The organism is Streptomyces flavusporus, from assembly GCF_046267975.1.
In the GTDB taxonomy this organism is placed as follows: Bacteria; Actinomycetota; Actinomycetes; order Streptomycetales; family Streptomycetaceae; genus Streptomyces; species Streptomyces flavusporus.
In genome coordinates this window covers 4,027,071-4,082,567 of sequence record NZ_CP176503.1, presented here as the reverse complement: position 1 = coordinate 4,082,567, position 55,497 = coordinate 4,027,071, and the positions used below count along the sequence as shown (strand labels likewise).

Here is a 55,497-nt window from a genome sequence, read left to right as displayed (position 1 = left end):
CCCGCACACACCAGGTGCACACCGAGCACCCGGTCGTATGCGGTACGTTGGTGGGCAGACAAAGGGTCGTAGCTCAATTGGTAGAGCACTGGTCTCCAAAACCAGCGGTTGGGGGTTCAAGTCCCTCCGGCCCTGCTACACACACCGCCAGGATGTGTGCGCAGGTACGTACAGCAATGCACCGCCGTGCGGCTCAGACCGGGCGCGGCACGGCCACGACCCGGGATCAGGTGAGGACGAATGACGGACGCCGTGGGCTCCCTCGACACGCCTGATGCCCAGGACGAGGCGCCGGAGTCCCAGAAGAAGACCCGCAAGGGCGGCAAGCGCGCCAAGAAGGGCCCGCTGAAGCGCCTTGCGCTCTTCTACCGGCAGATCGTCGCGGAGCTCCGCAAGGTCGTCTGGCCCTCGCGCAACCAGCTGACGACGTACACGACCGTCGTGATCATCTTCGTCGTCATCATGATCGGCCTGGTGACCGTGATTGACTATGGGCTCGACCACGCCGCCAAGTACGTCTTCGGCTGAGCCAAGAGCGAAGGGCGCCGTCACCGGCGCCCCTTTCGCGCGTTCCACCCCTATGTATCCAGGAAGAAGCAGCCACCGTGTCTGACCCGAACGTGAACGACGCCATCGAGCCGGTCGAGTCCGTGGAAGACGAGCTCGACATCGTCGAGGGTGCGGACGAGGACCTGGATGAGGCTGAGGCTGCCGACGCCGCCGCGGACGAGCCCGCGGAGGAAGCCGCCGTGCACGTCGAGGAGGAGCCCTCCGAGGAGGGCGAGGGGGAGCCCGAGTCCGAGCTCGACCCCGTGGAGAAGCTCCGCGAGGAACTGCGCACCCTGCCCGGCGAGTGGTACGTCATCCACACCTACGCCGGCTACGAGAACCGCGTGAAGACCAACCTGGAGCAGCGCGCCGTCTCGCTGAACGTCGAGGACTACATCTTCCAGGCCGAGGTGCCGCAGGAAGAGGTCGTCCAGATCAAGAACGGCGACCGCAAGACCATCCGCCAGAACAAGCTCCCCGGGTACGTCCTGGTGCGCATGGACCTGACGAACGAGTCCTGGGGCGTCGTCCGCAACACGCCGGGCGTCACCGGCTTCGTCGGCAACGCCTACGACCCGTACCCGCTGACCCTGGACGAGATCGTCAAGATGCTCGCCCCGGAGGCGGAGGAGAAGGCCGCCCGCGAGGCCGCCGAGGCCGAGGGCAAGCCGGCGCCGCAGCGCAAGGTCGAGGTCCAGGTGCTGGACTTCGAGGTCGGCGACTCGGTCACCGTCACCGACGGCCCGTTCGCCACGCTCCAGGCCACGATCAACGAGATCAACGCCGACTCCAAGAAGGTCAAGGGCCTGGTGGAGATCTTCGGCCGGGAGACCCCGGTCGAGCTCTCCTTCGACCAGATCCAGAAGAACTGACCCTTCCTGGACGTACCGCTTCCGCGCAGGTCAGGTGGGCTCTCGGAGCCTGTCTGACCTGCACGGTTTTTGGCCGCGCATCTATACCCGTTATCGTTGTGCGGTATGCCTTCTGCCGGGACGCGACTCGGCGGAGGGTAGACCCGAATCGAAAGGACCCGGAGAGCTATGCCTCCCAAGAAGAAGAAGGTCACGGGGCTCATCAAGCTCCAGATCCAGGCCGGTGCCGCCAACCCGGCTCCGCCGGTCGGCCCCGCGCTGGGTCAGCACGGCGTCAACATCATGGAGTTCTGCAAGGCCTACAACGCCGCGACCGAGTCGCAGCGTGGCTGGGTCATCCCGGTGGAGATCACGGTCTACGAGGACCGTTCCTTCACCTTCGTGACCAAGACCCCGCCGGCCGCCAAGATGATCCTCAAGGCCGCGGGCGTGGAGAAGGGCTCCGGCGAGCCGCACAAGACCAAGGTCGCGAAGATCACCCGCGACCAGGTCCGCGAGATCGCCACCACCAAGATGCCCGACCTCAACGCCAACGACCTGGACGCTGCCGAGAAGATCATCGCTGGCACCGCCCGTTCCATGGGCGTCACGGTCGAGGGCTGAGCCCCAACCTCCCCGAAGCAGAAGTGGCAGGGCCTGCTCGGCCCGGACCACGACTCCTAAGAATCCCCAGGAGCAGTAGTGAGCAAGCGCAGCAAGTCTCTCCGCGCTGCGGACGCCAAGGTCGACCGGGAAAAGCTGTACGCCCCGCTCGACGCCGTCCGTCTCGCCAAGGAGACCTCCACGACCAAGTTCGACGGCACCGTCGAGGTCGCCTTCCGTCTGGGTGTCGACCCGCGCAAGGCCGACCAGATGGTCCGTGGCACCGTGAACCTCCCGCACGGCACCGGTAAGACCGCCCGGGTCCTGGTCTTCGCGACCGGTGACCGTGCCGAGGCCGCTCGTGCCGCGGGCGCCGACATCGTCGGCGCCGACGAGCTGATCGACGAGGTGTCGAAGGGCCGTCTGGACTTCGACGCCGTCGTCGCCACCCCGGACCTCATGGGCAAGGTCGGCCGCCTCGGCCGCGTCCTCGGCCCGCGTGGTCTGATGCCGAACCCGAAGACGGGCACGGTGACCCCCGACGTCGCCAAGGCTGTCAACGACATCAAGGGCGGCAAGATCGAGTTCCGCGTCGACAAGCACTCGAACCTGCACTTCATCATCGGCAAGACGTCGTTCGACGACACCAAGCTGGTGGAGAACTACGGCGCCGCGCTGGAGGAGATCCTCCGTCTGAAGCCGTCCGCCGCCAAGGGTCGCTACATCAAGAAGGCCGCCATCACCACCACGATGGGCCCCGGCATCCCGGTCGACCCGAACCGCACCCGCAACCTCCTCGTCGAGGAGGACCCGGCCGCGGTCTGAGCCCTCAGGCTCACCCCAACCGGTCACGGGCCCCGCACCTTCCGAGGTGCGGGGCCCGTTCCCTTTCCGCTACCGGGCACGACTGTCAGTGCCCTGGGTTAGCGTTCTTGCACGGGACTCGCATCTCGCACAGGGGGGACGAATGACGAGCACCGGCCTGCGCACCGGCGTGCGCCGCGTGGCCCTCGCGATCGCAGCGGCGACCGCGCTGACCGGCTTGGCTGCCTGCACCTCCACGGACCCCTCCGGCCGACCCGCCCCGGACGACAGCCGGACCCGCGACAGCGCGACCGGCGCCGCCCAGGCCCGCCCGATGGCCGAGCTGCGCTCCGCCGAGCGGTCCACCGACCGGGCCGACTCCGCCCGCGTCGAGTCCACCACGACCATGGGCACGATGATGTCCATGACCGCCGACGGCGTCCTCGGCTGGGGCGACGACATCACCGGCACCCTGACGATCACCTACACCGGCGGCACGATGGCCGACACGATGCGCCGCCTCGGCAGCACGTCGATGGAGGCCCGCTATCTGCCCGACGCCTACTACGCCCGCATGGGCGACGAGTTCGCCGCGCAGGCGGGCGGCAGGCACTGGCTGAAGTACGCGTACGACGACCTGGAGCAGCTGGCCGGCAGCTCCGGCGCGTACCTCGAGAAGCAGCTGCGGCAGAGCACCCCCGACGAATCGGTACGGCTGCTGCTGGAATCGGACGACGTGCGCAGGGTCGGCAAGGAACGGATACGTGGCGAGCGCACCACGCACTACTCCGGCACGGTCGACGTCGGCGACGCCGGTGTCACCACGCAGACCGTCGACATATGGGTCAACGACCGGGACCTGCTGGTCAAGAAGGTCGAGAAGGGCCGGACGACGAGCGGCGAGCTCACCCAGACCGCCTACTACAGCGACTACGGCGCCGAGGCCACCGCCGAGGAACCCCCGGCCGCCGACACCCAGGACGTCAAGGACCTGCTGAAGCCCGGGTGAGCCCTCCTGTGGCCCCGGGGAATTCGGGGGACCCCTCGGGGCCCCTGGGATAGGCTCCAGCCCTGTTGTGAATCGGCCATGTGTTCCTTGGGGGGAATCGATGGGTCTTTCTGCACGTACGCGGGGTGGGGTGGCGGGAGCCGGGCTCGCGGCACTGGTCCTCGGCGGTGCGGTCGGCTGCGGTACCGAGCAGTCGCCGGCCATGACGCCCGCCGCGGCTGTCGCCAGGGCGGCGGAGAAGACGGAGGACATCACCTCCCTCAGCTACCGGATGAAGGGCGAGGTCCCCGGCGACGGCCGGATCGAGGCCGAGGCGACGATGAGCATGAAGCCGCAGGCCATGAGCATGAAGATCACCATGTCCGACGACCCGGAGATGACCGGCCCGGTGGAGATGCGCCTGGTCGACAAGGCGCTGTACATCGGCGGCGAGTCGATGGCCGAGGAGATGGACGGCAAGAGCTGGATGAAGATCGACGCGTCCCAGCTGGGCGGCGAGCACAGCCTCGGCTCCGGGGCGAGCGGCCTCGGCCAGGCCGACAAGAACCCGGCCGCCGAGTCCGCCTTCCTCACCGGCTCCGACGACGTCGAGGAGGTCGGCACCGAGACGGTCGACGGTGTGGAGACCACCCACTACAAGGGCACCATCACCCTCGAGGACATGCGGGACAGCCTCAAGGACGAGGACAAGAAGACCCGCGAGCTGCGCGAGAAGAGCCTCGAGCAGTACGAGGACATGGGCGTCGACGAGCTGACCATGGACATGTGGGTCGACGGCGACGACCACACCAAGCAGTTCCGTATGCAGGGCGACGCCGACAAGGGCAGGCTCGACATGACGGTGACGTTCCTCGACTACAACGAGCCGGTGACCGTCCAGGCCCCGCCCGCCAAGGAGACGCTCGACCTCGCCGAGATGATGAAGGAACTCGGGGAGAGCTGACCAGCCCCGGAGTCGAGCACCGTCGTACGACCGGATTTGCTTGACAGCGATCCGGTCCCGTACTCTTCTGCAGAAGCCAAAGACCGCTGGTCGTTGCCGCGTGCTCGTACGAGGGCGCGGTGGCCGAAGGATCCGCTGAACTGCGGACGACCCGCGTAGGTGACAGTGGAAGTGCTCCTGAACCGGTTCCGCCCGTACGGAATCCGTCTGGTCGAGCTACGCCCCGTGCACCTGCGCCGGGGCGTTTCGTTTTCCCCAGTCCTCCTTCGGGTCCGCGCGGTCCGAATCACCCGGAAGGAGGCCGAGGCTCTATGGCGAGGCCCGACAAGGCTGCCGCGGTTGCCGAGCTGACGGACAAGTTCCGCAGCTCCAACGCCGCCGTGCTGACCGAGTACCGCGGTCTCACCGTGGCTCAGCTCAAGCAGCTGCGCCGTTCGCTCGGTGAGAACGCCCAGTACGCCGTGGTGAAGAACACGCTGACCAAGATTGCGGCCAACGAGGCCGGGATCACGACGCTGGACGACCAGTTCGCTGGTCCGACGGCTGTCGCCTTCATCACCGGCGACCCGGTGGAGTCGGCGAAGGGTCTTCGTGACTTCGCCAAGGACAACCCGAATCTCGTCATCAAGGGCGGTGTCCTCGAGGGCAAGGCCCTCTCCGCCGACGAGATCAAGAAGCTTGCGGACCTCGAGTCCCGCGAGGTTCTGCTCTCCAAGCTGGCCGGTGCCTTCAAGGCGAAGCAGTCCCAGGCTGCCTCCGTCTTCCAGGCGCTGCCGTCGAAGCTCGTCCGCACCGTGGACGCGCTGCGCGCCAAGCAGGACGAGCAGGGCGGTGCCGAGTAACTCGGCTCGCATCCCGGCCACCGCTGCCTGAACGCGGAGGCCGTCGCGGGCCAGACGTACGCCCGCCTCACATGTACATCCGGCACCTGCCGAATTAGTGGAAGGACCGCCATCATGGCGAAGCTCAGCCAGGAAGACCTGCTCGCGCAGTTCGAGGAGATGACCCTCATCGAGCTCTCCGAGTTCGTGAAGGCGTTCGAGGAGAAGTTCGACGTCACCGCCGCCGCGGCCGCCCCGGTCGTCGTCGCCGGTGGTGCCGGTGCCGCCGCCGGCGCCGAGGCCCCGGAGGAGAAGGACGAGTTCGACGTCATCCTCACCGGCGCCGGTGACAAGAAGATCCAGGTCATCAAGGTCGTGCGCGAGCTGACCTCCCTCGGCCTGAAGGAGGCCAAGGACCTGGTGGACGGCGCCCCGAAGCCCGTCCTGGAGAAGGTTGCCAAGGACGCCGCCGACAAGGCCAAGGAGGCCCTCGAGGGCGCCGGCGCCTCCGTCGAGGTCAAGTAAGACCTTTCGGAGTATCTCCGCACCTCTCTGCGCGTCGAGTGCAGCCCAGTAGGGCTGTAACGCGAACGCACCGAAGAGCGATCATCCATCCGGGTGGTCGCTCTTCGGCGTTCAGGGGGCTTGGGTGGCGGCTACCTTGCACGCCCGGGTGCGAGGGGTAAGGTGATCTTCGTCCTGCCTCCGAGCGCGCAAGTGACGAGCGCAGCACCCGGTTTGAGCCAGGGGGGCCTTGACGAACTGCACGCAGCGCGCAATTCTCAGGACGCGTCGTCGCAAGGATCCGAATCCGAGGCATGGATCGACGACGAAGAGGGCAGTATCAACGTGCGTTGAGGGTGTCGCCTTGTCGCAGGGGTTGAGAACAACGAGAGTAACGAGGGTTCCGAAAAACCCGCGCTGGACATCAGTGTGCCGAGTGGCTACACTGACCCTTTGCGCTGCCTGTTAGCTGTCCCCTGCCCGTCACCAGGGGCATGCCCTCGCTTGAGCACCGACGACCGGACCGTCCCTGACCTGGCTATTTGGCCAATCAAGGGAACCTGTCTCTGTGTATCGGTGAGGGGCCGGTACGCGCGTAGTGAGTCCGAGCCCTCGGAAGGACCCCCTCTTGGCCGCCTCGCGCACTGCCTCGACCGCGAATACGAACAACGGCGCCAGCACCGCCCCGCTGCGCATCTCCTTTGCAAAGATCAAGGAGCCTCTCGAGGTTCCCAACCTGCTCGCGCTGCAGACCGAGAGCTTTGACTGGCTGCTCGGGAACACCGCCTGGCAGAGTCGGGTCGAGGAGGCTCTGGAGTCCGGTCAGGACGTCCCCACCAAGTCCGGGCTCGAGGAGATCTTCGAGGAGATCTCCCCGATCGAGGACTTCAGCGGGTCGATGTCGCTGACCTTCCGCGACCACCGCTTCGAGCCGCCGAAGAACTCGATCGACGAGTGCAAGGAGCGTGACTTCACCTACGCGGCTCCGCTCTTCGTCACCGCCGAGTTCACCAACAACGAGACCGGCGAGATCAAGTCCCAGACGGTCTTCATGGGCGACTTCCCGCTCATGACGAACAAGGGCACCTTCGTCATCAACGGCACCGAGCGTGTCGTGGTGTCGCAGCTGGTCCGTTCGCCCGGTGTCTACTTCGACTCCAGCATCGACAAGACGTCCGACAAGGACATCTTCTCCGCCAAGATCATCCCGTCCCGGGGTGCCTGGCTGGAGATGGAGATCGACAAGCGCGACATGGTCGGTGTGCGCATCGACCGTAAGCGCAAGCAGTCCGTCACCGTCCTGCTCAAGGCGCTCGGCTGGACGACCGAGCAGATCCTCGAGGAGTTCGGCGAGTACGAGTCCATGCGCGCCACCCTGGAGAAGGACCACACCCAGGGCCAGGACGACGCGCTGCTCGACATCTACCGCAAGCTGCGCCCGGGCGAGCCCCCCACGCGTGAGGCCGCGCAGACGCTGCTCGAGAACCTCTACTTCAACCCCAAGCGCTACGACCTCGCCAAGGTCGGCCGCTACAAGGTCAACAAGAAGCTGGGCGCCGACGCTCCGCTGGACGCCGGGATCCTGACCGTCGAGGACATCATCGCGACGATCAAGTACCTGGTGCAGCTGCACGCCGGTGAGACCGAGACGGTCGGCGACAGCGGTCAGACGATCGTCGTCGAGACCGACGACATCGACCACTTCGGCAACCGTCGTCTGCGCAACGTCGGCGAGCTCATCCAGAACCAGGTCCGTACGGGTCTGGCGCGTATGGAGCGCGTCGTGCGCGAGCGCATGACGACCCAGGACGTCGAGGCGATCACGCCGCAGACCCTGATCAACATCCGGCCGGTCGTCGCCTCCATCAAGGAGTTCTTCGGCACCAGCCAGCTGTCGCAGTTCATGGACCAGAACAACCCGCTGTCCGGGCTGACGCACAAGCGTCGTCTGTCCGCGCTCGGCCCGGGTGGTCTGTCCCGTGAGCGGGCCGGCTTCGAGGTCCGTGACGTGCACCCGTCCCACTACGGACGCATGTGCCCGATCGAGACCCCTGAAGGCCCGAACATCGGTCTGATCGGTTCGCTCGCCTCGTACGGCCGCGTCAACGCGTTCGGTTTCGTCGAGACGCCGTACCGCAAGGTCGTCGACGGCCAGGTCACCGACGATGTGGACTACCTGACCGCCGACGAGGAGGACCGCTTCGTCATCGCGCAGGCCAACGCGCCGCTGACCGACGAACTCCGGTTCGCCGAGGCCCGCGTGCTGGTCCGCCGCCGTGGCGGCGAGGTCGACTACGTCGCGCCCGACGACGTGGACTACATGGACGTCTCGCCGCGCCAGATGGTGTCGGTCGCGACCGCCATGATCCCCTTCCTCGAGCACGACGACGCCAACCGTGCCCTCATGGGCGCGAACATGATGCGCCAGGCCGTTCCGCTGATCCAGGCGGAGTCCCCGCTCGTCGGCACCGGCATGGAGTACCGCTCCGCGGTCGACGCCGGCGACGTGGTCAAGGCCGAGAAGGCCGGTGTGGTCCAGGAGGTCTCCGCGGACTACATCACCACCGCCAACGACGACGGCACGTACATCACGTACCGCCTGGCCAAGTTCGCCCGCTCCAACCAGGGCACCTCGGTCAACCAGAAGGTCATCGTCAACGAGGGCGACCACGTCATCGAGGGCCAGGTCCTCGCCGACGGTCCGGCCACCCAGAACGGCGAGATGGCCCTCGGCAAGAACCTGCTCGTGGCGTTCATGCCGTGGGAGGGTCACAACTACGAGGACGCGATCATCCTGTCGCAGCGCCTCGTGCAGGACGACGTCCTCTCCTCGATCCACATCGAGGAGCACGAGGTCGACGCCCGTGACACCAAGCTCGGCCCGGAGGAGATCACCCGGGACATCCCGAACGTCTCCGAGGAGGTCCTCGCCGACCTCGACGAGCGCGGCATCATCCGTATCGGTGCCGAGGTCATCGCCGGTGACATCCTCGTCGGCAAGGTGACCCCGAAGGGTGAGACCGAGCTGACCCCCGAGGAGCGCCTGCTGCGCGCGATCTTCGGTGAGAAGGCCCGTGAGGTCCGTGACACCTCGCTGAAGGTGCCGCACGGCGAGACCGGCAAGGTCATCGGCGTCCGCGTCTTCGACCGCGAGGAGGGCGACGAGCTTCCGCCGGGCGTGAACCAGCTGGTCCGCGTCTACGTCGCGCAGAAGCGCAAGATCACCGACGGTGACAAGCTCGCCGGTCGCCACGGCAACAAGGGCGTCATCTCCAAGATCCTGCCGATCGAGGACATGCCGTTCCTGGAGGACGGCACCCCGGTCGACATCATCCTCAACCCGCTGGGTGTCCCGTCCCGAATGAACCCGGGACAGGTCCTGGAGATCCACCTCGGCTGGCTCGCCAGCCGCGGCTGGGACGTCTCCGGCCTCGCCGACGAGTGGGCCCAGCGTCTGCAGGCCATCGGCGCCGACAGCGTCGAGCCCGGCACCAACGTCGCCACCCCGGTCTTCGACGGTGCGCGTGAGGACGAGCTCGCGGGTCTGCTGCAGCACACCATCCCGAACCGTGACGGCGAGCGCATGGTGCTCCCGTCCGGCAAGGCGCGGCTGTTCGACGGCCGTAGCGGTGAGCCGTTCCCGGACCCGATCTCGGTCGGCTACATGTACATCCTGAAGCTGCACCACCTGGTCGACGACAAGCTGCACGCCCGTTCGACCGGTCCGTACTCGATGATCACCCAGCAGCCGCTGGGTGGTAAGGCCCAGTTCGGTGGCCAGCGGTTCGGCGAGATGGAGGTGTGGGCACTCGAGGCGTACGGCGCCGCCTACGCCCTCCAGGAGCTGCTGACCATCAAGTCCGACGACGTGACCGGTCGCGTGAAGGTCTACGAGGCCATCGTCAAGGGCGAGAACATCCCCGAGCCCGGCATCCCCGAGTCCTTCAAGGTGCTCATCAAGGAGATGCAGTCTCTCTGCCTGAACGTGGAGGTGCTGTCCAGCGACGGTATGTCCATCGAGATGCGTGACACCGACGAGGACGTCTTCCGCGCTGCGGAGGAGCTCGGCATCGACCTGTCCCGGCGTGAGCCGAGCAGCGTCGAAGAGGTCTGACGGGAGTCCGGCCGGGGCTCACAAAGCTCCGGCCGGCCCCAGGACCCCCGTATCAGACCCAATGACTTACGACCCTGAGAGGGATTGACGCATAGTGCTCGACGTCAACTTCTTCGACGAGCTCCGGATCGGCCTGGCCACCGCTGATGACATCCGTCAGTGGAGCCACGGCGAGGTCAAGAAGCCCGAGACCATCAACTACCGCACCCTCAAGCCCGAAAAGGACGGACTCTTCTGCGAGAAGATCTTCGGTCCGACCCGGGACTGGGAGTGCTACTGCGGCAAGTACAAGCGCGTGCGCTTCAAGGGCATCATCTGTGAGCGCTGCGGCGTCGAGGTCACGCGCGCCAAGGTACGCCGTGAGCGGATGGGCCACATCGAGCTGGCCGCTCCCGTCACGCACATCTGGTACTTCAAGGGCGTTCCGTCGCGGCTGGGCTACCTGCTCGACCTCGCCCCGAAGGACCTGGAGAAGGTCATCTACTTCGCGGCGTACATGATCACGTACGTCGACGAGGAGCGCCGCACCCGCGACCTGCCCTCGCTGGAGGCCCATGTCTCCGTCGAGCGCCAGCAGATCGAGCAGCGCCGCGACGCCGACCTGGAGACCCGCGCCAAGAAGCTCGAGGCCGACCTGGCCGAGCTGGAGGCCGAGGGTGCCAAGGCCGATGTGCGCCGCAAGGTGCGCGAGGGTGCCGAGCGTGAGATGAAGCAGCTGCGCGACCGTGCGCAGCGCGAGATCGACCGCCTCGACGAGGTGTGGAACCGGTTCAAGAACCTCAAGGTCCAGGACCTCGAGGGCGACGAGCTGCTCTACCGCGAGCTGCGTGACCGCTTCGGCACGTACTTCGACGGTTCGATGGGTGCCGCGGCGCTGCAGAAGCGCCTGGAGTCCTTCGATCTGGACGAGGAGGCCGAGCGCCTCCGCGAGATCATCCGCACCGGCAAGGGCCAGAAGAAGACCCGTGCGCTGAAGCGGCTGAAGGTCGTGTCCGCGTTCCTGCAGACCTCCAACAGCCCCAAGGGCATGGTCCTGGACTGCGTCCCGGTCATCCCGCCGGACCTCCGCCCGATGGTGCAGCTGGACGGTGGCCGCTTCGCGACCTCCGACCTGAACGACCTGTACCGCCGTGTGATCAACCGGAACAACCGACTGAAGCGGCTTCTCGACCTCGGCGCGCCCGAGATCATCGTGAACAACGAGAAGCGCATGCTCCAGGAGGCCGTCGACGCGCTGTTCGACAACGGCCGTCGTGGCCGTCCGGTCACCGGTCCGGGTAACCGCCCGCTGAAGTCCCTCAGCGACATGCTGAAGGGTAAGCAGGGTCGCTTCCGTCAGAACCTGCTCGGTAAGCGTGTGGACTACTCCGCGCGTTCCGTGATCGTCGTCGGTCCGCAGCTGAAGCTGCACCAGTGCGGTCTGCCGAAGGCGATGGCGCTGGAGCTCTTCAAGCCGTTCGTGATGAAGCGCCTGGTCGACCTGAACCACGCGCAGAACATCAAGAGCGCCAAGCGCATGGTCGAGCGCGGCCGCACGGTCGTGTACGACGTGCTGGAAGAGGTCATCGCGGAGCACCCGGTTCTGCTGAACCGTGCGCCCACGCTGCACCGCCTCGGCATCCAGGCCTTCGAGCCGCAGCTGGTCGAGGGCAAGGCCATCCAGATCCACCCGCTCGTCTGCACCGCGTTCAACGCGGACTTCGACGGTGACCAGATGGCCGTGCACCTGCCGCTGTCCGCGGAGGCGCAGGCCGAGGCCCGCATCCTGATGCTGTCCTCGAACAACATCCTCAAGCCCGCCGACGGCCGTCCGGTGACGATGCCGACCCAGGACATGGTGCTGGGTCTGTACTTCCTCACCACGGACTCCGAGGGCCGCGACATCAAGGGCGCCGACCGTCCGTTCTCCTCGGTCGCCGAGGCGATCATGGCGTTCGACGCCGGCGAGCTGTCGCTGCAGGCGCCGGTCGACATCCGCTTCCCGGTGGGCACCATCCCGCCGCGTGGCTGGGAGCCGCCGGTGCGCGAGGAGGGCGAGCCGGAGTGGCAGCAGGGTGACACCTTCACGCTGAAGACCACGCTGGGCCGTGCGCTCTTCAACGAGCTGCTGCCCGAGGACTACCCGTTCGTCGACTACGAGGTCGGCAAGAAGCAGCTCTCCCAGATCGTCAACGACCTGGCCGAGCGCTACCCGAAGGTCATCGTGGCGGCGACGCTCGACAACCTGAAGGCGGCCGGCTTCTACTGGGCCACCCGTTCCGGCGTCACCGTCGCCATCTCCGACGTCGTCGTTCCCGAGGCGAAGAAGGAGATCGTCCGCGGTTACGAGTCGCAGGACGAGAAGGTCCAGAAGCAGTACGAGCGCGGTCTGATCACCAAGGACGAGCGCACGCAGGAGCTCATCGCGATCTGGACCAAGGCGACCAACGAGGTCGCCGAGGCGATGAACGACAACTTCCCGAAGACCAACCCGATCTTCATGATGGTGAACTCGGGTGCACGAGGCAACATGATGCAGATGCGTCAGATTGCCGGTATGCGCGGTCTGGTGTCGAACGCGAAGAACGAGACGATCCCGCGGCCCATCAAGGCCTCGTTCCGTGAGGGTCTGTCCGTGCTGGAGTACTTCATCTCCACGCACGGTGCCCGTAAGGGTCTGGCGGACACCGCTCTGCGTACCGCCGACTCGGGTTACCTCACCCGTCGTCTGGTCGACGTCTCCCAGGACGTCATCATCCGCGAGGAGGACTGCGGCACCGACCGCGGTCTGCGTCTGGCGATCGCCGAGCGCGGCGCCGACGGCTCGCTGATCAAGGCGGACAACGTCGAGACGTCCGTGTACGCGCGCTGCCTCGCCGAGGACATCGTCGTGGACGGCAAGGTGCTGGCCCCGGCCGGCACCGACCTGGGCGACGTGCTCATCGACGAGCTGATCCGGCACGGTGTCTCCGAGGTCAAGACCCGCTCGGTCCTGACCTGTGAGTCCGCCGTCGGCACCTGCGCGATGTGCTACGGCCGTTCGCTGGCCACCGGCAAGCTGGTCGACATCGGTGAGGCGGTCGGCATCATCGCCGCCCAGTCCATCGGTGAGCCCGGTACCCAGCTGACGATGCGTACCTTCCACACCGGTGGTGTGGCCGGTGACGACATCACCCAGGGTCTGCCCCGTGTCGTCGAGCTCTTCGAGGCCCGTACCCCGAAGGGTGTCGCCCCGATCTCCGAGGCCACCGGCCGCGTGCGGATCGAGGAGACCGAGAAGACCAAGAAGATCGTCGTCACCCCGGACGACGGCAGCGACGAGACGGCGTACCCGATCTCGAAGCGTGCCCGACTCCTGGTCAGCGAGGGTGAGCACGTCGAGGTGGGCCAGAAGCTCACCGTGGGTGCCACCAACCCGCACGACGTGCTGCGCATCCTGGGCCAGCGTGCCGTCCAGGTCCACCTGGTCGGCGAGGTCCAGCGGGTGTACAACTCGCAGGGTGTGTCGATCCACGACAAGCACATCGAGATCATCATCCGGCAGATGCTGCGCCGTGTGACGATCATCGAGTCCGGCGATGCCGAGCTGCTGCCCGGCGAGCTGGTCGAGCGCTCGAAGTTCGAGACCGAGAACCGTCGTGTGGTCCAGGAGGGCGGTCACCCGGCCTCCGGTCGTCCGCAGCTGATGGGTATCACCAAGGCCTCGCTGGCGACCGAGTCGTGGCTGTCGGCGGCGTCCTTCCAGGAGACGACCAGGGTCCTCACGGACGCGGCGATCAACGCCAAGTCCGACTCCCTGATCGGCCTCAAGGAGAACGTCATCATCGGTAAGCTCATCCCGGCCGGTACGGGCCTGTCCCGCTACCGCAACATCCGGGTGGAGCCGACCGAGGAGGCCAAGGCCGCGATGTACTCGGCCGTCGGCTACGACGACATCGACTACTCGCCGTTCGGCACCGGCTCCGGCCAGGCCGTGCCGCTGGAGGACTACGACTACGGTCCGTACAACCAGTAAGCGAGCGTCCGCTTGACGCACTGAAGGGCGGTCTCCCCATTACGCGGGAGGCCGCCCTTCGGCGCATCATGGAGGAGACCCCCGCCGTCCCGGGAGGTGGTTGGTGGTGTCGTACCCCGCATGGCAACCCTGGGGGCAGCCCAGCACTCCGTCGATGCTCGCCTCGCACGCCGACCGTGAGCGCGCCGTGGACGTGCTCAGAGCCGGCTTCGGGGAGGGGCGGCTGGAGCATGCCGAGTTCGAGAAGCGGGTTGAGCGGGCGTATGCGGCCCGTACGGTGGGGGAGCTGGCGCTGCTGGTCGCCGACCTGCCGCAGGGACCCATACCGCATCCCGCGGTCGGCCCGCCCGTGCCGCGGACGTTCGCGCCCGTGCCGCCGACGCGGACGAACGTGAAGGCGGTCGGGTCCGCGATCTGCGGGGCCCTGTGTCTGGTGACCGTCGGTCTCACCGGCATCCCCGCGGTGATTCTGGGGCACTCGGCACGTGCCGAGATCCGGCGCACCGGGGAGGGCGGTGACTGGCTGGCGCTGACCGGTCTGGTGTTCGGCTGGCTGTCCACGGCGGGCTGGGCGCTCGTCCTGGCGCTGGTGCTGGCGGTGACGCTCGCCGCGTGGTGACATAGCCGGACGACGTCTGGCCGAAGATCACGAGAGGGTGCCCGGAGATGCGGGAGTCGTCGATTCGAAGATCACCGAGGGTACCGGGGCTTGACATACCTCGCATGGTGAGGTGGTCGACGCCCATTTGTTTTGACCACAGCGAATGAGGTAGGTACGCTCAGACCTTGTGCCTGGGGTGTGCCCTGGCTCTCGTGCGTGCCTTCAGACCGCACCGGGGGCCGAGACCGGCCACCGTAATCTGCGCCTCTTTCTGCCTAGCGGCGGGAGTGCCGCGGGATTCGACACACCCGACCGCGTGGGTCGGCGACGTTCCAGGTTAGCTGTACCCATCGGCACACAGAAACCGGAGAAGTAGTGCCTACGATCCAGCAGCTGGTCCGTAAGGGCCGGCAGGACAAGGTCGAGAAGAACAAGACGCCCGCACTCGAGGGTTCCCCTCAGCGTCGCGGCGTCTGCACGCGTGTGTTCACGACCACTCCGAAGAAGCCGAACTCGGCCCTGCGTAAGGTCGCGCGTGTGCGTCTGACCAGCGGGATCGAGGTCACCGCTTACATTCCGGGTGAGGGACACAACCTGCAGGAGCACTCCATCGTGCTCGTGCGTGGTGGCCGTGTGAAGGACCTGCCGGGTGTTCGCTACAAGATCATCCGCGGTTCGCTCGACACCCAGGGTGTCAAGAACCGCAAGCAGGCCCGCAGCCGCTACGGCGCCAAGAAGGAGAAGTAAGAATGCCTCGTAAGGGCCCCGCCCCGAAGCGCCCGGTCATCATCGACCCGGTCTACGGCTCCCCTCTGGTGACCTCCCTGATCAACAAGGTGCTGCTGAACGGCAAGCGCTCCACCGCCGAGCGCATCGTCTACGGCGCCATGGAGGGTCTGCGTGAGAAGACGGGCAACGACCCGATCATCACGCTGAAGCGCGCGCTGGAGAACATCAAGCCGACCCTCGAGGTCAAGTCCCGCCGTGTCGGTGGTGCGACGTACCAGGTTCCGATCGAGGTCAAGCCCGGTCGCGCCAACACGCTCGCGCTGCGCTGGCTGGTCGGTTACTCCCGCGCCCGTCGCGAGAAGACCATGACCGAGCGTCTGCTCAACGAACTCCTCGACGCCAGCAACGGCCTCGGTGCCGCTGTGAAGAAGCGCGAGGACACGCACAAGATGGCCGAGTCCAACAAGGCCTTCGCGCACTACCGCTGGTAGTCGCAGTCCACATCGAGACCGAGAGAAGACGAAAGCCTTATGGCTACCACTTCGCTTGACCTGGCCAAGGTGCGCAACATCGGCATCATGGCCCACATCGACGCGGGCAAGACGACCACCACCGAGCGGATCCTGTTCTACACCGGCGTCTCGTACAAGATCGGTGAGGTCCACGACGGCGCTGCCACCATGGACTGGATGGAGCAGGAGCAGGAGCGTGGTATCACGATCACCTCTGCTGCCACCACCTGCCACTGGCCGCTGGAAGACGTCGACCACACCATCAACATCATCGACACGCCGGGCCACGTCGACTTCACCGTCGAGGTGGAGCGTTCGCTGCGCGTGCTCGACGGTGCCGTGACGGTGTTCGACGGCGTCGCCGGCGTCGAGCCCCAGTCCGAGACGGTGTGGCGTCAGGCGGACCGCTACGGCGTTCCGCGTATCTGCTTCGTGAACAAGCTCGACCGCACCGGTGCGGAGTTCCACCGCTGCGTCGACATGATCACCGACCGTCTGGGCGCGCAGCCGCTGGTCATGCAGCTGCCGATCGGTGCCGAGGCCGACTTCAAGGGCGTCATCGACCTCGTGACGATGAAGGCCCTGGTCTGGTCCGCCGAGGCCACCAAGGGCGAGATGTACGACACCGTCGACATCCCGGACACCCACCAGGAGGCTGCCGAGGAGTACCGCGGCAAGCTGCTGGAGGCCGTGGCCGAGAACGACGAGGAGCTGATGGAGCTGTACCTGGAGGGCGAGGAGCCCTCCGTGGAGCAGCTGTACGCGGCGATCCGCCGTATCACCATCGCCTCCGGCAAGGGCGGCGGCACCACCGTCACCCCGGTGTTCTGCGGTACCGCGTTCAAGAACAAGGGTGTCCAGCCCCTGCTCGACGCGGTCGTGCGCTACCTGCCCTCTCCGCTGGACGTCGAGGCCATCGAGGGCCACGACGTCAAGGACCCGGAGACGGTCATCAAGCGCAAGCCGTCCGACGACGAGCCGCTGTCGGCGCTGGCGTTCAAGATCATGAGCGACCCGCACCTCGGCAAGCTCACCTTCGTCCGCGTGTACTCCGGCCGCCTGGAGTCCGGCACCGCCGTGCTGAACTCCGTCAAGGGCCGCAAGGAGCGCATCGGCAAGATCTACCGTATGCACGCCAACAAGCGTGAGGAGATCGAGTCGGTGGGCGCCGGTGACATCGTCGCCGTCATGGGCCTGAAGCAGACCACCACCGGTGAGACGCTGTCCGACGACAAGAACCCGGTGATCCTGGAGTCCATGGACTTCCCGGCGCCGGTCATCCAGGTCGCCATCGAGCCCAAGTCGAAGGGCGACCAGGAGAAGCTGGGCGTCGCGATCCAGCGTCTGGCCGAGGAGGACCCGTCCTTCCAGGTCCACTCGGACGAGGAGACCGGCCAGACCATCATCGGCGGCATGGGCGAGCTGCACCTCGAGGTGCTGGTCGACCGTATGCGCCGTGAGTTCAAGGTCGAGGCCAACGTCGGCAAGCCGCAGGTCGCGTACCGCGAGACCATCCGCAAGTCGGTCGAGAAGGTCGAGTTCACCCACAAGAAGCAGACGGGTGGTACCGGCCAGTTCGCTCGCGTCATCATCGCGATCGAGCCGATCGAGGGCGGGGACGCCTCATACGAGTTCGTCAACAAGGTCACCGGTGGTCGTATCCCGAAGGAGTACATCCCCTCGGTCGACGCCGGCTGCCAGGAGGCCATGCAGTTCGGCATCCTCGCCGGTTACGAGATGACCGGCGTCCGCGTGACGCTGCTCGACGGTGCCTACCACGAGGTGGACTCCTCCGAGCTGGCCTTCAAGATCGCCGGTTCGCAGGCGTTCAAGGAGGCCGCGCGCAAGGCGGCCCCCGTGCTCCTTGAGCCGATGATGGCCGTCGAGGTCACCACGCCCGAGGACTACATGGGTGACGTCATCGGCGACATCAACTCCCGCCGTGGCCAGATCCAGGCCATGGAGGAGCGGGCCGGTGCCCGCGTCGTGAAGGGCCTCGTGCCCCTGTCGGAGATGTTCGGCTACGTCGGAGACCTCCGTAGCAAGACGTCGGGTCGCGCAAGCTACTCGATGCAGTTCGACTCCTACGCCGAGGTTCCGCGGAACGTCGCCGAGGAGATCATCGCGAAGGCCAAGGGCGAGTAACGCACCGCGTTCACACGCCGTAGGCTTGACTCCGGAGCCTCACGGGGCATTCACCCGCATTCTCGGGTGAATGCCCCGGGGCCCGGGATTTAACAGCAAAGATCACCTGGCGCCGATGAAGTAAGGCGTACAGAACCACTCCACAGGAGGACCCCAGTGGCGAAGGCGAAGTTCGAGCGGACTAAGCCGCACGTCAACATCGGCACCATCGGTCACATCGACCACGGTAAGACGACCCTCACGGCCGCCATTACCAAGGTGCTGCACGACGCGTACCCGGACCTGAACGAGGCCACCCCGTTCGACAACATCGACAAGGCGCCGGAAGAGCGTCAGCGTGGTATCACCATCTCCATCGCGCACGTCGAGTACCAGACCGAGGCGCGTCACTACGCCCACGTCGACTGCCCGGGTCACGCGGACTACATCAAGAACATGATCACCGGTGCCGCGCAGATGGACGGCGCGATCCTGGTGGTCGCCGCCACCGACGGCCCGATGCCGCAGACCAAGGAGCACGTGCTCCTGGCCCGCCAGGTCGGCGTTCCGTACATCGTCGTCGCCCTGAACAAGGCCGACATGGTGGACGACGAGGAGATCATGGAGCTCGTCGAGCTCGAGGTCCGCGAGCTCCTCTCCGAGTACGAGTTCCCGGGCGACGACCTTCCGGTCGTCCGCGTCTCCGCTCTGAAGGCCCTTGAGGGCGAGAAGGAGTGGGTCGACTCCGTTCTCAACCTGATGAACGCCGTCGACGAGTCCATCCCGCAGCCCGAGCGCGACGTCGACAAGCCGTTCCTCATGCCGATCGAGGACGTCTTCACGATCACCGGTCGCGGTACGGTCGTCACCGGCCGTATCGAGCGTGGTGTCCTCAAGGTCAACGAGACCGTCGACATCGTCGGCATCAAGACCGAGAAGACCACCACCACGGTCACCGGCATCGAGATGTTCCGCAAGCTGCTCGACGAGGGCCAGGCCGGTGAGAACGTCGGTCTGCTGCTCCGTGGCATCAAGCGCGAGGACGTCGAGCGCGGCCAGTGCATCATCAAGCCGGGCTCTGTCACCCCGCACACCGAGTTCGAGGCCCAGGCCTACATCCTGTCGAAGGACGAGGGTGGCCGCCACACCCCGTTCTTCAACAACTACCGCCCGCAGTTCTACTTCCGTACGACTGACGTGACCGGTGTCGTGCACCTCCCCGAGGGCACCGAGATGGTCATGCCGGGCGACAACACCGAGATGAAGGTCGAGCTCATCCAGCCGGTCGCCATGGAGGAGGGCCTGAAGTTCGCCATCCGTGAGGGTGGCCGGACCGTGGGCGCCGGCCAGGTCACCAAGATCGTCAAGTAAGTTCCGCTTGCTTGAGGGTCGCCTGACCTGAAAAGGCCTGAAGGGGCCCGTACGACTTCGGTCGTACGGGCCCCTTTGCCGTCTGGGCCCTCTTTGTCGTCTGGGCCCCTCGAACATTCAGAGGGTTGTGCTGGCGGTGGGTGAAATCTAATCGAATCTTGTGCGGCGGATTGGCGAGAGTTCCGGCAACTCCCGGTGGGCGCGGGGGGATTGTTCTTTTCTGTCCCGGTGGGGCGGAAGGCGCGGCCGTAGCGTGAACCGTGGTCCAGTGGCCGTCGGGCCCCGAGTCTCTCCCGAGGATGGCTAGGTCTCTTGATGCAGGGTGTGCGCAGCGGATTGTCGATACCGATGCCGGTCGCGGTGGCCGATCGTCCGCCGCAGCAGCCGCTGGGCACACCGAAGCCGGGCCCCTCGCGCGCCGCCCGGTCCCGCCCGCGGCTGTACGTCATCGACGGCATCCGTCTGGCCGCCGCCCTGATGGTCGTCCTGCACCACTTCGTCGGTACGCGCCGGGCCAATGAGCCGGGCAACATCATCTGGGACCGCTCGGTGTCGGACATCATGCCGACGGTGTTCCGGGTCGCCTCCTTCGGCTGGATCGGCGTCGAGATCTTCTTCGTGATCAGCGGCTTCGTGATCTGTATGTCGTGCTGGGGCCGCACGCCGCGGGACTTCTTCGTGTCGCGGGTGATCCGCCTCTACCCGGCGTACTGGTTCGGCGTCCTCTTCACCACGGCCGTGCTGGTGCTGCTGCCGGGGGTGATGGAGCGGTTGCCGCTGCGGGAGGTCCTGTTCAACCTGACGATGCTGCAGGCGGGTTCCGACGTACCGAACGTCGACCCCGTGTACTGGACCCTCTGGTCGGAGCTCCGCTTCTACCTGCTGTTCCTCGTCGTCGTGGCCATGGGCCTGACGTACCGCCGGGTCGTGGTCTTCTGCTGCATCTGGGGCGCGGCCGCGATGCTCGCGCCGATCTCCAAGTTCCCGCTGATGGTGCTGGTCGCCGACCCGAGCGCCGCCTGGTACTTCATCGCCGGCCTCGCCCTCTACCTCATGTACCGCTTCGGCCAGGATCTCCTGCTGTGGGGGATCCTCGCGATGGCCTGGCTCATGGGCCAGCTGGAGCTGGGGGAGCGGGTGGCGTACGAGCAGGTCAGCAGCTGGCGGGGCGCGGTCGTCATCTTCACCGTCTTCATGCTGGTGATGGTGGCCGTCGCGCTCGGCTACACGGATCGCATCCGGTGGAAGTGGCTGGTGACGGCGGGCTGCCTGACGTACCCGCTCTATCTCACGCACTACGTCGCCGGTGCGGTCCTCATCAACCGCTTCCGGGACACGATGGACCCCCGGCTGCTGGTCGTGGTCCTGATCGCCGGGTTCCTGGTGCTGAGCTGGCTGGTGCACCGGTTTGTGGAGCGGCCGGTGGCGCGGGCGCTGAAGCGGGGGCTGGACTCGTCGTTCGTGCGGCTGCGGAGCTTCCAGCGGGCGGCGTGACTCCTGTATACGGCGATTCGCCTTACGCGGGCGGGTAGCGCGGCAGGTCGTCCGTCGGGATCGTCCAGTCGGCGATGGTGACGTCCTCGCCGTAGACGAAGTCCTTGCGGGTGGCGTAGCGGGGGCCGTCGGGGGTGGCGTGGATGTCGGTGAGGACGGCGCCGGTGCCGGTGCGGGGGTCGAAGACGGCGTAGACGGGGATGCCGATCAGCGGGTAGTCGCGGACCTTGCCGACCCAGTCGTTGTCAGGGTTCGAGCGGGACACGATCTCGATGGCAGCGACGAGGGTGCGCGGATCGAAGGACCCGTCTCCTTCCATGTCCGTCTCGGCAATCACCATCACGTCGGGGTGGCGCATGATGCCTTCCGGTTCTTCCTCCACGTCCGGGGTCCCCGTGTGCGCCACGAGCTCCTCCGGCATGACCTTTTCAAGGCGTTTCCGGAGGCGCAGCGCGGTGAGTTCGTGCTGCTTCACGGGCGACATCATGTCGTGAACGATCCCTTCCTTGGTGATCTCGAATTTGCCGGGAAGGGTGTCGTCCATGGACTGAATGACGTCCCGCATGGCCCGGTACAGGTGGGAGGCGCCCTGTTGCGCGTTGTCTGGGGCGATGGTCATGGCGCTCGCTCCTCGTCGTCTGTGCCCAGGGGCAAGGATCGTCGCTCTCATGCTAGGTGGCCTCTGTGAGGTCGGTTCGGCAATCGCGGCAGCGGCCTGGTGTGGGGGCGCGGAAGGCGCGGTCGCAGCCGTCGCAGGTCTGGAGGGGGTGGCGCACGGCTTCTGGAGGTGAGGCGGCGGGTGCGCGGAATGGGGGTGGCGGCGGTAGGTGTGCGGTGAGGCGGTGGGCCAGTAGGGCGGCCGGGCGGTGCAGTCCTTCGGGTGGCAGGTCGTCCGTGAGTGCGTGGCGTACGGCGGTGGGGCTGACGTCGCGTTCCAGCCAGGCGGCGACGCCGGGGGCGAGGTGGGCTGTGTCGCAGGCCGAGATGAGCAGGCGCGGGTCGTGGCGGCGGAGGCCGGCGAGGAGGTCGGTGGCGGTTTGAAGGAGGGTGGGGGAGGGGGCGATCGGCTGGGGTACGGCGGGGAGGGGCTTTCGGCGGGTTGGGGGCTTGTGTGCGGCAGGGCGCCTTGGGCCGGGGGCGGGGGTCCGGCTGCTGCCGGGCTGGTTGCAGGAGATCGTTCGGGTGACGATGCGGCCGCCGGGGATGCGTTCGCGCGGACGGCGCAGGTAGCCGTGGGCCTCCAGTTCGCGCAGGGCGGCGGCGATCCAGGTGGCGCCTTCGGGGAAGCGGGCGGCGAGGGTTTTGATGTCGACGCGGGTGCCTGTGGGCAGCGACTGGATGTGCAGGGCGAGCCCCATGGCAACCAGCGAGAGCTCGCGGTGCTGGGCGAGGTGGTTGCCGATCACCGTGAAGTGGGAGGTGTGCCGGGTGTTGTCGTGGGTGAGGCCGCCGGAGTGGGGGTGCCGGTTCGGGTGCCTGTTGCCGGCTACGCCGGACTGGGCGTGCGCGGGCACGCTAGGGTTCTGCGTATCCATCGGGAAGTCTCTGCCTTCCTCGTGGTCAGGCCCTCGCACTGGGATGCCAGTCCCGGCGAGGGCCGTCGCATGTCTGCGGTTGTGTTGCGCTGAGCGTAGGGGAGCCAACCGGTCCCGCATCCAGCCGAGTTGGTGATGTTCACTCGGCTGAGTGAGTTTGCGCGGTGGGCGGGAGGGGTGGGGCTTGGTGGGGGTTCTTTCTCCCTCATGTTCCTTGGGGAAAGGCGCCGGGGGCGCCGCAGCATGAGGGGGCGGGTTCCGGTGGTGTGAGGCGCAGTTCGGCCCACACGGTCTTGTGCGGGAAGCGGCCTTCAGTCACTCCCCAACGGTGCGCCATCGCTTCGACGAGCAGCAGGCCACGGCCGGACTCGGCGTCGGGGGAGGGCTCTTGTGGCTGAGGGAGCCGTTCACCTTGTGTGCCGGTGACCTCGATACGGAGGGTGTCGGCGACGACGTAGAGCATCAGCCGGAAGTCACGTCCCCGCACGCGGCCGTGTGTCGCGGCGTTGGCGGCGAGTTCCGCGACGATCTGGCGTCCCGGGTCCAACGGGAGCCCCCACGAGCGGAGTTGCTCGGTCGTGAGCAGGCGGGCGAGGCGGGCGCCGCGTGGCGTGGGGGAGAGTTGCACTCTGAAGTTGCGGACGGGGGTCGCGAGTTCGGCGGATTTCTGGTTCACGTCACTCAGCGTGGTGGTGCGCACCTACTGTGTGAAGTGACTCAGCGGGTACGTACGGTGACTGTCCGGAGGTTGTCCGGTGCTGTCCGGGCTGTCAGGGCGGGGCGTACGGGTACGGACGTGGCGGTACGACGCGGTACGACGCGGTACGACGGAGGGGCGCCGGGATGACGGTGGAAGCGGACGCGGGACGGCTCAAGACCGAGGCGGACGAGCCGGGTTGGGAGGTGGATCCGGACGACGAGTGGGGCGTGGCGGTCATCGCGACGGTCGGGCGGCAGTTGAAGCTTCGGCGGGAGGCGGTGGGATGCGGGCCGCTGAGTTCGGGGCGGCGGTGGGGTACGGGGAGGACCTGGTCTACAAGATCGAGGGTGGGAAGCGGATTCCTCGGCCGGAGTTCCTGGACCGGGCGGACGCGGTGCTGACGGCGGGCGGGTTGCTCGCCGCGATGAAGGAGGACGTGAAGAAGGTCCGGTATCCGAAGAAGGTTCGGGAGCTGGCCAAACTGGAGGCGCAGGCTGTCGAGATCGGGGTGTACGCCAACCACAACATCCACGGCCTGTTGCAGACCGAGGAGCACATGAGGGCGCTGTTCGATGCGTGGCTCCCTGCCTACTTGGAGGAGGAGGTGGAACGCATGGTGGCGGCTCGTATGGCGCGGCGTGCGGTGTTCGAACGGTCGCCCGCGCCCGCCCTCAGCTTCGTCCAGGAAGAGGTGACGCTACGCCGTCCGGTCGGGGGCACAATGGTGTGGCGGCGCCAGCTTGAGCGCCTGTTGACGCTGGGGCAGTTGCGCAATGTGTCGATTCAGGTGATGCCGACCAACTGCACGGAACACGTTGGGACAGGCGGGTTGATCGAGGTGCTGAAGTTCCCGGATGGCACGGCGGTGGGCCGCTCCGACGGCGCGTTCAACGGTCGGCCGACCTCCGATCCGAAGCAACTGCGGATCCTTGAACTGCGGTATGGCACCATCCGGGCGCAGGCTCTCACGCCGCGGGAGTCGCTGGCCTTCATCGAGCAACTGCTGGGAGAAACATGATGCGCAAGACCGCTGCCGGGGGCACTTTCGAACTGGCGTGGTTCAAGAGCAGCTACAGCAGCAGTGGTGATGGCAACGACTGCGTCGAAGTCGCCACCACCCCCGGCACCGTTCATGTCCGCGACTCCAAGAACGTGGCAGGTCCTCGGCTCGCGCTCCCGCCCGGCGCTTGGTTGGCCTTCGTGGCGTACGCCTCGGAGAGCTGACGCCCGACCACACGCGCCCCGCACCTGGTTGTCGCCGGAGGCGGGGGCGCGTCGGGTTCGTCAGCGGCGTAGGGCCTCGACCGGCTGGATACGGGCCGCGCGGAGGGCCGGATAGAGACCGGCCAGCAGTCCGGTGACCAGACCGATCGCCGGGGCAGCGGCGAGGGTTCCGGTGTGGATCACCGGCGTCCAGTCCCGTGCGACGGCGACCGTGACGACCACGAGGGTGCCGATGCTGGTCCCCACCAGGCCCCCGAGCGCTCCCAGGACACCCGACTCGGTGAGGAACTGTGAGGCCACATGCCGACTGCGGGCCCCCACCGCACGACGTAGACCGATCTCTCCCGTGCGTTCGAGGACGGCGACCAGGGTGGTGTTGGCGATGCCGACCGCCCCGATCACCAGGCAGATGGCGGCCAGGAGAAGAAAGAGTTCCCCCAGGTCGGAGGTGACCGACGAGCGCAGCTTCTTGGGATCGGGCGGAGCGATGGCCTTGAGGTACTCGGGGTGATCCGGCCGCAGCGCGGTGGGTGCCTCGTCCGCGATCTGCGCGGCCGCGCCGATGCGGGTGGAGATGAGCATCTCCGCCTCCTCCGTCGGCGCGCCCCACAACTGTTCGGCCGTGGTGTGCGGGACGAGTACCGAGAGCAGGAGGTCGGGCTTGCGCTGGACGTCGTCGATGATGCCGATGACGGTGAAGGGCTGGTCCCCGATGAACACGGCGGGCTGCGCTTCCAGTGTGGTGATCCCCAGCCGTGCCGCAACGCTGTCGCTGAGGACGACGACCCGCTGGCGGGCGCGGGCATGGTAGGCGTCGTACAGCCGTCCTTGTGAGAGATGGGGTACGGCGGCCAGCAGAGCCCCCGGCGTGGCGGCCACGACATCGGTCTTCTCCCCGGCGCTGCCCGCGACCGGCGAGGACCGCACGGACAGTTGCCCGTCCTCGCCGGGACGTACGGGCCAGTGCACCCCGGCGTGCTCCACACCGCCCAGGCGCTCGACCCGCTCTCCGGCGTTATCGGGGAAGGCTGGCCCGGCGAACTCGTTCTGCTCCCGGGCGACGTCCTCGACGGTCACCTCTGTGGCGGTCAGGAGACTGAACCGCGAGTCGATCTGGGAGGAGGCGGTCGCGGTCAGACCCAGGACCGCGACGAACGCGCCGACGCCCAGGACGGTGCCCAGCGCGGTGAGTGCCGCTCGGCCGGGGCGCTGGAGTATGCCGGCGAGGGCCTCGGACACCAGATCGCGCAGGGCGAAGGAGGTCGGTTCGATGCCGGAGCGGAGTGTGCCACACCGGTCGGTCTCTCGCGGACGTACGGTTCCGCCCCACCGCCCGATGCCCCTCACGCGGCCGGCTCCTGTGCTACGTCGGTCCCCGCGTGCCCGGCACGGCCGTCGTTCGCGTCGCTCCCGGGGGGGCGGTGCTCGTGCAGGAGCCCGTCCCGGATGGTGACCGTCCTGGCGCCGCGAGCGGCGACCTCGGCGTCATGCGTGATCAGAAGCACGGTCATGCCGTCGTCGTGCAGGTCCTCCAGCAGTCGCAGCACGGTGTCCGCATTGTTGCTGTCCAGGTTGCCGGTGGGTTCGTCGCACAGCAGCAGCGACGGCCGGGACACCAGAGCACGGGCAATGGCGACGCGCTGGCGTTCGCCGCCGGACATCCGGCTGGGCAGAGCGTCCAGCCGGTGCCCCAGGCCGACCCGACGCAGGGCCTCGTCGGCTCGGTGGACGCGTTCCGCGCGAGGAGTGGCGCCGTAGAGCATGGCCAGAACGATGTTCTCCCGAGCGCTCCGGTGCTGCATCAGGTGGAAGGACTGGAAGACGAATCCGATGCGCCGCCCCCGCAGCGCGGTGCGTTCGGAGTCCTTGAGGGCGCCGGTGTCGATTCCGTCCAGTAGGTAGCTGCCCGTGGTGGGTGCGTCGAGAAGCCCGGCGATGTTCAGGAACGTCGACTTGCCCGACCCCGAAGGCCCGACGACGGTGACGAAGTCCCCCCGGTCGATGGCCAGGTCGCAGGGCCGGAGGGCCGCGACGGGGGGCGGGCCCGGGTAGGTGAGCCCGACACCGCGGAACTCGATCACCGGCGTGGCACCCGCCTCGGGGACGGCGGTCTCCACCGCCCTGCCGGGATGCGCCTCGTCTCCCCGGCGGCCCGCCACGAAGCGGCGCAACGTACGTGTCACGGCGCTCACCCGGCAGTCCCCGCCCCGGCGGTACCGGCTGTATCAGCCGTGCCTGACCGTCGAATGCCGGTGAGTACGTTGTCCCCCGCGCCGAGGGCGTTTTCGCTGCCGACCGGGACGACCTCCACGAAACCGTCACCGGTTGTTCCCGGCCGTACCTCAACACGTCGCTGGGCGCCGTTCCGGGAGATCACGGTGACCACTGTCCTCCCGTCCGACGCGGAGGACACGGCGGTGACGGGGACGACGAGGACCGGCTTCTTGGTGGACGCGGCCTCGACGGTCAGACGAACGTCCTGGCCGGCGAAATCACGGGGCAGTGGTGCGCCGGGTTTGACGATCAGCAGGTGGCCCGGGCCGCTCGCCGCATTCTGTTTGCCGTCGCCCTGCTCGCCCTCGGCGCTCTGCCCCGAGGACATCTCGTCGGACACGGAGGCCACCGTCGCGGCCGACTCCGCACCGGTCAGTTCGGACAGGATCCGTACCTTCTGCCCGGGCCTGACCAATTCCTTCTGGTGCGACTGAAGGCGACCGTGCACCACGAGGGCGCCCGCCGAAAGCTTCATCACCGGCCCCGACACCGTGCTGCCGACCGTCGCGGACACGCTGTCCACCCGGGCCGGCATGCTCTTGAGGAACACCACCTCCGATGCGGGGAGCAGGGGACCCTCCGCAGCCTGCGCCGCGGTCAGCGCGCCGCGCGCTTCGGCGAGGTCCTCCTCCGCCCGCGCGGCCTGGGTGCGGAGGTCCTCAAGCGCGGACGCGTCGTTTCCCGCGTCGGCCGTGGCGCCAGAACCGTTCGCATCGGTCCTGTCCGTGTCCGTCCCGCCCTTGCTTTCGCTGCCTCCGCCCGTGCCCGCCTGGGCACGGGTCACTGCCCTGCGCGCGTCGTCCCGGGCCCGTTCCATGTCGGTGACCTGCTGCTGCGCCGTCTTCAGAGCCTCGCGGTCGGCGACCGCGGGCAGCGGGTCGTAGCCGAGCGACCGGTACAGAGCGGTGAGAGCGGTCTTGGTCCCGGCATCGAACTGCCCGGAGGGATCCGGCGCGGAGGAGTGCCCCAGCTCCGCGAGCGAGTCCTGCAACTGCGCGACGTCGTCACCCTCGGATCCCGGCTTGAGATCGCGATAGACGGGCAAGGCGCCGCGCAGGGCGAAGACGGGACGACCGGAGACCTCGGCCAGCAGCGTGCCGGCCCGCACGTCGCTGCCGCTGCTCAGCGGCAGCTTGGTCACCACGGGGCTGCCGCCCTCGCCGCCGGCGGACGGCGTGACGTCCACGGTCTGGTCGGCGAGGACGGTGCCACGCAGGATGACGGACGAGGTGAGCACTCGTCTCTCCACGGGTGCCGTCAGCACGTCCGCCGGCGGTGGCGCGGTCTCGGCCGCGGCCTGTGCGGGCGACTTGATCAGCGCGGTCGCGACGGCGCCCGCCGCGGTCAGGAGAACCGCCGAGGCCACGACGGCGACGACGATGCGACGCCCGCGGTCCAACGGCGACCGTGCCGCGCCGTGACTGGGCCGTGCGTCCTCGCCGTCCCCTTCGGCGGGCCCGGACCCGGTGGCGTCCTGGGGCACGGAGTGGGAGATGTCCTGCTCTGTCACTGGGTTCCTCTCCGCCAGGGCGGTATCCGGGTCCGGCACCAGGGCCTGCGCGGTCGCGGTCAGTTCTTGCCGAGAACGGCCGCGGCCCGGCGTATCCGGTCCTCGTTGTCCTTCTTCGCCTGGGCGAGCGCCTCCGCGTTGGTCTCCAGGGTGCGCTCCTGGTACGCGGTCTCCACGGCCAGCCACACACCCGCGAGATTCGTGCTGATCTTGCACGCGGCATCGGCGGCCGCGACGCGGCGCTCGCTGTCCGTGGCGGTCTCCGACTTGCCCCACTCAGGGTCGTTGTTCGACGCCCAGGGGTCGTCGTAGTCGTGGCCGGCCTTGCTCATGCAGTCGCTCCACTTGGCGAACGCCTTCCGGACCTGGGGGTCCTGCTCGGCCCGCTCCGCGTCCTGCACGATGAGCTGCTCGACGTAGGTGTCGCTGGTGGTGTCCGCCTTGTCCATCGACTTCTTGCCGTTGAGCTGTGCCCGCGCCTTCAGTACGCACTCACCGGCGGCCTTCTGGGCCGTTTCGGAGCTGTCCTGGCCCTCTTCCCGTCCCTTGGCGCCACGGTCGGTCTGGGGTGCCCCGTGGTAGCCGGTCTGACGTGCCTCTGCCTCGTCGAGGATTCCGTACCTGCGGCCGTGCCGATTGGCCTCGGTCACGGGCGGACGTTCGGGTGCGGCCCACTGGAAGCCCTGCGCGGTCATGCATTTCACGACCAGCTGGTCCTGGGCGAGTTCGAGCTGCCGGGACTGGGCAGGGGTGAGTTCATAGGCGTCCAGCGGGAACGACAGCTGCTCGGCGCTGGTGATCTTGCTGATCTCGCCGATCGCGATGGGATCGCCGGCTGACTCGGACGAGTCGCTGTCGGCGCACCCGGAGAGCGTGAGGGCGGTCAGAACCAGGGCGATCGGCGCGGACAGGCGGAGGGGGGCGAAGCGGTGGGGGGGCGGCGTGGCCAAGGGGACGATCCGTTCTCAGGAGGTGTGCGGCAGGGAACGGGTGTTCCCGGACCGTGGGCTCGGTCCGGGAACACCGGCGGGCGGGGAACCCGTTCACACTCGTCGGGGAGTGCTCAGGACCCGGTCAGAAGTCGCACTGGCTGTAGCCGCTGACCCCGCCGTCGTTCCAGCAGTGCGAGCTGTAGGCGTCGTTGTACTCGACGGTGTTGAGCCGGGCGTACTCCGCCACGGTCTGCCGCGACCCGCCGTAGTAGGAGTTGGTGAAGAAGCGGACCTTCCAGTTGGTGTCCCAGCTGTCGATCGAGGACGTTCTGTCGTTGGTGCCCACATCCGGGACACCCCCGCCGGTGTATGTGTTGTTGATGTAGTTGGGATCCGCGTACTGATGGTCGATCCAGCCACCGCCGAGGTAGGTGTTCTGGTAGATGCAGACTTCCTTGGTCTCACATATCCCGTTGAACTGCGCGGCGCTCGCCGACGAGGACATGCCCACGACCATCGCCACAGTCGCCGTCATGATGCCTGACGCGCGCAGGACATGCTTCATCGAAGTGTTCATGAACTGATTTCTCCAACGGTGCGTCTGCCCCTGGATGAGGTGGCAGTTCTGGAAGGGCGGAGGGCACAGTCGGGCAAGACTCCGCACGGTGAACCCCCCGACGTCACGATGTGGTGAGCGTGTAGTGGATCATGAAGTCCGGGTGAAGGTAGATGATCGGTCAGGTCCGCGACAAGACCTTCACGGGAGGGAGAATTTCGGCGCCCGGAAAGCTGATGGCGTCTCAACTATGTGATTGCTGCCGGGATGTGACGTTTCGCGGTGGATGGGCCCGGTGGTCGTCAGTGCGCCGTGCACGCCCATTCGGCGGTCGGGAAGGACTCCATCCCGGTGGGTTCATCGATCCGCTCGCCCGCCCCTGGGCTTCCTTCGTGATGTATGCCTCGGAAGACTGACGCCCGTTCGTTTTCCCGTACAACTCTTCACCCTCCTTGGCGGCCTCCTCTGCGCCGACCGCCCACTGGAGGAAGCCTCGTGCGCAAACGCACCCTGCTGACGTCTGCTGTCATGCTCGCCCCAGGACTCACCCCGCTCGTCGCGGGCGGAGCCCAGGCCGCCGCCGGAACTCCGGGCGACATCAACAAGGACGGCTACCGCGATGTTGTCGTCTCGGCGCCGGACGCCAAGGTCTCCGGCCACGCCAAGGCCGGTGCCGTGGTCATCATGTACGGCACGGCGCGCGGCATCGACACGGCCAGACGCACCGTCCTGACGCAGAACTCCCCTGGCATTCCCGGCGGTGCCGAGGCGGGTGACCGCTTCGGTGCCGCCGTCGTCGTGCACGACCTGAACGCCGACGGGTACAGCGACCTGGTCGTGGGCGCCCCGGGCGAGGAGGTCTCCGGAGACGTGGGCGGCGGGTCGGTCACGGTCGTGTGGGGCACCGCGTCCGGTCCCACGAAGGCGAAGACGGTCGCCGACCCCTGGCCGTCCTCCCACGACGCGTACGGCAGAACGCTGGCGGTGGGCACGTACAACTCCCTCAACCCCGTCAACGACGGCAAACTGTCGATCGCCATCGGCGCCAACGACGGTGAAGTGACGTTCATGCCGGCGGACCTGTCCGCGCAGTCCGGCACCTCCGGCATCGGCACCGACTTCAACCCGGCCCACGGCATCGTCGCCCTGACGGCGGTTGACCTGCCGAACACCGACGACGACCGGCTCATGGTCCACGGCCGTGGCGTCTGGGACGGAGGGTGGGGGTACGACGGCCAGGGCGACGACCCCGGTACGCGGCTCGGCTCCCCCGGGGGCTTCGACACGGCCGTACTGCCCCCCGGCACGGTCTCCGCCGTCGGCAACCTGGACGGCAATGGCTCCCCGGACCTCGTCGTGGGCAACCCCGAGGACCCCGCACAGAGCCCGGAAACCTCGCTCGGCGGCCGGGTGACCGTCTACTACGACGCCGGGTACGGCGGCTCCCCGAGCCGCATCCAGACCATCAGCCAGGACACCCCTGGCGTCCCCGGCGCCGGTGAGGCGGGCGACCGCTTCGGCGCCTCGGTCGCGATCGGCGACACCGACAAGGACGGGCGGGCCGACCTGGTGATCGGCGCCCCGGGCGAGGACGGTAACACCGGGGCCGTCACGGTCGTGCGGGGCACCACCGGCACCCTCGACAGTGGCCACGCCCGCACCTGGACGCAGAACAGCCCTGGCGTTCCGGGCAGTTCGGAGAAGGGCGACGCGTTCGGTGCGGCCGTGCGGATTGTCGACACCAACGGCGACGGGTACGCGGACGTCCTCGTGGGCGCCCACGGCGAGGCCGTCGGTTCCGCCGGCTCCGCGGGCTCGGCGACCCTGCTGCGCGGATCGGCCGCCGGTCTGACCGCGACCGGCGCCAAGGCCTGGTCGCAGAACACCGCCGGGGTGCCCGGCACCGCCGAGAAGGGCGACAAGTTCGCCGCGTCCACGCAGCTGATCGACCTGAACAAGGACGGCCGCGCCGAAGCCGTCGCCGGCACCCCCGGCGAGAACTCCGACGGACTGGTGTGGATCTCCCGCGGCTCCACGACCGGCCCTGTCACCAGCGGCTCGACGACCACCAGCGGCACCGGTGCCGGACTGACCCGCCGCTACTCCGAGATCGACTTCGGGAAGGAGCTGACGGGCGCTCACTCGTCGCTCTAGGGGCCGTACGGTCAAGCGCGCAGCGCAGTGGGACGATGTCGGTACAGGTGATCGAGTGGACGGGGGGGAGCCGGCGTCATGGCCCGCTACATGGAGACGCTGACCGTCGAGCGGGGCGGTTTCCGGATCAAGGTGCCGGAGTCGTGGTGGGAGTTCGACGTGCGGCCGGAGTCGCGGGACGACTCGATCCGGCGGATGGTGAGTGAACGGGTGGAGCGGCATCCGGAGTTGGCCAAGTACCGGGACACGTACATGGCGTTCCTGCGGAAGGCGGCCACGGACGCCTGGAAGTCGGGTGCGCTGTACTGCGGTTGCATGGCGGAGAGCTTCGGCGGCGAGACGCCGATCACCGGTTCGGTGACGGTGTCACTCGTCGGTGGCCGCACCCGTGACGGCGAGCCGCTGTCGACCGACCCGGGCGCCATCGCGGCCGGGCTGTCGACGAAGGAGGCCAAGAAGGACGGCGACTCCTGGCGGAAGGTGACGACGGTCGACATCCCGGGCGTGGGCCCGGCGGCCCGGACGTACGGCATCGAGGACGTGGCCGTGCCCGACGACGCCCTCAACCGCACCATCCGGGCCGTGCTGATGCAGACGTACATCCCCGTCCCCGGCCAGGAGGGCAAAGTCGCGCTGGTCGCGGGCAGCAGCCAGGTCCTCGACCTCGCGGACTCCTTCTTCGACATCTTCGACGCGATCACATCGACGTTCCGCTTCGCGGGCTGACGACCTCGCATGCGCAGCGAGTTCCTGCCCGACCTCGACGAGGGGATGCTCGAGTACTTCCGCGCCATGGCGGATGTGCTCGTGGAGCACTTTGGAATCTCCCGCGCGGAGGCCGTGGCCCGGATCAACGAGCGGTACGGGGGCCTGGAGATCGACCCCTATCCGGACATCATGTGCCATGAGATGCCGGAGTACTGGGCGTACGGAACGTACTACCTACCCGATGACCAGGGCCGTCTCCCGATCGGGGGCTCGGTTGCCGACAGGGACATCGACTTCGAGCGTTTGCAGGTAAGGCCGGCACCGCCGAGGCCGTCCCGCTTCTGGACGATCCAAGGCTGATCGGGACGAGGGTGGTGGACAACTCCGCATACGACTGGGAAAGCGGCGAGGGCGTGTCGGGCATCGACGATCCCGCCGCCGTGGACGCCGCGTTCGAGCGCGGTGAGCGGCCTCTCGGTTCGGCGGTGATCGGGCTCGCCTTCAACTGCTCGCCGGAGGAGGCCTCGCCTCGGATCATCAGGGCGATGCAGCTACCGGACCGTGATCAGCGGGGGTTCGCGTTCACTGCGGCGGGCGTTGTCGCGCGGCTCCGCGGCGATCTGACGCCGGAGCTGTACGCCGCGCTGCGCGTGGAGGGGCCCAGCGGCTTCGCTGAGCACGCCATCAGGGACACGCTGACGTTCGTGCCGTTCGGGAAGCTGCAGCCGTGGTTCAAGCGGCGGTGGGTGCTTGTGACTGTGCGGGACAAGCTGGAGGGCTGGTGGCTGCGATCCGAGGACGCGGTCGGCGAGGCCTGGCGGGCCCTGCGCAGACGCCGCTCGTGACCTGCTTTCGTCGAACTGACGTACCTTGTAAGTTCACGTGTGCATACGGATGTTGTTGATGATGCGCACGTGACGGGGGTTGCGGCATGTCGGGGTATCGGCCGCGGGACTGGGATCCGCTGGACCTGGACAAGGACCCGACCCCGGGTGACCCGGTGCGGGTGCGGTCGCTGGCAAAGCAACTGCATGACTTCGCCGACGACGTCTCCGACGCACTGAAGCTGGTCAAGGGCATGGCGGACGAGGACACGGTGCTGTCGTGGGCGGGCAAGTCCGCGGCCGTGTTCAAGGAGCAGTTCTCCGGCGTTCCGAAGAACCTCAAGAAGCTGAAGAAGTCGTACGAGCTGTGCGGCGACGCCCTGGCGGCGTACTGGCCGAAGCTGGAGCGTGCGCAGGCGTTGGCGGACCGGGCGCTGGCCAAGGCGCGCGAGGCACGGCAGGACCTGTCCTCGGCGCAGTCCCGGCTGGCCTCGGCGGACTCCTGGGTCAGCCGGGCCAACAAGGAGGCCGACAAGTACAAGGACGACCCCACCGGCAGCAAGTCCGACGGCGACAAGCCGGACGAGGCCAAGGTCCGCGCTGCCACCCGTGACGTTCAGTACGCCAAGTCGGCGCAGACCAGCGCCCAGTCGGATGTCTCCGCCGCGCAGGACGCGCTGGCCGCGGCGAAGAAGATGGCCGAGGACGCGCGCAAGATGCGCGACGACGCCGCCCGCGAGGCCAAGCAGAAGATCGACGAGGCGTCCGACGCCGGCATCCAGAACCGGTCGTGGTGGGAAGAGGTCGGGGACTGGGTCTCCGACAACTGGGACACGATCGTCGCGGTCTGCAAGGTCGTCGTCGCGGTTCTCGGCATCGTCGTGATGATCATCGGCGGGCCGATCCTGGGCGCGATCGTGCTGGTCGCCGCGCTCGTGGTGCTCGCCGACACGCTCTATAAGTACTCGAAGGGCCAGGCGTCCCTGTGGGATGTGGGGCTGGCGGCGCTGGGCTGCATACCCGGCTTCAAGGGGCTGACCACCCTGGGTGGCCTGGCCAGAGGCCTCAAGGCCCTTGGGCAGGGCGGGCTCAAGGGCATGGCCCTCGCCGTTCGCGGACTGGCCAAGAACGGCCGTAACATGCTCGGGGGAGCCAAGGGAGCCTACAACCGGCTCAAGAACGTGGTGCGCTCCAAGGGCAGCGACCCCGTCGACATGGCCACCGGCGCCATGTACCTGCCGCAGACGGACGTGGAACTGCCCGGGCTGTTGCCGCTGGCGTTCACCCGCCGCGTCGCCTCGGACTACCGCTGCGGCTGGTGGTTCGGACCCACCTGGGCCTCGACTATCGACCAGCGCCTGGAGGTCGACGCGGAGGGCATCGTGTTCGTCACGGAGGACGGCCTGCTGCTCGCCTATCCTCACCCGCTTAATCCGCAGGTCCCGGTCCTGCCCGCAGCAGGGCCCCGATGGCCGTTGATCCGCTCGGACGAGGGCGGCTACCGGATAGAGGATCCGTCGACCGGACACACCCGTGACTTCGCCCGTCCCACCAGCGACGGTATCGCCCTGATCACCGCCATCAGTGACCGCAACCAGCACACGATCACCTTCGACCACGACGAGCACGGCACGCCGCTGGCCATCCGCCACTCCGGCGGCTACCACCTCACCCTCGCCACCGAGGGCGGCCGGGTCACGGCCCTCAGCCTGGCCGGCGCCGCCGACGGCGGCTCGGACGTCGTCATCCAGCGCTACGGCTACACCGACGGGAACCTCACCGAGACGATCAACTCCTCGGGCCTGCCGCTGCGCTTCACCTACGACCACCGCCTGCGCATCACGTCCTGGACGGACAGGAACAACAGCCGCTACGCGTACACCTACGACGACCGGGACCGCTGCATCGCCGAGGGCGGAGAGGCCGGCCACATCACCGTCACCCTCGACTACGACGGTACCGATCCCCGGTGGTCTGACTGCCGCGTCACCACGCTCGCCACGGCCGAAGGCGCGGCCAGTCGCTTCGTCGTCAACCCGGGCAGTCAGGTCATCGCCGAGATCGACCCTCTCGGCGGCATCACGCGCACCGCCTACGACGACCACCACCACGTCGTCTCCCACACCGACGAACTCGGCCATACCACCGAGTACGTGAACGACGAACTCGGCCGACCGCTCGAAATCCGGTATCCGGACGGGACCCGGACGACTGTCGCGTACGGCGAGCTGGGCCTGCCCGTCGAGACAATGATGCCGAACGGCGGACGGTGGCGCCGTACTTACGACGCGCGCGGCAACGGCCTCACCCTCACCGATCCCACGGGAGCGACGAGCCGCTTCCGCTACGACGAGCAAGGTCGCCTCACCCAGTTCACGGATGCTCTCGGAGCGGTTACCCGCCTCGTGAGCAACGCCGCGGGCCTCATCACGGAGGCCGTCGATCCGCTCGGCGGCCGTACGCTGCTGGAGCGCGACGCCTTCGGCCGGAGGGTGTCGGAGACCGGCCCCCTGGGCACGGTGACCCGGTGGCGGTGGAACACGGAGGGCGAGCTGCTCGGCCTCACCCATCCCGACGGGGCCACCGAGTCGTGGACGTACGACCCGGAAGGCAACTGCACTGGCCACACGGACGCGGTGGGCGCCGAGACCGGCTGGGCGTACACGCATTTCGACCTGCCCTGCACGCGCACCGACCCCGGCGGGACGGAGTACCGCTTCGAGTACGACGCCTCGCTCCGGCTGACGCGGGTGATCGGCCCGGCCAGCCGTACCTGGGACTACACCTACGACGCGGCCGGCAACCTGGTCGCGGAGTCGGACTTCGAGGACCGGGTCATCCGCTACGCGTACGACCCGGCCGGACGGCTCACCGCCCGGACGAGCGCGGTCGGCGAGGTCATTCGGCACACCCGGGACGTGATGGGACGGCTGGTGCGGACCGAGGCCGGCGGTGAGGTCACGGACTTCACCTACAACGCCGCAGGCCGGCTGGTGGGTGCCGTCTGGCCGGGCGGGCACCTGTCCCGTTCGTACGACGCCGCAGGTCAGCTGACGGAGGAGACGGTCAACGGACACACGCTCCGCCTCGCCTACGACCCGGCGGGCCAACTGATCCGGCGCCTCACCCCCTCCGGCGTCGACACCACTTATGCCTTCGACGCGGCGGGCAGGAGGACCGCGCTGACCTCGGGTGGGCGTACCGTCGCCTCGGCGCACGACGCGGCTGGCCGGGAGACGAGCCGGACCTGGGGGGACACCCTCCACCTGGCGCAGGTGTGGGACTCCGCCGGCCGGCTGCGGAGCAGCCGGGTGAGCGGGCCGAACGGCTCGGTGCTGTCGTCGCAGGAGTACATGTGGCGGTCTGACGGCGCGCTGACCGGAGCCGGGCAGCAGCGCTACACGCTCGATCCCGTCGGCAGGGTCACCCAGGTACGCGCGTTCGACTGGACCGAGACCTACGCCTACGACCGCGAGGGGAATCAGGCGGAGGTGCAGTGGCCCTCGACCCACCCCGGCGCCGACGCCACGGGACGACGCGAGTACGCGGGAACCCGTCTGGTATCGGCCGGGCGGGTGCGGCACGAGCACGACGCGGGCGGGCGCCTCACCGTACGGCGCCGTACCCGCCTGTCCCGGAAGCCCGACGTATGGCGCTACACCTGGGACGCCCAGGACCGGCTGTCCGATGTCACCACCCCTGAGGGGACTGTGTGGCGCTACCACTACGACCCGCTCGGGCGCCGCACGGCGAAGCAGCGCCTCGCCGACGACGGGCTGACCGTCCTGGAGGAGACCCGGTTCACCTGGCACGAGGGGATCCTGGTCGAGCAGTCCACGACCGTGGCGCAGGTGCCCGTCACGCAGACGATGACCTGGGAGTTCGACGAGAGCGGGATGGAACCGGTGGCTCAGTCGGAGCGCTACGCGAGCGCCGCCGCCCTGACGCAGGAGAAGGTGGACAGCCGCTTCTATGCCATCGTCACCGACTCCATCGGGTCACCCACGGAACTGCTCGACGAGCACGGCTCCGTAGCCTGGCGCCGCACCTCGACCCTGTGGGGCTCGACCACGTGGAACCCGGACGCGACGGCCTACACACCCTTGCGCTTCCCTGGCCAGTACCACGACGTCGAGACGGGGCACCACTACAACCCGCACCGCCACTACGACCCCGAGACGGGCCGGTACCTCAGCCCGGATCCCCTGGGCCTGACCGCGGCGCCCAACCCGGACACGTACGTCCACAACCCCCTGACGTGGCTCGACCCCTACGGACTCTCGCTGTACCCGCCGATCCGGGTGAGACCGGGGCAGCAGGTGAAGAAGGGCACGCCGTACGAGATGAGCCCGCCGGAGCGGGAGTTCGTGGAGAAACTGCTGGAGAAGCGCCCGAACCTGCGTGTCTACCGGACCCACGGCAAGCAGGCAGAGGGGGACTTCGTGATTGTGGACATGACGAACAAGAAGAACCGTGTCGGATGGGTCGTCGACCATAAGATGAACGCCGACAAGGTCACCAAGGGGAACCAGTTCACGAACGCCGCCCGTGCCGCGGAGGCCGTCCGTATCCCGGCGAACCGCTTCGAGATCGCCACAGGTGACACGGACAAGCTGCTGGAGATCCTGAGTCGCGGTCGTGGCGAGTGGGACAGGAGCTGAGAGTGATCGTTTTCCCCAGGCTGCTGGTCGACCTGCTCGATCAGGTCGACCAGACGCGGGCGGCGCATCTGGCGCTGGACTTCGTGCAGCACGTACTCGACATCGAGCGGGACGAGATCGCGGAGTCCGTCCTGGCCGCCTGCCTGGAGTACATCGCGGCGGCCCATGAGTCGATCGATCTCGATGAGGCGCACCCGGGGCTGTTTCAGGCGCGCGAGCGGCTCTGGGAGGCCGCCGCGCGGTGGGACGTCAACAGGTACGTTCTCGCCAGAGGGGCGGGGCCGACCTTGGAGGCCGCACGAGTGGGCACCGAGCGCCTGGTGGACAAGGCGGCAGGGCGCGGGCCGGGTACCCCGCTTCCTTGCCTGGACGTCGCCCGCGAGCTCCAGGCGGAGGTCGGCCGCTGGTACGCGAAGCGGATCCCCGACGGCGCCGACGAACGGCTCGTCGCACGCCGTGCCCGCTGGGAGGAAGCCCGCTGGCAAGTGCAGCACGTCATTGCCACGGAACCCTCCCCCCACGGCGACAAGGACAGCACCGCTCCGTCTCGCGGTGAAAAGGAGGCGGGAGCAGGGGCCTGAACGGTCGCGCGAATCTCCCGCCCTCAGGGAATGCTGCGTCGGCAGGTCCGTTCTGTGGCCCGCACCGACGCGGTCGGCGCCCTCGCGTTTGACCTGCGTCACCCCCGGGGTATTCTCTCCGGCTCGATTGGCGCCCGTCCTGCCTCATATGGCAGACTGTCCGAGTTGCTCGGTCGAGTGTTGATGCTGCGCGCCTCCCGCCGGGAGGACCGGAAGCGAGTCCCACAGTACTCGTCGTCCCCGTGTGGGGCGGACGTACGGGAATCTTCCGGGAAGCGTGGGCGCGGCACCGGCCAGGCGCCCGGTGGGCCTTTCGTCCCCGGCTTGCGGTTCGCAAGGGCCGCGTTCCCCAGCAAGGGATGTTCCGTACGGGACATCTGTGTCAGCGGGAGCGCGACACGCCCGACCGCGTGGGTCGGAGGAAAGCAAGGGAACGCCGGGTTCCAGAGCGTTACGAGAGACAGGACTACTGAGTAGCCATGGCGGGACAGAAGATCCGCATCCGGCTCAAGGCCTACGACCACGAGGTCATCGACTCCTCGGCGAAGAAGATCGTCGAGACGGTGACCCGCACTGGTGCGTCGGTCGCGGGCCCGGTGCCGCTGCCCACTGAGAAGAACGTGTACTGCGTCATCAAGTCGCCGCACAAGTACAAGGACTCGCGCGAGCACTTCGAGATGCGCACGCACAAGCGCCTGATCGACATCCTCGACCCGACCCCCAAGACCGTTGACTCTCTGATGCGACTCGACCTCCCGGCCGGCGTCGACATCGAGATCAAGCTCTGAGGCCGGTGATCTGAGAGATGGCTAAGCAGATCAAGGGCATCCTGGGCGAGAAGCTCGGCATGACGCAGGTGTGGGACGAGAACAACCGTGTTGTTCCGGTCACCGTCGTCAAGGCCGGCCCGAACGTCGTCACCCAGGTCCGTACGAACGACACCGACGGCTACGAGTCGGTCCAGATCGCCTTCGGCGAGATCGACCCGCGCAAGGTGAACAAGCCCCTCAAGGGCCACTTCGCCAAGGCCGACGTCACCCCTCGTCGTCACCTCGTCGAGATCCGCACCGCGGACGCCTCCGAGTACACGCTCGGCCAGGAGATCACCGCTGAGGTGTTCGAGGCCGGCGTCAAGGTCGACGTGACCGGCAAGAGCAAGGGCAAGGGCTTCGCCGGTGTCATGAAGCGCCACAACTTCCGTGGCCTCGGCGCCGGACACGGTACCCAGCGCAAGCACCGCTCGCCCGGTTCCATCGGTGGCTGCGCCACCCCGGGCCGTGTGTTCAAGGGCCTCCGCATGGCGGGCCGCATGGGCAACGAGCGGGTCACCACCCAGAACCTGACCGTCCACGCCGTTGACGCGGAGAAGGGTCTGCTGCTCATCAAGGGCGCGGTTCCCGGTCCGAACGGCGGCCTCGTCCTGGTCCGCACCGCGGCCAAGGGGGCCTGAGGTAACCGATGAGCACTGTTGACATCCTTTCGCCGGCGGGCGACAAGGCCGGTTCCGTCGAGCTCCCCGCGGAGATCTTCGGCGTTGAGAAGGTCAGCATCCCGCTGATCCACCAGGTCGTCGTCGCGCAGCTGGCTGCCGCCCGTCAGGGCACGCACAAGACCAAGACCCGTGGCGAAGTCCGTGGTGGTGGCAAGAAGCCGTACCGCCAGAAGGGCACCGGCCGCGCCCGTCAGGGCTCGACCCGCGCGCCGCAGTTCGCCGGCGGTGGCGTCGTCCACGGCCCGCAGCCGCGTGACTACTCGCAGCGGACCCCGAAGAAGATGAAGGCCGCGGCCCTGCGCCACGCCCTCACCGACCGGGCCCGCCACAACCGCATCCACGTCGTCTCCGGCGTCGTCGAGGGCGAGACGCCGTCGACGAAGTCCGCCAGGACGCTGTTCGGCAAGATCTCGGAGCGCAAGAACCTGCTCCTGGTCGTCGACCGCGCCGACGAGGCCGCGTGGCTGTCCGCCCGCAACCTGCCCCAGGTCCACATCCTGGAGCCGGGCCAGCTGAACACGTACGACGTTCTCGTCTCGGACGACGTGGTCTTCACCCAGGCCGCTTTCGAGTCCTTCGTGTCGGGCCCGAAGGCCAATGACACCGAAGGGAGCGAGGCCTGATGGCTACCCGTCACCCCGCCATTGCCTCGAAGGCCGCCAAGGCCGCCAAGGCCGCTCGCGTCGCCAAGGCGCGTCGCCACGCCGCCGAGGGCAAGAACACCGTCGAGACGCCGCTGAGCAAGTCGTACACGGACCCCCGTGACGTCCTGCTGAAGCCGGTTGTCTCCGAGAAGAGCTACGCGCTCCTCGACGAGAACAAGTACACGTTCGTCGTCGACCCGCGTGCCAACAAGACCCAGATCAAGGAGGCCGTGCAGGCGGTCTTCTCGGTCAAGGTCACCGGGGTCAACACGATCAACCGCCAGGGCAAGCGCAAGCGGACCCGCACCGGCTTCGGCCAGCGTGCCGCGACCAAGCGCGCGATCGTGACCCTCGCCGAGGGCGACCGTATCGACATCTTCGGCGGTCCGACCTCCTGACGGAGGTCCGGATCGTTCGATATCGGACGAGGACTGAGAAATGGGTATCCGCAAGTACAAGCCGACGACTCCTGGCCGTCGTGGCGCCAGCGTCGCCGACTTCGTCGAGGTCACGCGGTCCACGCCGGAGAAGTCGCTGGTCCGTCCCCTGCACAGCAAGGGCGGCCGTAACAATTCCGGTCGTGTGACCGTTCGCCACCAGGGTGGCGGACACAAGCGCGCCTTCCGCGTGATCGACTTCCGTCGTCACGACAAGGACGGCGTGCCGGCGAAGGTCGCGCACATCGAATACGACCCCAACCGCACCGCGCGCATCGCGCTGCTGCACTACGCGGACGGCGAGAAGCGCTACATCCTCGCCCCGCGCAACCTGCAGCAGGGCGACCGTGTGGAGAACGGTCCCGGGGCCGACATCAAACCGGGCAACAACCTGGCCCTCCGCAACATCCCGGTCGGTACCACGATCCACGCGATCGAGCTCCGTCCCGGTGGCGGTGCCAAGTTCGCCCGCTCCGCCGGTGCCTCCGTGCAGCTGCTCGCGAAGGAGGGCTCGATGGCCCACCTCCGCATGCCGTCCGGAGAGATCCGCCTGGTCGACGTGCGCTGCCGCGCCACCGTCGGCGAGGTCGGCAACGCCGAGCAGTCGAACATCAACTGGGGCAAGGCGGGCCGCAAGCGCTGGCTGGGCGTTCGCCCGACCGTGCGTGGTGTGGTCATGAACCCGGTCGACCACCCGCACGGTGGTGGTGAGGGCCGTACCTCCGGTGGCCGCCACCCGGTTTCCCCGTGGGGCAAGAAGGAAGGCCGTACTCGTTCGCCCAAGAAGGCGTCGAACAAGTACATCGTCCGCCGCCGCAAGACGAACAAGAAGCGCTAAGGACGGGTTGAGATGCCTCGTAGCTTGAAGAAGGGACCCTTCGTCGACGACCACCTGATGAAGAAGGTGGACGCCCAGAACGAAGCCGGTACCAAGAACGTCATCAAGACCTGGTCCCGCCGCTCCATGATCGTGCCCGACATGCTCGGCCACACGCTCGCGGTGCACAACGGCAAGACCCACATCCCGGTGTTCGTCACCGAGTCGATGGTCGGCCACAAGCTCGGCGAGTTCTCGCCGACGCGCACCTTCCGGGGCCACGTCAAGGACGACCGGAAGTCGAAGCGCCGCTAACGCGGATCGCATTCAGACACGTAAGTAACTGAAGGGACAACCATGGAAGCCAGGGCCCAGGCGCGGTACATCCGCGTCACGCCCATGAAGGCCCGCCGCGTGGTGGACCTCATCCGTGGCATGGACGCCACGGAGGCCCAGGCTGTTCTGCGATTCGCTCCGCAGGCAGCCTCCGTACCGGTCGGCAAGGTGCTCGACAGCGCCATTGCCAACGCCGCGCACAACTACGACCACACCGACGCCGACAGCCTCTTCATCTCCGAGGCGTACGTCGACGAGGGCCCGACCCTGAAGCGGTTCCGTCCGCGCGCCCAGGGCCGTGCCTACCGGATCCGCAAGCGGACCAGCCACATCACTGTGGTCGTCAGCAGCAAGGAAGGAACCCGGTAATGGGCCAGAAGGTTAACCCGCATGGGTTCCGGCTCGGCATCACCACGGACTTCAAGTCCCGCTGGTACGCCGACAAGCTGTACAAGGACTACGTCAAGGAAGACGTCGCCATCCGTCGGATGATGACGTCCGGCATGGAGCGCGCCGGCATCTCGAAGGTTGAGATCGAGCGCACCCGTGACCGCGTGCGGGTGGACATCCACACCGCGCGTCCCGGCATCGTCATCGGCCGCCGTGGCGCCGAGGCCGACCGCATCCGCGGCGACCTCGAGAAGCTCACGGGCAAGCAGGTCCAGCTGAACATCCTCGAGGTCAAGAGCCCCGAGACCGACGCTCAGCTGGTTGCCCAGGCCGTTGCCGAGCAGCTGTCCTCCCGCGTCTCCTTCCGTCGCGCCATGCGTAAGAGCATGCAGGGCACGATGAAGGCCGGCGCCAAGGGCATCAAGATCCAGTGCGGTGGCCGTCTCGGCGGCGCCGAGATGTCCCGCTCGGAGTTCTACCGCGAGGGCCGTGTGCCCCTGCACACGCTCCGCGCGAACGTGGACTACGGCTTCTTCGAGGCCAAGACGACCTTCGGCCGCATCGGTGTGAAGGTCTGGATCTACAAGGGCGACGTCAAGAACATCGCCGAGGTCCGCGCCGAGAACGCTGCCGCCCGTGCGGGTAACCGCCCGGCCCGCGGTGGCGCCGACCGCCCGGCCCGTGGTGGCCGTGGTGGCGAGCGGCGCGGTCGCAAGCCGCAGCAGGCTGCCGGCGCCGAGGCCCCCAAGGCCGAGGCTCCCGCGTCCGCTCCGGCTGAGAGCACCGGAACGGAGGCCTGACCGACATGCTGATCCCCCGTAGGGTCAAGCACCGCAAGCAGCACCACCCCAAGCGCAGCGGCGCTGCCAAGGGCGGCACGCAGGTTGCGTTCGGCGAGTACGGCATCCAGGCGCTCACCCCGGCGTACGTGACGAACCGTCAGATCGAGGCCGCTCGTATCGCCATGACGCGTCACATCAAGCGTGGTGGCAAGGTCTGGATCAACATCTACCCGGACCGCCCGCTCACCAAGAAGCCGGCCGAGACCCGCATGGGTTCCGGTAAGGGTTCTCCCGAGTGGTGGGTGGCCAACGTAAAGCCCGGACGCGTGATGTTCGAGCTGTCGTACCCCAACGAGAAGATCGCCCGTGAGGCGCTGACCCGTGCGGCCCACAAGCTGCCGATGAAGTGCCGGATCGTCAAGCGCGAGGCAGGTGAAGCGTGATGTCGGTCGGTACCAAGGCGTCCGAGCTGCGCGAGCTGGGCAACGAGGAGCTTCTGGCGAAGCTTCGCGAGGCCAAGGAAGAGCTGTTCAACCTCCGCTTCCAGGCGGCGACCGGTCAGCTCGAGAACCACGGTCGGCTGAAGGCCGTCCGTAAGGACATCGCGCGGATCTACACCCTGATGCGTGAGCGCGAGCTGGGCATCGAGACGGTGGAGAGCGCCTGATGAGTGAGAGCAACGTGACTGAGCAGACTGCAGAGGCCCGCGGCTTCCGCAAGACCCGTGAGGGTCTCGTCGTCAGCGACAAGATGGACAAGACCGTCGTCGTCGCCGTCGAGGACCGCGTCAAGCACGCGCTGTACGGCAAGGTCATCCGCCGTACCAACAAGCTCAAGGCGCACGACGAGCAGAACGCCGCGGGTGTCGGCGACCGCGTCCTCCTCATGGAGACCCGGCCGCTGTCCGCGACGAAGCGTTGGCGCGTCGTCGAGATCCTCGAGAAGGCCAAGTAATTCCTGCGGGGCAAACCCCGCAGGTCAGTTCCGCCAGGCTCGGCGAGCTCCGTAAGTCACTTACGGAGCTCGCCGGGAACCAGCAGACAAACAGGAGATAGACGTGATCCAGCAGGAGTCGCGACTGCGTGTCGCCGACAACACTGGTGCGAAGGAGATCCTTTGCATCCGTGTGCTCGGTGGCTCCGGTCGCCGCTACGCGGGCATCGGTGACGTCATCGTCGCCACCGTCAAGGACGCGATCCCCGGTGGCAACGTGAAGAAGGGTGACGTCGTCAAGGCAGTCATCGTTCGCACCGTCAAGGAGCGCCGCCGCCAGGACGGCTCGTACATCCGCTTCGACGAGAACGCCGCCGTCATTCTGAAGAACGACGGCGACCCTCGCGGCACCCGTATCTTCGGCCCGGTCGGCCGTGAGCTGCGCGAGAAGAAGTTCATGAAGATCATCTCGCTCGCGCCGGAGGTGCTGTAAGCATGAAGATCAAGAAGGGCGACCTGGTCCAGGTCATCACCGGCAAGGACAAGGGCAAGCAGGGCAAGGTCATTGCCGCTTACCCGCGCGACGAGCGTGTCCTGGTCGAGGGTGTCAACCGGGTCAAGAAGCACACCAAGGCCGGTCCCACGGCTCGCGGTTCGCAGGCCGGTGGCATCGTCACGACCGAGGCGCCGATCCACGTCTCCAACGTCCAGCTGGTCGTTGAGAAGGACGGCAACAAGGTCGTGACCCGCGTCGGTTACCGCTTCGACGAAGAGGGCAACAAGATCCGCGTTGCCAAGCGGACGGGTGAGGACATCTGATGGCTACCACCACCACTCCGCGTCTGAAGACGAAGTACCGCGAGGAGATCGCGGGCAAGCTGCGTGAGGAGTTCTCCTACGAGAACGTCATGCAGGTTCCCGGCCTCGTCAAGATCGTGGTCAACATGGGTGTGGGCGACGCCGCCCGCGACTCCAAGCTGATCGAGGGCGCCATCCGCGACCTCACCACGATCACCGGTCAGAAGCCGGCCGTCACCAAGGCCCGCAAGTCCATCGCGCAGTTCAAGCTGCGTGAGGGCCAGCCGATCGGTGCCCACGTCACGCTCCGTGGCGACCGCATGTGGGAGTTCCTGGACCGCACCCTGTCGCTCGCGCTGCCGCGCATCCGCGACTTCCGTGGTCTGTCCCCCAAGCAGTTCGACGGCCGTGGCAACTACACCTTCGGTCTCACGGAGCAGGTCATGTTCCACGAGATCGACCAGGACAAGATCGACCGCACCCGGGGTATGGACATCACCGTGGTGACCACGGCGACCAACGACGCTGAGGGCCGTGCGCTCCTTCGTCACCTCGGCTTCCCCTTCAAGGAGGCGTGAGCGAGATGGCGAAGAAGGCTCTGATCGCTAAGGCTGCTCGCAAGCCCAAGTTCGGTGTGCGCGCGTACACCCGCTGCCAGCGCTGCGGCCGTCCGCACTCCGTGTACCGCAAGTTCGGCCTCTGCCGCGTGTGCCTTCGTGAGATGGCTCACCGTGGCGAGCTGCCGGGCGTGACCAAGAGCTCCTGGTAATCCCCCACATAAGGGATTCCGGAAGCTCTCGGTAAGTAAAGGGCAGTGTCAGGTGCCCACCTCTCCATGGCTTAGGCTTGGAGGGTTGGGCGCCTGACGCCCATACGACTTACTACGCCGTAGGTCCACCGCGCCGCACCCGTCCCGTCTCGGATCGGGGAGAGGGATGGCGCACCAGGAAACCCCGGCGAGAGAGGCCGAAGGCCAATTCATGACCATGACTGATCCGATCGCAGACATGCTTACGCGTCTGCGGAACGCGAACTCGGCGTACCACGACACCGTGGCGATGCCGCACTCGAAGATCAAGTCGCACATCGCGGAGATCCTCCAGCAGGAGGGCTTCATCACGGGCTGGCGCGTCGAGGACGCCGAGGTCGGCAAGAACCTCGTCCTCGAGCTGAAGTTCGGCCCGAACCGTGAGCGCTCCATCGCGGGCATCAAGCGGATCTCCAAGCCCGGTCTCCGGGTGTACGCGAAGTCCACCAACCTGCCGAAGGTGCTCGGCGGCCTCGGCGTGGCGATCATCTCCACGTCCCACGGGCTCCTCACCGACAAGCAGGCCGGCAAGAAGGGCGTAGGCGGAGAAGTTCTCGCCTACGTCTGGTAACGGAAGGGAACGGAGGAAACAGCTATGTCGCGCATCGGCAAGCTCCCCATCGCGGTTCCCGCCGGCGTGGACGTCACCATCGATGGCCGCACGGTCTCGGTCAAGGGCCCCAAGGGTTCGCTGAGCCACACCGTCGCCGCGCCGATCGAGATCGTCAAGGGTGAGGACGGCGTCCTGAACGTCACCCGCCCCAACGACGAGCGTCAGAACAAGGCCCTGCACGGCCTGTCCCGCACGCTGGTGGCGAACATGATCACCGGCGTGACCCAGGGTTACGTGAAGAAGCTCGAGATCAGCGGTGTCGGTTACCGAGTGACCGCCAAGGGCTCGAACCTGGAGTTCGCGCTCGGCTACAGCCACCCGATCCTGGTCGAGGCCCCCGAGGGCATCACCTTCAAGGTGGAGAACCCGACCCGTTTCTCGGTCGAGGGCATCGACAAGCAGAAGGTCGGCGAGGTTGCGGCCAACATCCGCAAGCTGCGCAAGCCCGACCCGTACAAGGCCAAGGGCGTCAAGTACGAGGGCGAAGTCATCCGCCGCAAGGTCGGAAAGGCGGGTAAGTAAGCCATGGCATACGGACAGAAGATCCTCAAGGGCGACGCCTACAAGCGCGCCGCGATCAAGCGCCGTCACATCCGGATCCGCAAGCGGATCAACGGTACGGCGGAGCGTCCCCGTCTCGTGGTGACCCGCTCGAACCGCCACATCGTGGCCCAGGTGATCGACGACATCCAGGGGCACACCCTGGCGTCGGCGTCCACCCTGGACACCTCGGTCCGCGGTGCCGAGGGTGACAAGTCCGCGCAGGCCAAGCAGGTCGGCGCCCTGGTCGCCGAGCGTGCCAAGGCCGCCGGCGTCGAGGCTGTCGTGTTCGACCGTGGTGGCAACCAGTACGCCGGGCGCATCGCCGCTCTGGCGGACGCCGCCCGCGAAGCCGGCCTGAAGTTCTGAGCCGGTTCCGTAGCTAGCGGAAACAGAGAGAGGTAATTCCAATGGCTGGACCCCAGCGCCGCGGTGGCGGTGCCGGTGGCGGCGAGCGGCGGGACCGGAAGGGCCGTGACGGCGGCGCAGCTGCCGCCGAGAAGACCGCGTACGTTGAGCGCGTTGTCGCGATCAACCGCGTCGCCAAGGTTGTGAAGGGTGGTCGTCGCTTCAGCTTCACCGCGCTGGTCGTGGTGGGCGACGGTGACGGCACCGTGGGTGTCGGATACGGCAAGGCCAAGGAGGTGCCGGCCGCCATCGCCAAGGGCGTTGAGGAGGCCAAGAAGCACTTCTTCAAGGTCCCCCGGATCCAGGGCACCATCCCGCACCCCATCCAGGGTGAGAAGGCTGCCGGCGTCGTGCTGCTCAAGCCCGCGTCCCCGGGTACCGGTGTTATCGCCGGTGGTCCGGTGCGTGCCGTGCTCGAGTGCGCCGGTATCCACGACGTGCTGTCGAAGTCGCTCGGCTCCGACAACGCGATCAACATCGTGCACGCGACCGTGGAGGCCCTGAAGGGCCTGCAGCGTCCCGAGGAGATCGCGGCCCGCCGTGGTCTGCCGCTCGAGGACGTCGCTCCCGCGGCCCTGCTGCGTGCGCGTGCCGGGGCGGGTGCGTAATCATGGCGCAGCTCAAGATCACGCAGGTCAAGTCCTACATCGGCAGCAAGCAGAACCACCGTGACACCCTGCGGTCGCTTGGTCTCAAGGGGATCAACACCGTGGTCGTCAAGGAGGACCGCCCCGAGTTCCGCGGCATGGTGCACACCGTCCGCCACCTCGTGACGGTCGAGGAGGTCGACTGATCATGGCGGAGAACAACCCGCTCAAGATCCACAACCTCCGTCCCGCCCCGGGCGCCAAGACCGCCAAGACCCGTGTCGGTCGTGGTGAGGCGTCGAAGGGTAAGACGGCCGGTCGTGGTACCAAGGGCACGAAGGCCCGCTACCAGGTTCCGGAGCGCTTCGAGGGCGGCCAGATGCCGCTGCACATGCGCCTCCCGAAGCTGAAGGGCTTCAAGAACCCGTTCAAGACCGAGTACCAGGTCGTGAACCTCGACAAGCTGGCCGCGCTGTACCCCGAGGGTGGCGAGGTCACTGTCGAGGGCCTCGTGGCCAAGGGTGCCGTTCGCAAGAACAGCCTCGTCAAGGTCCTCGGCCAGGGCGAGATCTCCGTGGCGCTGCAGGTGACGGTCGACGCCGTCTCCGGCTCCGCCAAGGAGAAGATCACCGCCGCCGGCGGCACCGTCACCGAGCTCGTCTGAACCCAGCAGGCGTCTCGATGACTTGAGCGATCCCGACCGGGGATACCCCACAAATGGGGTATCCCCGGTCGGTCGTTCCAAGGGTGGCAGTCCCGCGGGTAAGGTGGCCTGCACTGCCAACTTTCACAGCGTGCCGCACCTGGGGCACTCTGAGCGGCAGTTGACCGTTACGTATGTCGTTGTCTTATCGGATTCTCACGACCATCACCCTTGACGCAGTTGCGCGGGGGTCGCAGGAGGCACCGTGCTCACCGCGTTCGCCCGGGCGTTCAAGACGCCCGACCTGCGCAAGAAGCTGCTCTTCACGCTCGGCATCATCGTGGTGTACCGGGTCGGTACGCATATCCCGATCCCGGGTGTCGACTACCAGAACGTCCAGCAATGTATCGACGTGGCCAAGGGCAACCAGGGTCTGTTCGGTCTGGTCAACATGTTCAGCGGCGGCGCGCTGCTGCAGATCACGATCTTCGCGCTCGGCATCATGCCGTACATCACCGCGAGCATCATCCTGCAGCTGCTGACAGTGGTGATCCCCCGCCTCGAGGCCCTCAAGAAGGAGGGTCAGGCCGGTACGGCGAAGATCACGCAGTACACCCGTTACCTGACCGTGGCGCTCGCCATCCTGCAGGGCACCGGCCTGGTGGCCACCGCCCGCAGCGGTGCCCTCTTCAGCGGCTGCCCGGTGGCGAGCGAGATCGTCCCGGACCAGTCGATCTTCGTCACCATCACCATGGTCATCGTGATGACCGCCGGTACCGCCGTCGTCATGTGGCTCGGTGAGCTGATCACCGACCGCGGCATCGGCAACGGCATGTCGATCCTGATGTTCATCTCGATCGCCGCGACCTTCCCGGCCGCCCTGTGGGCCATCAAGGAGCAGGGCTCCCTGGCGGACGGCTGGATCGAGTTCGGCACGGTCATCCTCGTCGGCCTGTTCATGGTCGGCCTGGTGGTCTTCGTCGAGCAGGCCCAGCGCCGCATTCCGGTCCAGTACGCGAAGCGCATGATCGGCCGCCGGTCCTACGGTGGTACGTCCACGTACATTCCGCTCAAGGTGAACCAGGCGGGTGTGATTCCCGTCATCTTCGCCTCGTCGCTGCTCTACATCCCGGCTCTGATCGCTCAGTTCTCGAGTGGTAATTCGAGCTGGAAGACCTGGATCGAGGCCCATCTCGTCCAGGGCGACGACCCGATTTACATCGCTCTGTACTTCTTGCTCATTGTTTTCTTCGCGTTCTTCTACGTGGCGATCTCCTTCAACCCCGAGGAAGTCGCCGACAACATGAAGAAGTATGGTGGCTTCATCCCGGGCATCCGGGCTGGCCGACCGACCGCTGAGTACCTGAGCTACGTACTCAACCGGATCACCTGGCCGGGTTCGCTGTATCTGGGTCTGATCGCTCTCGTACCGACGATGGCGTTGGTTGGTTTCGGGGCAAACCAGAACTTCCCGTTCGGCGGGACCAGCATCCTGATCATCGTGGGTGTCGGTCTCGAGACCGTGAAGCAGATCGAGAGCCAGCTTCAGCAGCGCAATTACGAAGGGTTCCTCCGCTGATGCGAATCGTCCTCGTCGGGCCGCCGGGCGCGGGCAAGGGTACGCAAGCCACCCGCCTTGCCGAGAAGCTGTCGATCCCGCACATCTCCACGGGCGACCTGTTCCGCGCCAACATCAGTCGGCAGACGGATCTCGGCAAACTGGCGAAGTCCTACATGGACGCCGGCAACCTGGTGCCGGACGAGGTCACCATCGCCATGGCGAAGGACCGCATGGAACAGCCGGACGCCGAGAACGGCTTCCTGCTGGACGGTTTCCCGCGCAACGTCTCGCAGGCCGAGGCGCTGGACGAGCTGCTGCAGACCGAGGGCATCGAGCTGGACGCCGTGCTGGACCTCGAGGCTCCCGAGGACGAGGTCGTCAAGCGGATCGCCGGGCGGCGGATCTGCCGCAAGGACTCCGCACACGTGTTCCATGTGACGTACAGCCCGCCGAAGAAGGAGGGCGTGTGTGACGTCTGCGGCGGTGAGCTGTACCAGCGGGACGACGACTCCGAGGAGACCGTGCGCACTCGGCTGGAGGTCTACCACACGCAGACCGAGCCGATCATCGACTACTACAAGTCGCAGGGTCTGGTCGTGACCATCGAGGCCATGGGTCCGGTGGAAGAGGTCACGCGTCGCGCGCTGGCGGCGCTCAAGCGCGACGCGAAGTAGTCGTTACGCAGCTACGGCCGCGGTTCCCTGGAAAGGGGGCCGCGGCTGCTGCGTGCCCGCAGCTACGGCAGTCCCCGTATCGTTGAAGGCGTCCGTACTCTTTTCCCGGTCCGAGAAAGGCCCCCGCCCCCATGGTGCAGATCAAGAGCCCCGAGCAGATCGCCAAGATGCGTGAGGCGGGGTTGGTCGTTGCCGCCATTCACGCGGCCACGCGTGAGGCCGCCGTGCCGGGGGCCAGCACCAAGGATCTGGACGAGGTGGCGCGGAAGGTGCTCGCGGAGCACGGGGCGAAGTCGAACTTCCTGGGGTACGGCGGGTTCCCGGCGACGATCTGCACCTCGGTGAACGAGGTCGTGGTCCACGGGATCCCCGCCGAGGACGTCGTCCTCAAGGACGGGGACATCATCAGCATCGACGCCGGCGCCATCATCGACGGCTGGCACGGGGACGCCGCCTACACCGCCTTCGTCGGGTCCGGTCACGCTCCGGAGCTCATCGAGCTGTCGCGGGTGACAGAGGAGTCCATGTGGGCCGGCATCGCCGCGATGAAGCAGGGGAACCGGCTCGTCGACATCTCACGGGCCATCGAGACGTACATCCGCCGCCAGCCGAAGCCCGGCGGGGGCCGCTACGGGATCATCGAGGACTACGGCGGTCACGGCATCGGCTCCGAGATGCACATGGACCCGCACCTGCTGAACTATGTCGAGCGGCGCCGGGGCAAGGGCCCGAAGCTGGTGCCGGGCTTCTGCCTCGCGATCGAGCCGATGGTCTCGCTGGGCACCCCGAAGACGGAGGTCCTCAAGGACGACTGGACCGTCATCACGACGGACGGCACCTGGTCCTCCCACTGGGAGCACTCCGTCGCCCTGACCGAGCAGGGGCCGCTGGTGCTCACGTCTCCCGACGGGGGTAAGGCGAAGCTGGCGGAGTACGGGATCGTCGCTGCGCCGGATCCGTTGGCCTGAGCGCCCCTAAGGGCGTGCACCTCTCCGGCGCTTAATGATCTGCCCGCTGGGGCAGGCTTCCCCGATTCGTCTTTCCGGTTGCGCTGACGTAGACTGACTCGTCGGCTCTTGTGCACCCGCATGTCTGCATGCGCCCCGCAAGGGAAAGTGCAGGGGTCGATCAAGGTAGTCGATTCCGAAGGGCAAAGCGTGGCCAAGAAGCAAGGTGCCATCGAGATCGAGGGCACTGTCGTCGAGTCTCTGCCGAACGCCATGTTCAAGGTCGAGCTCCAGAACGGCCACCAGGTCCTGGCACACATCAGCGGCAAGATGCGCATGCACTACATCCGCATCCTCCCTGACGACCGGGTCGTGGTGGAGCTGTCTCCGTACGACCTGACGCGTGGCCGGATCGTCTACCGGTACAAGTAGATCTTGCCCCACGTCCCGCGGTCCCCGCGGGGCCGCCGGCAACTGACCCGGAGAACCTCACATCCCATGAAGGTCAAGCCGAGCGTCAAGAAGATCTGCGACAAGTGCAGGGTGATCCGCCGTCACGGTCGGGTCATGGTGATCTGCGAGAACCCGCGCCACAAGCAGCGCCAGGGCTGATCGCAGGCCATTTCCCTCTGCATGCGCAGAGATTCGCGCGACGCGAGCTGAATATGTTCATACGCAGGGCCCGAGTCATACGGCTCGACACCCCCGGTTCGGAGGCCGGGGACCCAGTTCGTACCTCGTACGGCGGCTGGGAGTCGGTTCTGCGGAAGACCTCCGAAGATCAACTGGAGCCATTGAATGGCACGCGTTTCCGGTGTTGACATCCCGCGCGAAAAGCGCGTGGAGATCGCCCTCACCTACGTGTTCGGCATCGGCCGGACCCTTTCGCAGCAGACGCTGGCCGCCACCGGCGTCGACCCGAACACCCGCGTTCGCGACCTCTCCGAGGAGCAGCTCGTCGCGATCCGCGAGTACGTCGACAACAACATCAAGACTGAGGGTGACCTCCGTCGCGAGATCCAGGCCGACATCCGCCGCAAGGTCGAGATCGGCACGTACCAGGGTCTGCGTCACCGCCGTGGTCTGCCGGTCCGCGGTCAGCGCACCAGCACCAACGCCCGCACCCGCAAGGGCCCGCGTCGCGCCATCGCCGGCAAGAAGAAGCCGGGCAAGAAGTAGTCCGCAGCGGACGCCTGTCCACGGTCTTCGCTGTAGGACCGACCACCTCCCGTAGGAGTTAAGAGATGCCCCCCAAGGGACGTCAGGGCGCTGCCAAGAAGGTGCGCCGCAAGGAAAAGAAGAACGTCGCTCACGGCCACGCGCACATCAAGAGCACGTTCAACAACACGATCGTCTCCATCACGGACCCGTCCGGCAACGTGATCTCCTGGGCCTCCGCCGGCCACGTCGGCTTCAAGGGCTCCCGGAAGTCCACGCCGTTCGCCGCGCAGATGGCCGCCGAGTCGGCTGCCCGCCGCGCTCAGGAGCACGGCATGCGCAAGGTCGACGTGTTCGTCAAGGGCCCGGGTTCCGGTCGTGAGACCGCGATCCGCTCCCTGCAGGCCACGGGCCTCGAGGTCGGCTCCATCCAGGACGTCACCCCGACCCCGCACAACGGCTGCCGTCCGCCGAAGCGCCGCCGCGTCTGAGGCTCGGCTGCTTTCAGGATTCGGGCGGTACGGCTCCCTTCCCCGCGCAAGCGGAGTGAACCGGGGCCGTATCGCCCGTACCCTTGCAGTACCCGCCCCTTCGTGCCGGGGGCGGTTCCGTCGGGCGTCATATAGCGGGCGCCCACGACTGAAGGATCTGATCCACACATGCTGATCGCTCAGCGTCCCTCGTTGACCGAAGAGGTCGTCGACGAATTCCGCTCCCGGTTCGTGATCGAGCCGCTGGAGCCGGGCTTCGGCTACACCCTCGGCAACTCCCTGCGTCGTACGCTCCTGTCGTCGATCCCCGGTGCGGCTGTCACCAGCATCCGGATCGACGGTGTCCTGCACGAGTTCACCACCGTGCCGGGCGTCAAGGAGGACGTCACCGACCTGATCCTCAACATCAAGCAGCTGGTGGTTTCCAGCGAGCACGATGAGCCCGTCGTCATGTACCTGCGCAAGCAGGGGCCCGGGCTCGTCACCGCCGCCGACATCGCGCCCCCGGCCGGTGTCGAGGTGCACAACCCCGACCTCGTCCTCGCCACGCTCAACGGCAAGGGCAAGCTGGAGATGGAGCTCACGGTCGAGCGTGGCCGTGGTTACGTCTCCGCCGTGCAGAACAAGCAGGTGGGCCAGGAGATCGGTCGTATCCCGGTCGACTCCATCTACTCGCCGGTTCTGAAGGTCACGTACAAGGTCGAGGCCACGCGTGTCGAGCAGCGCACCGACTTCGACAAGCTGATCGTCGACGTCGAGACCAAGCAGGCGATGCGTCCGCGTGACGCGATGGCTTCTGCCGGTAAGACGCTGGTCGAGCTGTTCGGGCTCGCCCGTGAGCTCAACATCGACGCCGAGGGCATCGACATGGGTCCGTCCCCGACGGACGCTGCGCTTGCTGCCGATCTGGCGCTGCCGATCGAGGAGCTGGAGCTCACCGTTCGGTCGTACAACTGCCTCAAGCGTGAGGGCATCCACTCCGTGGGTGAGCTGGTTGCGCGCTCCGAGGCCGACCTGCTCGACATCCGCAACTTCGGTGCGAAGTCGATCGACGAGGTCAAGGCGAAGCTGGCGGGTATGGGTCTTGCGCTCAAGGACAGCCCGCCCGGATTCGACCCGACCGCCGCTGCGGACGCGTTCGGCGCGGACGACGACGCGGACGCCGGGTTCGTCGAGACCGAGCAGTACTGAGAACTCGGGTTCGACGGCCGGATTTTGGGTGCGGGTGCGCTGTGCTTGATCGCGCAGTTCCCCGCGCCCCTTCCGGACGGGCCCCTTCGGGGCCCTGCCCGGATCTCCGACAGGTAACCGCCTGCTCGGATACTGACCCCGGTACCTGACACGGCCGGGGCAGACACCTAGGAGAAACACAATGCCGAAGCCCACCAAGGGTGCCCGTATGGGCGGCAGTGCCGCGCACGAGAAGCTGCTTCTTGCGAACCTCGCGAAGTCGCTGTTCGAGCACGGTCGTATCACCACCACCGAGGCGAAGGCCCGCCGGCTGCGGCCGTACGCCGAGCGTCTGATCACCAAGGCGAAGAAGGGTGACCTTCACAACCGCCGTCAGGTGCTCCAGGTGATCACGGACAAGAGCATCGTCCACACGCTCTTCACCGAGATCGGCCCGCGCTACGAGAACCGTCCGGGTGGCTACACCCGTATCACCAAGATCGGTAACCGTCGTGGCGACAACGCGCCCATGGCTGTCATCGAGCTGGTCGAGGCGCTGACGGTTGCGCAGCAGGCCACGGGTGAG

61 protein-coding genes, 1 tRNA gene and 1 pseudogene (1 of these 63 cut by a window edge) are annotated in these 55,497 nt (G+C 67.4%); 55 read left to right on the top strand and 8 right to left on the bottom strand.

Annotation, left to right across the window (positions count from 1 at the left end):
- Positions 1-62: 62 nt before the first annotated feature.
- The 17 genes from ACKTSN_RS19255 to ACKTSN_RS19175 all read left to right on the top strand — a co-directional run bounded on the left by ACKTSN_RS19255 (position 63) and on the right by ACKTSN_RS19175 (position 21,023).
- Positions 63-135, top strand: a tRNA-Trp gene (locus ACKTSN_RS19255).
- Between the two features lie 105 nt (positions 136-240).
- Complete coding sequence (gene secE / locus ACKTSN_RS19250; RefSeq protein WP_224738974.1) at positions 241-528, top strand: preprotein translocase subunit SecE; 288 nt, start codon at positions 241-243, stop codon at positions 526-528.
- 77 nt (positions 529-605) lie between these two features.
- Positions 606-1,421: a transcription termination/antitermination protein NusG gene (gene nusG / locus ACKTSN_RS19245; RefSeq protein WP_409470243.1), complete on the top strand. Its 816-nt coding sequence runs from the start codon at positions 606-608 to the stop codon at positions 1,419-1,421.
- A gap of 168 nt (positions 1,422-1,589) precedes the next feature.
- Positions 1,590-2,024: a 50S ribosomal protein L11 gene (rplK, locus tag ACKTSN_RS19240; RefSeq protein WP_004927359.1), complete on the top strand. Its 435-nt coding sequence runs from the start codon at positions 1,590-1,592 to the stop codon at positions 2,022-2,024.
- 78 nt (positions 2,025-2,102) lie between these two features.
- Entirely contained in the window at positions 2,103-2,828 is a 726-nt protein-coding gene (gene rplA, locus ACKTSN_RS19235; protein WP_409470242.1) for a 50S ribosomal protein L1, read from the top strand.
- Positions 2,829-2,970: 142 nt separating this feature from the next.
- Positions 2,971-3,816 (top strand): hypothetical protein, encoded by an 846-nt coding sequence (locus ACKTSN_RS19230; protein ID WP_409470241.1) that lies wholly within the window; start codon positions 2,971-2,973, stop codon positions 3,814-3,816.
- A gap of 100 nt (positions 3,817-3,916) precedes the next feature.
- Positions 3,917-4,759 (top strand): DUF1396 domain-containing protein, encoded by an 843-nt coding sequence (locus tag ACKTSN_RS19225; RefSeq protein ID WP_409470240.1) that lies wholly within the window; start codon positions 3,917-3,919, stop codon positions 4,757-4,759.
- Positions 4,760-5,070: 311 nt separating this feature from the next.
- Positions 5,071-5,601, top strand: coding sequence for a 50S ribosomal protein L10 (rplJ, locus tag ACKTSN_RS19220; RefSeq protein WP_409470239.1), 531 nt, complete (start codon positions 5,071-5,073; stop codon positions 5,599-5,601).
- Positions 5,602-5,715: 114 nt separating this feature from the next.
- Positions 5,716-6,105, top strand: coding sequence for a 50S ribosomal protein L7/L12 (gene rplL / locus ACKTSN_RS19215; protein ID WP_409470238.1), 390 nt, complete (start codon positions 5,716-5,718; stop codon positions 6,103-6,105).
- A gap of 607 nt (positions 6,106-6,712) precedes the next feature.
- On the top strand, positions 6,713-10,198 hold the full coding sequence (gene rpoB / locus ACKTSN_RS19210) for a DNA-directed RNA polymerase subunit beta (protein WP_409470237.1): 3,486 nt from the start codon (positions 6,713-6,715) through the stop codon (positions 10,196-10,198).
- A gap of 94 nt (positions 10,199-10,292) precedes the next feature.
- On the top strand, positions 10,293-14,192 hold the full coding sequence (locus tag ACKTSN_RS19205; protein ID WP_409470236.1) for a DNA-directed RNA polymerase subunit beta': 3,900 nt from the start codon (positions 10,293-10,295) through the stop codon (positions 14,190-14,192).
- Positions 14,193-14,298: 106 nt separating this feature from the next.
- Positions 14,299-14,811 (top strand): DUF1707 and DUF4190 domain-containing protein, encoded by a 513-nt coding sequence (locus ACKTSN_RS19200; protein ID WP_409470235.1) that lies wholly within the window; start codon positions 14,299-14,301, stop codon positions 14,809-14,811.
- A 357-nt stretch (positions 14,812-15,168) separates the two neighbouring features.
- Entirely contained in the window at positions 15,169-15,540 is a 372-nt protein-coding gene (gene rpsL / locus ACKTSN_RS19195) for a 30S ribosomal protein S12 (protein ID WP_003948652.1), read from the top strand.
- A gap of 2 nt (positions 15,541-15,542) precedes the next feature.
- Positions 15,543-16,013 carry a 30S ribosomal protein S7 gene (gene rpsG / locus ACKTSN_RS19190; RefSeq protein WP_003992340.1) on the top strand — a complete coding sequence of 157 codons (471 nt, stop codon included), beginning with the start codon at positions 15,543-15,545 and terminating at the stop codon, positions 16,011-16,013.
- 39 nt (positions 16,014-16,052) lie between these two features.
- The gene (gene fusA / locus ACKTSN_RS19185; RefSeq protein ID WP_385779828.1) at positions 16,053-18,179 is read left to right on the top strand and encodes an elongation factor G; all 2,127 of its coding nucleotides are present in this window, start codon (positions 16,053-16,055) and stop codon (positions 18,177-18,179) included.
- Between the two features lie 156 nt (positions 18,180-18,335).
- Positions 18,336-19,529, top strand: coding sequence for an elongation factor Tu (tuf, locus tag ACKTSN_RS19180; RefSeq protein ID WP_409470234.1), 1,194 nt, complete (start codon positions 18,336-18,338; stop codon positions 19,527-19,529).
- A gap of 348 nt (positions 19,530-19,877) precedes the next feature.
- Positions 19,878-21,023: an acyltransferase family protein gene (locus tag ACKTSN_RS19175; RefSeq protein WP_409470233.1), complete on the top strand. Its 1,146-nt coding sequence runs from the start codon at positions 19,878-19,880 to the stop codon at positions 21,021-21,023.
- A gap of 22 nt (positions 21,024-21,045) precedes the next feature.
- On the opposite strand, the gene ACKTSN_RS19170 is transcribed toward ACKTSN_RS19175, so the two are convergent.
- The 3 genes from ACKTSN_RS19170 to ACKTSN_RS19160 form a co-directional block, all read right to left on the bottom strand.
- Positions 21,046-21,642, bottom strand: coding sequence for a Uma2 family endonuclease (locus ACKTSN_RS19170; protein ID WP_409470232.1), 597 nt, complete (start codon positions 21,640-21,642; stop codon positions 21,046-21,048).
- 52 nt (positions 21,643-21,694) lie between these two features.
- Positions 21,695-22,558, bottom strand: coding sequence for a helix-turn-helix domain-containing protein (locus tag ACKTSN_RS19165; protein WP_409470231.1), 864 nt, complete (start codon positions 22,556-22,558; stop codon positions 21,695-21,697).
- Positions 22,559-22,763: 205 nt separating this feature from the next.
- Complete coding sequence (locus ACKTSN_RS19160; protein ID WP_409470230.1) at positions 22,764-23,234, bottom strand: ATP-binding protein; 471 nt, start codon at positions 23,232-23,234, stop codon at positions 22,764-22,766.
- Between the two features lie 167 nt (positions 23,235-23,401).
- Between ACKTSN_RS19160 and ACKTSN_RS19155 the strand changes: the two are divergent.
- A pseudogene (locus tag ACKTSN_RS19155) lies at positions 23,402-24,276 on the top strand (helix-turn-helix domain-containing protein).
- On the top strand, positions 24,273-24,482 hold the full coding sequence (locus ACKTSN_RS19150; RefSeq protein WP_409470229.1) for a DUF397 domain-containing protein: 210 nt from the start codon (positions 24,273-24,275) through the stop codon (positions 24,480-24,482). The pseudogene ACKTSN_RS19155 and the gene ACKTSN_RS19150 overlap by 4 nt, the downstream one beginning before the upstream one ends.
- 60 nt (positions 24,483-24,542) lie before the next feature.
- On the opposite strand, the gene ACKTSN_RS19145 is transcribed toward ACKTSN_RS19150, so the two are convergent.
- The 5 genes from ACKTSN_RS19145 to ACKTSN_RS19125 all read right to left on the bottom strand — a co-directional run bounded on the left by ACKTSN_RS19145 (position 24,543) and on the right by ACKTSN_RS19125 (position 29,775).
- Positions 24,543-25,754 (bottom strand): ABC transporter permease, encoded by a 1,212-nt coding sequence (locus ACKTSN_RS19145; protein WP_409474866.1) that lies wholly within the window; start codon positions 25,752-25,754, stop codon positions 24,543-24,545.
- Positions 25,755-25,825: 71 nt separating this feature from the next.
- Positions 25,826-26,599 (bottom strand): ABC transporter ATP-binding protein, encoded by a 774-nt coding sequence (locus tag ACKTSN_RS19140; protein ID WP_409474865.1) that lies wholly within the window; start codon positions 26,597-26,599, stop codon positions 25,826-25,828.
- A 71-nt stretch (positions 26,600-26,670) separates the two neighbouring features.
- Positions 26,671-28,266 (bottom strand): peptidoglycan-binding protein, encoded by a 1,596-nt coding sequence (locus tag ACKTSN_RS19135; protein WP_409470228.1) that lies wholly within the window; start codon positions 28,264-28,266, stop codon positions 26,671-26,673.
- Between the two features lie 59 nt (positions 28,267-28,325).
- On the bottom strand, positions 28,326-29,216 hold the full coding sequence (locus ACKTSN_RS19130; RefSeq protein WP_409470227.1) for a hypothetical protein: 891 nt from the start codon (positions 29,214-29,216) through the stop codon (positions 28,326-28,328).
- A gap of 124 nt (positions 29,217-29,340) precedes the next feature.
- Entirely contained in the window at positions 29,341-29,775 is a 435-nt protein-coding gene (locus ACKTSN_RS19125) for a hypothetical protein (protein ID WP_409470226.1), read from the bottom strand.
- 474 nt (positions 29,776-30,249) lie between these two features.
- Between ACKTSN_RS19125 and ACKTSN_RS19120 the strand changes: the two genes are divergently transcribed.
- The 36 genes from ACKTSN_RS19120 to rplQ form a co-directional block, all read left to right on the top strand.
- The gene (locus tag ACKTSN_RS19120) at positions 30,250-31,908 is read left to right on the top strand and encodes a hypothetical protein (protein WP_409470225.1); all 1,659 of its coding nucleotides are present in this window, start codon (positions 30,250-30,252) and stop codon (positions 31,906-31,908) included.
- Between the two features lie 78 nt (positions 31,909-31,986).
- A complete protein-coding gene (locus tag ACKTSN_RS19115) occupies positions 31,987-32,634 on the top strand; it encodes a hypothetical protein (RefSeq protein ID WP_409470224.1) in 648 nt (215 codons plus the stop codon).
- A 9-nt stretch (positions 32,635-32,643) separates the two neighbouring features.
- On the top strand, positions 32,644-32,976 hold the full coding sequence (locus tag ACKTSN_RS19110) for a hypothetical protein (RefSeq protein ID WP_409470223.1): 333 nt from the start codon (positions 32,644-32,646) through the stop codon (positions 32,974-32,976).
- A 14-nt stretch (positions 32,977-32,990) separates the two neighbouring features.
- Entirely contained in the window at positions 32,991-33,461 is a 471-nt protein-coding gene (locus ACKTSN_RS19105) for a hypothetical protein (RefSeq protein WP_409470222.1), read from the top strand.
- An 86-nt stretch (positions 33,462-33,547) separates the two neighbouring features.
- On the top strand, positions 33,548-38,101 hold the full coding sequence (locus ACKTSN_RS19100) for a DUF6531 domain-containing protein (RefSeq protein WP_409470221.1): 4,554 nt from the start codon (positions 33,548-33,550) through the stop codon (positions 38,099-38,101).
- Between the two features lie 2 nt (positions 38,102-38,103).
- The gene (locus tag ACKTSN_RS19095; RefSeq protein ID WP_409470220.1) at positions 38,104-38,682 is read left to right on the top strand and encodes a hypothetical protein; all 579 of its coding nucleotides are present in this window, start codon (positions 38,104-38,106) and stop codon (positions 38,680-38,682) included.
- 479 nt (positions 38,683-39,161) lie between these two features.
- Positions 39,162-39,470 (top strand): 30S ribosomal protein S10, encoded by a 309-nt coding sequence (gene rpsJ, locus ACKTSN_RS19090; RefSeq protein ID WP_003948644.1) that lies wholly within the window; start codon positions 39,162-39,164, stop codon positions 39,468-39,470.
- Positions 39,471-39,487: 17 nt separating this feature from the next.
- Positions 39,488-40,132 (top strand): 50S ribosomal protein L3, encoded by a 645-nt coding sequence (gene rplC, locus ACKTSN_RS19085; RefSeq protein ID WP_129799277.1) that lies wholly within the window; start codon positions 39,488-39,490, stop codon positions 40,130-40,132.
- 8 nt (positions 40,133-40,140) lie between these two features.
- A complete protein-coding gene (gene rplD / locus ACKTSN_RS19080; RefSeq protein WP_409470219.1) occupies positions 40,141-40,797 on the top strand; it encodes a 50S ribosomal protein L4 in 657 nt (218 codons plus the stop codon).
- Complete coding sequence (gene rplW / locus ACKTSN_RS19075; protein ID WP_409470218.1) at positions 40,797-41,216, top strand: 50S ribosomal protein L23; 420 nt, start codon at positions 40,797-40,799, stop codon at positions 41,214-41,216. The genes rplD and rplW overlap by 1 nt, the downstream gene beginning before the upstream one ends.
- Before the next feature lie 40 nt (positions 41,217-41,256).
- On the top strand, positions 41,257-42,093 hold the full coding sequence (rplB, locus tag ACKTSN_RS19070) for a 50S ribosomal protein L2 (protein WP_141309625.1): 837 nt from the start codon (positions 41,257-41,259) through the stop codon (positions 42,091-42,093).
- 12 nt (positions 42,094-42,105) lie between these two features.
- Positions 42,106-42,387 carry a 30S ribosomal protein S19 gene (gene rpsS, locus ACKTSN_RS19065; protein ID WP_129799274.1) on the top strand — a complete coding sequence of 94 codons (282 nt, stop codon included), beginning with the start codon at positions 42,106-42,108 and terminating at the stop codon, positions 42,385-42,387.
- 42 nt (positions 42,388-42,429) lie between these two features.
- A complete protein-coding gene (rplV, locus tag ACKTSN_RS19060) occupies positions 42,430-42,777 on the top strand; it encodes a 50S ribosomal protein L22 (RefSeq protein ID WP_003974262.1) in 348 nt (115 codons plus the stop codon).
- Entirely contained in the window at positions 42,777-43,598 is an 822-nt protein-coding gene (gene rpsC, locus ACKTSN_RS19055) for a 30S ribosomal protein S3 (protein WP_409470217.1), read from the top strand. The genes rplV and rpsC overlap by 1 nt, the downstream gene beginning before the upstream one ends.
- Positions 43,599-43,603: 5 nt before the next feature.
- Complete coding sequence (gene rplP, locus ACKTSN_RS19050; RefSeq protein WP_210922737.1) at positions 43,604-44,023, top strand: 50S ribosomal protein L16; 420 nt, start codon at positions 43,604-43,606, stop codon at positions 44,021-44,023.
- On the top strand, positions 44,023-44,247 hold the full coding sequence (gene rpmC, locus ACKTSN_RS19045; RefSeq protein WP_355741593.1) for a 50S ribosomal protein L29: 225 nt from the start codon (positions 44,023-44,025) through the stop codon (positions 44,245-44,247). Before rplP ends, rpmC begins: the two co-directional genes overlap by 1 nt.
- Positions 44,247-44,534: a 30S ribosomal protein S17 gene (gene rpsQ, locus ACKTSN_RS19040; RefSeq protein WP_003992363.1), complete on the top strand. Its 288-nt coding sequence runs from the start codon at positions 44,247-44,249 to the stop codon at positions 44,532-44,534. The genes rpmC and rpsQ overlap by 1 nt, the downstream gene beginning before the upstream one ends.
- A 103-nt stretch (positions 44,535-44,637) precedes the next feature.
- Complete coding sequence (rplN, locus tag ACKTSN_RS19035; protein WP_003956455.1) at positions 44,638-45,006, top strand: 50S ribosomal protein L14; 369 nt, start codon at positions 44,638-44,640, stop codon at positions 45,004-45,006.
- 2 nt (positions 45,007-45,008) lie between these two features.
- Complete coding sequence (rplX, locus tag ACKTSN_RS19030; RefSeq protein WP_269661072.1) at positions 45,009-45,332, top strand: 50S ribosomal protein L24; 324 nt, start codon at positions 45,009-45,011, stop codon at positions 45,330-45,332.
- Positions 45,332-45,889 (top strand): 50S ribosomal protein L5, encoded by a 558-nt coding sequence (rplE, locus tag ACKTSN_RS19025; protein WP_077796752.1) that lies wholly within the window; start codon positions 45,332-45,334, stop codon positions 45,887-45,889. Before rplX ends, rplE begins: the two co-directional genes overlap by 1 nt.
- Before the next feature lie 5 nt (positions 45,890-45,894).
- Positions 45,895-46,080, top strand: a complete 186-nt coding sequence (locus ACKTSN_RS19020; protein WP_003956452.1) for a type Z 30S ribosomal protein S14 — start codon at positions 45,895-45,897, stop codon at positions 46,078-46,080.
- A 211-nt stretch (positions 46,081-46,291) separates the two neighbouring features.
- Positions 46,292-46,690, top strand: coding sequence for a 30S ribosomal protein S8 (rpsH, locus tag ACKTSN_RS19015; protein WP_129799270.1), 399 nt, complete (start codon positions 46,292-46,294; stop codon positions 46,688-46,690).
- Positions 46,691-46,714: 24 nt separating this feature from the next.
- The gene (gene rplF, locus ACKTSN_RS19010) at positions 46,715-47,254 is read left to right on the top strand and encodes a 50S ribosomal protein L6 (RefSeq protein ID WP_409470216.1); all 540 of its coding nucleotides are present in this window, start codon (positions 46,715-46,717) and stop codon (positions 47,252-47,254) included.
- A 3-nt stretch (positions 47,255-47,257) separates the two neighbouring features.
- Positions 47,258-47,641 (top strand): 50S ribosomal protein L18, encoded by a 384-nt coding sequence (gene rplR / locus ACKTSN_RS19005; protein ID WP_409470215.1) that lies wholly within the window; start codon positions 47,258-47,260, stop codon positions 47,639-47,641.
- A gap of 41 nt (positions 47,642-47,682) precedes the next feature.
- Complete coding sequence (gene rpsE, locus ACKTSN_RS19000) at positions 47,683-48,288, top strand: 30S ribosomal protein S5 (protein ID WP_009190144.1); 606 nt, start codon at positions 47,683-47,685, stop codon at positions 48,286-48,288.
- Positions 48,289-48,290: 2 nt separating this feature from the next.
- Positions 48,291-48,473, top strand: a complete 183-nt coding sequence (gene rpmD / locus ACKTSN_RS18995) for a 50S ribosomal protein L30 (protein WP_003998814.1) — start codon at positions 48,291-48,293, stop codon at positions 48,471-48,473.
- 2 nt (positions 48,474-48,475) lie between these two features.
- Positions 48,476-48,931, top strand: a complete 456-nt coding sequence (gene rplO, locus ACKTSN_RS18990) for a 50S ribosomal protein L15 (RefSeq protein ID WP_067018996.1) — start codon at positions 48,476-48,478, stop codon at positions 48,929-48,931.
- 244 nt (positions 48,932-49,175) lie between these two features.
- Positions 49,176-50,489 (top strand): preprotein translocase subunit SecY, encoded by a 1,314-nt coding sequence (secY, locus tag ACKTSN_RS18985; RefSeq protein WP_409470214.1) that lies wholly within the window; start codon positions 49,176-49,178, stop codon positions 50,487-50,489.
- Complete coding sequence (locus ACKTSN_RS18980; RefSeq protein ID WP_409470213.1) at positions 50,489-51,145, top strand: adenylate kinase; 657 nt, start codon at positions 50,489-50,491, stop codon at positions 51,143-51,145. Before secY ends, ACKTSN_RS18980 begins: the two co-directional genes overlap by 1 nt.
- Positions 51,146-51,276: 131 nt before the next feature.
- Complete coding sequence (gene map, locus ACKTSN_RS18975; protein ID WP_409470212.1) at positions 51,277-52,113, top strand: type I methionyl aminopeptidase; 837 nt, start codon at positions 51,277-51,279, stop codon at positions 52,111-52,113.
- 189 nt (positions 52,114-52,302) lie between these two features.
- Positions 52,303-52,524 (top strand): translation initiation factor IF-1, encoded by a 222-nt coding sequence (gene infA / locus ACKTSN_RS18970; RefSeq protein ID WP_003948620.1) that lies wholly within the window; start codon positions 52,303-52,305, stop codon positions 52,522-52,524.
- Positions 52,525-52,590: 66 nt separating this feature from the next.
- Positions 52,591-52,704, top strand: coding sequence for a 50S ribosomal protein L36 (gene rpmJ, locus ACKTSN_RS18965; protein ID WP_003998809.1), 114 nt, complete (start codon positions 52,591-52,593; stop codon positions 52,702-52,704).
- Between the two features lie 186 nt (positions 52,705-52,890).
- Positions 52,891-53,271, top strand: a complete 381-nt coding sequence (rpsM, locus tag ACKTSN_RS18960) for a 30S ribosomal protein S13 (protein WP_004984507.1) — start codon at positions 52,891-52,893, stop codon at positions 53,269-53,271.
- A gap of 65 nt (positions 53,272-53,336) precedes the next feature.
- Positions 53,337-53,741 carry a 30S ribosomal protein S11 gene (rpsK, locus tag ACKTSN_RS18955; protein WP_003956432.1) on the top strand — a complete coding sequence of 135 codons (405 nt, stop codon included), beginning with the start codon at positions 53,337-53,339 and terminating at the stop codon, positions 53,739-53,741.
- A gap of 168 nt (positions 53,742-53,909) precedes the next feature.
- Entirely contained in the window at positions 53,910-54,932 is a 1,023-nt protein-coding gene (locus ACKTSN_RS18950; protein WP_003966937.1) for a DNA-directed RNA polymerase subunit alpha, read from the top strand.
- 181 nt (positions 54,933-55,113) lie between these two features.
- Positions 55,114-55,497, top strand: the 5' portion of a protein-coding gene (rplQ, locus tag ACKTSN_RS18945) for a 50S ribosomal protein L17 (protein WP_409470211.1). 135 nt of this gene lie beyond the right edge of the window; the window shows 384 of its 519 coding nt (coding positions 1-384); it begins with the start codon at positions 55,114-55,116; its stop codon lies off the right edge, out of view.

What these genes read in the sequence shown, in the direction of transcription:
- rplW (WP_409470218.1), top strand. Translation starts at nt 40,797, where the DNA reads ATGGCTACCCGTCACCCCGCCATTGCCTCGAAGGCCGCCAAGGCCGCC.
- ACKTSN_RS19175 (WP_409470233.1), top strand. Translation starts at nt 19,878, where the DNA reads ATGCCGGTCGCGGTGGCCGATCGTCCGCCGCAGCAGCCGCTGGGCACA.
- ACKTSN_RS18950 (WP_003966937.1), top strand. Translation starts at nt 53,910, where the DNA reads ATGCTGATCGCTCAGCGTCCCTCGTTGACCGAAGAGGTCGTCGACGAA.
- secE (WP_224738974.1), top strand. Translation starts at nt 241, where the DNA reads ATGACGGACGCCGTGGGCTCCCTCGACACGCCTGATGCCCAGGACGAG.
- map (WP_409470212.1), top strand. Translation starts at nt 51,277, where the DNA reads ATGGTGCAGATCAAGAGCCCCGAGCAGATCGCCAAGATGCGTGAGGCG.
- ACKTSN_RS18980 (WP_409470213.1), top strand. Translation starts at nt 50,489, where the DNA reads ATGCGAATCGTCCTCGTCGGGCCGCCGGGCGCGGGCAAGGGTACGCAA.
- rplX (WP_269661072.1), top strand. Translation starts at nt 45,009, where the DNA reads ATGAAGATCAAGAAGGGCGACCTGGTCCAGGTCATCACCGGCAAGGAC.
- rplR (WP_409470215.1), top strand. Translation starts at nt 47,258, where the DNA reads ATGGCATACGGACAGAAGATCCTCAAGGGCGACGCCTACAAGCGCGCC.
- rpsK (WP_003956432.1), top strand. Translation starts at nt 53,337, where the DNA reads ATGCCCCCCAAGGGACGTCAGGGCGCTGCCAAGAAGGTGCGCCGCAAG.
- rplK (WP_004927359.1), top strand. Translation starts at nt 1,590, where the DNA reads ATGCCTCCCAAGAAGAAGAAGGTCACGGGGCTCATCAAGCTCCAGATC.
- ACKTSN_RS19115 (WP_409470224.1), top strand. Translation starts at nt 31,987, where the DNA reads ATGGCCCGCTACATGGAGACGCTGACCGTCGAGCGGGGCGGTTTCCGG.
- ACKTSN_RS19230 (WP_409470241.1), top strand. Translation starts at nt 2,971, where the DNA reads ATGACGAGCACCGGCCTGCGCACCGGCGTGCGCCGCGTGGCCCTCGCG.
- ACKTSN_RS19020 (WP_003956452.1), top strand. Translation starts at nt 45,895, where the DNA reads ATGGCGAAGAAGGCTCTGATCGCTAAGGCTGCTCGCAAGCCCAAGTTC.
- ACKTSN_RS19225 (WP_409470240.1), top strand. Translation starts at nt 3,917, where the DNA reads ATGGGTCTTTCTGCACGTACGCGGGGTGGGGTGGCGGGAGCCGGGCTC.
- rplL (WP_409470238.1), top strand. Translation starts at nt 5,716, where the DNA reads ATGGCGAAGCTCAGCCAGGAAGACCTGCTCGCGCAGTTCGAGGAGATG.
- rplF (WP_409470216.1), top strand. Translation starts at nt 46,715, where the DNA reads ATGTCGCGCATCGGCAAGCTCCCCATCGCGGTTCCCGCCGGCGTGGAC.
- rpmC (WP_355741593.1), top strand. Translation starts at nt 44,023, where the DNA reads ATGTCGGTCGGTACCAAGGCGTCCGAGCTGCGCGAGCTGGGCAACGAG.
- ACKTSN_RS19110 (WP_409470223.1), top strand. Translation starts at nt 32,644, where the DNA reads ATGCGCAGCGAGTTCCTGCCCGACCTCGACGAGGGGATGCTCGAGTAC.
- rpmD (WP_003998814.1), top strand. Translation starts at nt 48,291, where the DNA reads ATGGCGCAGCTCAAGATCACGCAGGTCAAGTCCTACATCGGCAGCAAG.
- rpsJ (WP_003948644.1), top strand. Translation starts at nt 39,162, where the DNA reads ATGGCGGGACAGAAGATCCGCATCCGGCTCAAGGCCTACGACCACGAG.
- rplB (WP_141309625.1), top strand. Translation starts at nt 41,257, where the DNA reads ATGGGTATCCGCAAGTACAAGCCGACGACTCCTGGCCGTCGTGGCGCC.
- rplE (WP_077796752.1), top strand. Translation starts at nt 45,332, where the DNA reads ATGGCTACCACCACCACTCCGCGTCTGAAGACGAAGTACCGCGAGGAG.
- rpsC (WP_409470217.1), top strand. Translation starts at nt 42,777, where the DNA reads ATGGGCCAGAAGGTTAACCCGCATGGGTTCCGGCTCGGCATCACCACG.
- ACKTSN_RS19170 (WP_409470232.1), bottom strand. Translation starts at nt 21,642, where the DNA reads ATGACCATCGCCCCAGACAACGCGCAACAGGGCGCCTCCCACCTGTAC.
- rpsQ (WP_003992363.1), top strand. Translation starts at nt 44,247, where the DNA reads ATGAGTGAGAGCAACGTGACTGAGCAGACTGCAGAGGCCCGCGGCTTC.
- rplO (WP_067018996.1), top strand. Translation starts at nt 48,476, where the DNA reads ATGGCGGAGAACAACCCGCTCAAGATCCACAACCTCCGTCCCGCCCCG.
- rpsG (WP_003992340.1), top strand. Translation starts at nt 15,543, where the DNA reads ATGCCTCGTAAGGGCCCCGCCCCGAAGCGCCCGGTCATCATCGACCCG.
- ACKTSN_RS19125 (WP_409470226.1), bottom strand. Translation starts at nt 29,775, where the DNA reads ATGAACACTTCGATGAAGCATGTCCTGCGCGCGTCAGGCATCATGACG.
- rpsH (WP_129799270.1), top strand. Translation starts at nt 46,292, where the DNA reads ATGACCATGACTGATCCGATCGCAGACATGCTTACGCGTCTGCGGAAC.
- rpsE (WP_009190144.1), top strand. Translation starts at nt 47,683, where the DNA reads ATGGCTGGACCCCAGCGCCGCGGTGGCGGTGCCGGTGGCGGCGAGCGG.
- rplV (WP_003974262.1), top strand. Translation starts at nt 42,430, where the DNA reads ATGGAAGCCAGGGCCCAGGCGCGGTACATCCGCGTCACGCCCATGAAG.
- rpsS (WP_129799274.1), top strand. Translation starts at nt 42,106, where the DNA reads ATGCCTCGTAGCTTGAAGAAGGGACCCTTCGTCGACGACCACCTGATG.
- rplC (WP_129799277.1), top strand. Translation starts at nt 39,488, where the DNA reads ATGGCTAAGCAGATCAAGGGCATCCTGGGCGAGAAGCTCGGCATGACG.
- rplJ (WP_409470239.1), top strand. Translation starts at nt 5,071, where the DNA reads ATGGCGAGGCCCGACAAGGCTGCCGCGGTTGCCGAGCTGACGGACAAG.
- ACKTSN_RS19165 (WP_409470231.1), bottom strand. Translation starts at nt 22,558, where the DNA reads ATGGATACGCAGAACCCTAGCGTGCCCGCGCACGCCCAGTCCGGCGTA.
- rplP (WP_210922737.1), top strand. Translation starts at nt 43,604, where the DNA reads ATGCTGATCCCCCGTAGGGTCAAGCACCGCAAGCAGCACCACCCCAAG.
- rplD (WP_409470219.1), top strand. Translation starts at nt 40,141, where the DNA reads ATGAGCACTGTTGACATCCTTTCGCCGGCGGGCGACAAGGCCGGTTCC.
- ACKTSN_RS19100 (WP_409470221.1), top strand. Translation starts at nt 33,548, where the DNA reads ATGTCGGGGTATCGGCCGCGGGACTGGGATCCGCTGGACCTGGACAAG.
- ACKTSN_RS19150 (WP_409470229.1), top strand. Translation starts at nt 24,273, where the DNA reads ATGATGCGCAAGACCGCTGCCGGGGGCACTTTCGAACTGGCGTGGTTC.
- fusA (WP_385779828.1), top strand. Translation starts at nt 16,053, where the DNA reads ATGGCTACCACTTCGCTTGACCTGGCCAAGGTGCGCAACATCGGCATC.
- rpmJ (WP_003998809.1), top strand. Translation starts at nt 52,591, where the DNA reads ATGAAGGTCAAGCCGAGCGTCAAGAAGATCTGCGACAAGTGCAGGGTG.
- rpsM (WP_004984507.1), top strand. Translation starts at nt 52,891, where the DNA reads ATGGCACGCGTTTCCGGTGTTGACATCCCGCGCGAAAAGCGCGTGGAG.